The organism is Chromobacterium sp. Rain0013, from assembly GCF_015291765.1.
GTDB lineage: Bacteria > Pseudomonadota > Gammaproteobacteria > Burkholderiales > Chromobacteriaceae > Chromobacterium > Chromobacterium haemolyticum.
Map to the genome: position 1 here is coordinate 3,282,562 of NZ_CP031514.1, position 57,671 is coordinate 3,340,232.

50 protein-coding genes (2 of these 50 only partly in view) are annotated in these 57,671 nt (G+C 60.6%); 18 read left to right on the forward strand and 32 right to left on the reverse strand.

Translation table 11 applies throughout. The features are described 5' to 3' along the window. Positions 1 to 101, reverse strand: the beginning of a protein-coding gene (locus tag DXT74_RS15180) for a helix-turn-helix domain-containing protein (RefSeq protein WP_194426376.1). The gene continues 700 nt to the left of window position 1, outside the view; 101 of the gene's 801 nt are visible here — the first part of the coding sequence; the start codon lies at positions 99 to 101; its stop codon lies beyond the left edge, outside the window. 137 nt (positions 102 to 238) lie between these two features. Here DXT74_RS15180 and DXT74_RS15185 point away from each other — a divergent pair, with 137 nt between their 5' ends. The 4 genes from DXT74_RS15185 (at position 239) to DXT74_RS15200 (ending at position 4,670) form a co-directional block, all read left to right on the forward strand. Next, positions 239 to 1,129 (forward strand): DMT family transporter, encoded by an 891-nt coding sequence (locus DXT74_RS15185; protein ID WP_194426377.1) that lies wholly within the window; start codon positions 239 to 241, stop codon positions 1,127 to 1,129. Between the two features lie 277 nt (positions 1,130 to 1,406). Next, a complete protein-coding gene (locus DXT74_RS15190) occupies positions 1,407 to 2,186 on the forward strand; it encodes a class II glutamine amidotransferase (RefSeq protein ID WP_043634609.1) in 780 nt (259 codons plus the stop codon). A gap of 67 nt (positions 2,187 to 2,253) precedes the next feature. Next, the gene (locus DXT74_RS15195; RefSeq protein ID WP_194426378.1) at positions 2,254 to 4,062 is read left to right on the forward strand and encodes a putative nucleotidyltransferase substrate binding domain-containing protein; all 1,809 of its coding nucleotides are present in this window, start codon (positions 2,254 to 2,256) and stop codon (positions 4,060 to 4,062) included. Beyond that, the gene (locus DXT74_RS15200; protein ID WP_179140771.1) at positions 4,062 to 4,670 is read left to right on the forward strand and encodes a 3'-5' exonuclease; all 609 of its coding nucleotides are present in this window, start codon (positions 4,062 to 4,064) and stop codon (positions 4,668 to 4,670) included. Before DXT74_RS15195 ends, DXT74_RS15200 begins: the two co-directional genes overlap by 1 nt. A gap of 48 nt (positions 4,671 to 4,718) precedes the next feature. On the opposite strand, the gene DXT74_RS15205 is transcribed toward DXT74_RS15200, so the two are convergent. Next, positions 4,719 to 5,519, reverse strand: a complete 801-nt coding sequence (locus DXT74_RS15205) for a DeoR family transcriptional regulator (protein ID WP_081555858.1) — start codon at positions 5,517 to 5,519, stop codon at positions 4,719 to 4,721. Positions 5,520 to 5,790: 271 nt separating this feature from the next. Between DXT74_RS15205 and DXT74_RS15210 the strand changes: the two genes are divergently transcribed. From DXT74_RS15210 to DXT74_RS15245, 8 genes are all read left to right on the forward strand, one after another. Further along, positions 5,791 to 7,086 (forward strand): D-tagatose-bisphosphate aldolase, class II, non-catalytic subunit, encoded by a 1,296-nt coding sequence (locus tag DXT74_RS15210; protein WP_194426379.1) that lies wholly within the window; start codon positions 5,791 to 5,793, stop codon positions 7,084 to 7,086. Then, complete coding sequence (locus DXT74_RS15215) at positions 7,083 to 8,243, forward strand: SIS domain-containing protein (RefSeq protein ID WP_194426380.1); 1,161 nt, start codon at positions 7,083 to 7,085, stop codon at positions 8,241 to 8,243. The genes DXT74_RS15210 and DXT74_RS15215 overlap by 4 nt, the downstream gene beginning before the upstream one ends. An 8-nt stretch (positions 8,244 to 8,251) precedes the next feature. Next, a complete protein-coding gene (agaV, locus tag DXT74_RS15220; RefSeq protein WP_194426381.1) occupies positions 8,252 to 8,749 on the forward strand; it encodes a PTS N-acetylgalactosamine transporter subunit IIB in 498 nt (165 codons plus the stop codon). Beyond that, complete coding sequence (agaW, locus tag DXT74_RS15225; RefSeq protein WP_231138193.1) at positions 8,746 to 9,528, forward strand: PTS N-acetylgalactosamine transporter subunit IIC; 783 nt, start codon at positions 8,746 to 8,748, stop codon at positions 9,526 to 9,528. Before agaV ends, agaW begins: the two co-directional genes overlap by 4 nt. Further along, complete coding sequence (gene agaE / locus DXT74_RS15230; RefSeq protein WP_194426382.1) at positions 9,518 to 10,393, forward strand: PTS N-acetylgalactosamine transporter subunit IID; 876 nt, start codon at positions 9,518 to 9,520, stop codon at positions 10,391 to 10,393. Before agaW ends, agaE begins: the two co-directional genes overlap by 11 nt. Before the next feature lie 104 nt (positions 10,394 to 10,497). Continuing rightward, positions 10,498 to 10,950, forward strand: coding sequence for a PTS galactosamine/N-acetylgalactosamine transporter subunit IIA (agaF, locus tag DXT74_RS15235; protein ID WP_043634590.1), 453 nt, complete (start codon positions 10,498 to 10,500; stop codon positions 10,948 to 10,950). Between the two features lie 263 nt (positions 10,951 to 11,213). Continuing rightward, positions 11,214 to 12,371, forward strand: coding sequence for an N-acetylglucosamine-6-phosphate deacetylase (nagA, locus tag DXT74_RS15240; RefSeq protein WP_194426383.1), 1,158 nt, complete (start codon positions 11,214 to 11,216; stop codon positions 12,369 to 12,371). A gap of 118 nt (positions 12,372 to 12,489) precedes the next feature. Next, positions 12,490 to 14,265: a ricin-type beta-trefoil lectin domain protein gene (locus DXT74_RS15245; RefSeq protein WP_194426384.1), complete on the forward strand. Its 1,776-nt coding sequence runs from the start codon at positions 12,490 to 12,492 to the stop codon at positions 14,263 to 14,265. A gap of 87 nt (positions 14,266 to 14,352) precedes the next feature. On the opposite strand, the gene DXT74_RS15250 is transcribed toward DXT74_RS15245, so the two are convergent. Further along, positions 14,353 to 16,164 carry a sigma-54-dependent Fis family transcriptional regulator gene (locus DXT74_RS15250; protein WP_194426385.1) on the reverse strand — a complete coding sequence of 604 codons (1,812 nt, stop codon included), beginning with the start codon at positions 16,162 to 16,164 and terminating at the stop codon, positions 14,353 to 14,355. A gap of 374 nt (positions 16,165 to 16,538) precedes the next feature. Here DXT74_RS15250 and DXT74_RS15255 point away from each other — a divergent pair, with 374 nt between their 5' ends. Next, entirely contained in the window at positions 16,539 to 18,059 is a 1,521-nt protein-coding gene (locus tag DXT74_RS15255; RefSeq protein WP_019100764.1) for an aldehyde dehydrogenase family protein, read from the forward strand. Positions 18,060 to 18,121: 62 nt separating this feature from the next. Here DXT74_RS15255 and DXT74_RS15260 read toward each other — a convergent pair whose 3' ends face one another. The 12 genes from DXT74_RS15260 to DXT74_RS15315 all read right to left on the reverse strand — a co-directional run bounded on the left by DXT74_RS15260 (position 18,122) and on the right by DXT74_RS15315 (position 29,743). Beyond that, positions 18,122 to 20,320, reverse strand: a complete 2,199-nt coding sequence (locus DXT74_RS15260) for a phosphocholine-specific phospholipase C (RefSeq protein WP_194426386.1) — start codon at positions 20,318 to 20,320, stop codon at positions 18,122 to 18,124. Positions 20,321 to 20,337: 17 nt separating this feature from the next. Next, the gene (locus DXT74_RS15265) at positions 20,338 to 20,514 is read right to left on the reverse strand and encodes a hypothetical protein (protein ID WP_156038862.1); all 177 of its coding nucleotides are present in this window, start codon (positions 20,512 to 20,514) and stop codon (positions 20,338 to 20,340) included. Between the two features lie 172 nt (positions 20,515 to 20,686). Then, the gene (gene creD / locus DXT74_RS15270; protein ID WP_194426387.1) at positions 20,687 to 22,036 is read right to left on the reverse strand and encodes a cell envelope integrity protein CreD; all 1,350 of its coding nucleotides are present in this window, start codon (positions 22,034 to 22,036) and stop codon (positions 20,687 to 20,689) included. Positions 22,037 to 22,130: 94 nt separating this feature from the next. Further along, the gene (gene creC / locus DXT74_RS15275) at positions 22,131 to 23,549 is read right to left on the reverse strand and encodes a two-component system sensor histidine kinase CreC (RefSeq protein ID WP_194426388.1); all 1,419 of its coding nucleotides are present in this window, start codon (positions 23,547 to 23,549) and stop codon (positions 22,131 to 22,133) included. Between the two features lie 2 nt (positions 23,550 to 23,551). Then, on the reverse strand, positions 23,552 to 24,232 hold the full coding sequence (gene creB, locus DXT74_RS15280) for a two-component system response regulator CreB (RefSeq protein ID WP_194426389.1): 681 nt from the start codon (positions 24,230 to 24,232) through the stop codon (positions 23,552 to 23,554). After that, positions 24,229 to 24,693 carry a dihydroneopterin triphosphate diphosphatase gene (gene nudB, locus DXT74_RS15285; RefSeq protein WP_194426390.1) on the reverse strand — a complete coding sequence of 155 codons (465 nt, stop codon included), beginning with the start codon at positions 24,691 to 24,693 and terminating at the stop codon, positions 24,229 to 24,231. Before nudB ends, creB begins: the two co-directional genes overlap by 4 nt. Further along, entirely contained in the window at positions 24,693 to 25,316 is a 624-nt protein-coding gene (locus DXT74_RS15290; protein WP_081555872.1) for a response regulator transcription factor, read from the reverse strand. The genes nudB and DXT74_RS15290 overlap by 1 nt, the downstream gene beginning before the upstream one ends. Before the next feature lie 18 nt (positions 25,317 to 25,334). Then, positions 25,335 to 26,618, reverse strand: coding sequence for a mechanosensitive ion channel family protein (locus tag DXT74_RS15295; RefSeq protein WP_231138194.1), 1,284 nt, complete (start codon positions 26,616 to 26,618; stop codon positions 25,335 to 25,337). A gap of 34 nt (positions 26,619 to 26,652) precedes the next feature. Continuing rightward, on the reverse strand, positions 26,653 to 27,354 hold the full coding sequence (gene lolD / locus DXT74_RS15300) for a lipoprotein-releasing ABC transporter ATP-binding protein LolD (RefSeq protein ID WP_043634555.1): 702 nt from the start codon (positions 27,352 to 27,354) through the stop codon (positions 26,653 to 26,655). Continuing rightward, on the reverse strand, positions 27,347 to 28,591 hold the full coding sequence (locus tag DXT74_RS15305; protein WP_194426391.1) for a lipoprotein-releasing ABC transporter permease subunit: 1,245 nt from the start codon (positions 28,589 to 28,591) through the stop codon (positions 27,347 to 27,349). Before DXT74_RS15305 ends, lolD begins: the two co-directional genes overlap by 8 nt. 79 nt (positions 28,592 to 28,670) lie before the next feature. Next, on the reverse strand, positions 28,671 to 28,895 hold the full coding sequence (locus DXT74_RS15310) for a hypothetical protein (RefSeq protein ID WP_019100753.1): 225 nt from the start codon (positions 28,893 to 28,895) through the stop codon (positions 28,671 to 28,673). Positions 28,896 to 28,966: 71 nt separating this feature from the next. Continuing rightward, positions 28,967 to 29,743: a C40 family peptidase gene (locus tag DXT74_RS15315; protein WP_194426392.1), complete on the reverse strand. Its 777-nt coding sequence runs from the start codon at positions 29,741 to 29,743 to the stop codon at positions 28,967 to 28,969. 228 nt (positions 29,744 to 29,971) lie between these two features. Here DXT74_RS15315 and DXT74_RS15320 point away from each other — a divergent pair, with 228 nt between their 5' ends. Further along, a complete protein-coding gene (locus tag DXT74_RS15320; RefSeq protein WP_114152500.1) occupies positions 29,972 to 31,654 on the forward strand; it encodes an AarF/ABC1/UbiB kinase family protein in 1,683 nt (560 codons plus the stop codon). A 1-nt stretch (position 31,655) separates the two neighbouring features. Continuing rightward, positions 31,656 to 32,465: a hypothetical protein gene (locus DXT74_RS15325; protein WP_081555876.1), complete on the forward strand. Its 810-nt coding sequence runs from the start codon at positions 31,656 to 31,658 to the stop codon at positions 32,463 to 32,465. A gap of 68 nt (positions 32,466 to 32,533) precedes the next feature. Here the strand turns inward: DXT74_RS15325 and DXT74_RS15330 are convergent, their stop codons facing one another. Then, a complete protein-coding gene (locus DXT74_RS15330) occupies positions 32,534 to 33,118 on the reverse strand; it encodes a hypothetical protein (protein WP_194426393.1) in 585 nt (194 codons plus the stop codon). 214 nt (positions 33,119 to 33,332) lie between these two features. Here DXT74_RS15330 and DXT74_RS15335 point away from each other — a divergent pair, with 214 nt between their 5' ends. Together DXT74_RS15335 and DXT74_RS15340 are read left to right on the forward strand one after the other, a co-directional pair. Further along, positions 33,333 to 33,545 (forward strand): hypothetical protein, encoded by a 213-nt coding sequence (locus DXT74_RS15335; protein ID WP_194426394.1) that lies wholly within the window; start codon positions 33,333 to 33,335, stop codon positions 33,543 to 33,545. A 318-nt stretch (positions 33,546 to 33,863) separates the two neighbouring features. Then, positions 33,864 to 34,856: a DUF2860 family protein gene (locus DXT74_RS15340; protein ID WP_194426395.1), complete on the forward strand. Its 993-nt coding sequence runs from the start codon at positions 33,864 to 33,866 to the stop codon at positions 34,854 to 34,856. 195 nt (positions 34,857 to 35,051) lie between these two features. Here DXT74_RS15340 and DXT74_RS15345 read toward each other — a convergent pair whose 3' ends face one another. The 16 genes from DXT74_RS15345 to DXT74_RS15410 form a co-directional block, all read right to left on the reverse strand. Further along, complete coding sequence (locus DXT74_RS15345; protein WP_304489168.1) at positions 35,052 to 35,690, reverse strand: type III secretion system effector phosphothreonine lyase; 639 nt, start codon at positions 35,688 to 35,690, stop codon at positions 35,052 to 35,054. A 227-nt stretch (positions 35,691 to 35,917) separates the two neighbouring features. Next, positions 35,918 to 36,268, reverse strand: a complete 351-nt coding sequence (locus DXT74_RS15350; RefSeq protein ID WP_194426396.1) for a hypothetical protein — start codon at positions 36,266 to 36,268, stop codon at positions 35,918 to 35,920. A gap of 482 nt (positions 36,269 to 36,750) precedes the next feature. Then, positions 36,751 to 37,029, reverse strand: a complete 279-nt coding sequence (locus DXT74_RS15355; RefSeq protein ID WP_162897060.1) for a hypothetical protein — start codon at positions 37,027 to 37,029, stop codon at positions 36,751 to 36,753. Between the two features lie 151 nt (positions 37,030 to 37,180). Then, positions 37,181 to 37,573, reverse strand: a complete 393-nt coding sequence (gene cdiI / locus DXT74_RS15360; protein WP_194426397.1) for a ribonuclease toxin immunity protein CdiI — start codon at positions 37,571 to 37,573, stop codon at positions 37,181 to 37,183. Between the two features lie 31 nt (positions 37,574 to 37,604). Next, complete coding sequence (locus tag DXT74_RS15365; protein ID WP_194426398.1) at positions 37,605 to 38,060, reverse strand: hypothetical protein; 456 nt, start codon at positions 38,058 to 38,060, stop codon at positions 37,605 to 37,607. Positions 38,061 to 38,418: 358 nt separating this feature from the next. Beyond that, entirely contained in the window at positions 38,419 to 38,718 is a 300-nt protein-coding gene (locus DXT74_RS15370; protein ID WP_043593101.1) for a hypothetical protein, read from the reverse strand. Positions 38,719 to 38,780: 62 nt separating this feature from the next. Further along, positions 38,781 to 38,969: a hypothetical protein gene (locus DXT74_RS15375; protein WP_194426399.1), complete on the reverse strand. Its 189-nt coding sequence runs from the start codon at positions 38,967 to 38,969 to the stop codon at positions 38,781 to 38,783. Between the two features lie 39 nt (positions 38,970 to 39,008). Further along, positions 39,009 to 39,431, reverse strand: a complete 423-nt coding sequence (locus DXT74_RS15380) for a hypothetical protein (RefSeq protein WP_081950458.1) — start codon at positions 39,429 to 39,431, stop codon at positions 39,009 to 39,011. Between the two features lie 9 nt (positions 39,432 to 39,440). After that, positions 39,441 to 40,580 (reverse strand): VENN motif pre-toxin domain-containing protein, encoded by a 1,140-nt coding sequence (locus DXT74_RS23150; protein ID WP_304489169.1) that lies wholly within the window; start codon positions 40,578 to 40,580, stop codon positions 39,441 to 39,443. Between the two features lie 54 nt (positions 40,581 to 40,634). Continuing rightward, positions 40,635 to 40,976 carry a hypothetical protein gene (locus tag DXT74_RS23155; RefSeq protein WP_304489170.1) on the reverse strand — a complete coding sequence of 114 codons (342 nt, stop codon included), beginning with the start codon at positions 40,974 to 40,976 and terminating at the stop codon, positions 40,635 to 40,637. Between the two features lie 77 nt (positions 40,977 to 41,053). After that, positions 41,054 to 41,545 (reverse strand): hemagglutinin repeat-containing protein, encoded by a 492-nt coding sequence (locus DXT74_RS23160; RefSeq protein WP_304489171.1) that lies wholly within the window; start codon positions 41,543 to 41,545, stop codon positions 41,054 to 41,056. Positions 41,546 to 41,562: 17 nt separating this feature from the next. Further along, entirely contained in the window at positions 41,563 to 41,691 is a 129-nt protein-coding gene (locus DXT74_RS23060; protein ID WP_255524769.1) for a hypothetical protein, read from the reverse strand. Between the two features lie 75 nt (positions 41,692 to 41,766). After that, positions 41,767 to 42,033, reverse strand: a complete 267-nt coding sequence (locus DXT74_RS15395; protein ID WP_194426400.1) for a hypothetical protein — start codon at positions 42,031 to 42,033, stop codon at positions 41,767 to 41,769. A 719-nt stretch (positions 42,034 to 42,752) separates the two neighbouring features. Continuing rightward, positions 42,753 to 43,184 carry a hypothetical protein gene (locus DXT74_RS15400; protein ID WP_194426401.1) on the reverse strand — a complete coding sequence of 144 codons (432 nt, stop codon included), beginning with the start codon at positions 43,182 to 43,184 and terminating at the stop codon, positions 42,753 to 42,755. Positions 43,185 to 43,186: 2 nt separating this feature from the next. After that, positions 43,187 to 53,521, reverse strand: a complete 10,335-nt coding sequence (locus tag DXT74_RS15405) for a hemagglutinin repeat-containing protein (protein ID WP_194426402.1) — start codon at positions 53,519 to 53,521, stop codon at positions 43,187 to 43,189. Positions 53,522 to 53,549: 28 nt separating this feature from the next. Then, complete coding sequence (locus tag DXT74_RS15410; protein ID WP_194426403.1) at positions 53,550 to 55,226, reverse strand: ShlB/FhaC/HecB family hemolysin secretion/activation protein; 1,677 nt, start codon at positions 55,224 to 55,226, stop codon at positions 53,550 to 53,552. Positions 55,227 to 55,707: 481 nt separating this feature from the next. Here DXT74_RS15410 and DXT74_RS15415 point away from each other — a divergent pair, with 481 nt between their 5' ends. Further along, positions 55,708 to 57,671 carry the 5' portion of an alpha-2-macroglobulin gene (locus DXT74_RS15415; protein WP_231138195.1) on the forward strand. The gene runs 3,715 nt beyond the window's last position, so 1,964 of the gene's 5,679 nt are visible here — the first part of the coding sequence; the start codon lies at positions 55,708 to 55,710; its stop codon lies off the right edge, out of view.

Consider the following 57,671-nt stretch of genomic DNA (forward strand, 5'->3'; position numbering starts at 1 on the left):
TGGCTGTGCGGCGAAAACTCCGTTTGCGGCGTCAGCTGGTCGTAGCGCAGATGGATGGGCGCCGGTTCCGGCAAGCCTTGGTCCAGTTCTGAGTAGTCCAATTTGTCGGTTTCCCGCTATCGTCTTGTCTGTTTTGCATTATATGCATTGAATCAGACAGCGGTACACTGCCTACCGTCAATGCTTTTCTGTACTCTCTACCGCGCGTCGGAACGAGAGCCGCATCCGGAGCCCTCCCATGAACTCATTGTTTCCCATGCTGGCAGTGATGATCTGGTCCGCCAACACCGTGGTGTCCAAAGCCGCGGCCCAGGCGCTGGATCCCGCCGCCATTTCCTTCTACCGCTGGCTGTTGGCCGCCTTGATTCTCACCCCGCTGAGCCTGCGGCCGATGCTGCGCCAATGGCGCGCCATCCGACCCTGGCTGGGCCGCTTCGCCATATTGGCCGCACTCGGCATGGTGATGTACCAATGTCTGGCTTATTACGCCGCGCACAGCACCAGCGCCACCAATATGGGCGTGATCTGCGCCTTGATCCCGCTGCTGGGTCTGGCGCTGAACGCGACCGTCTTCCGTCAGCCCACCGGCGCGCACGCGTTGTTCGGCGTGGCGGTGTCCTTGCTGGGCGTGCTGTATCTGCTGGGCCAGGGGCGGCCGCTGGACCTGATTAGCGGCGGCGTGAACCGCGGCGACGCGCTGATGCTGGCCGGCTCCGTCTCCTACGCGCTGTACGGCATTCTGCTGCGCCGCTGGGCGCCGCCCTTCGGCAGCTGGACCAATCTATACATCCAGGTATTGCTGGCCGTGCTGATGCTGGTGCCGGTGGCGATGAGCGCGGACAGCCTGGCGGTGCCGCCGCAAGGCGCCGGGCTGGTCGCCTTCGCCGGGATCGCCTCCTCGGTGCTGGCCCCGTATCTGTGGATGCGCGGCATCCAGAACCTGGGCAGCGAGCGCACCGCCATCTTCATGAATCTGCTGCCCTTGTTCACCGCCTTGATCGCCAGCGCGCTGCTGGGCGAAACCATCCACGATTACCACTGGCTGGGTGGCGGGCTGATCTTGCTGGGCGTCAGCCTGAGCCAGGGCGGCTGGGCCAAATTGCGCAGTCTCGCCCGTTCCGCGGCCTGAGAGCGCGTTCACGATCTCGCGAGGAAAGGCGAAAACGAGCGAAAAATCGGAATGGTCGAGGGGTACATGAGCATTTTTGGCTCGTACTCACCGTGCAACGCTTCACGACGCGCCGCAGATCGTAAACAGGTTCTGAGCGCCCATTCCGCCGCCGCGTCCGGGCTCCACGGCCGGCGCGGCGGGATTGCCGCGGCCCCGCTTATCGCCTAAGCTCTGTAACAAAACCGCAGCCGGCGCGGCCGGCCATGACAACCTCTCTACCGTGGAACCCAAAACCATGTGCCAGTTAATGGGCATGAATTGCAATACTCCAACCGACATCCTGTTCTCCTTTGAGGGCTTTCACCGTCGCGGCGGCCAGACCGACCACCACGCCGACGGCTGGGGCATCGCCTTTTTCGAGAACAAGGGCTGCCGTATCTTCCTGGACGACAAACCGTCCGTGGAATCGCCGGTGGCCCACTTGGTGCGCAACTATCCGATCAAGTCGGAAAACGTGATCGCCCATATCCGCAAAGCCACCCAAGGCGAGGTCAACCTGGCCAACACCCACCCCTTCATGCGAGAAATGTGGGGTCGCTACTGGATCTTCGCCCACAACGGCAACCTGGAAAACTTCCAGCCCGAGGCCGGCAGCCATTACAACCCGGTGGGCAGCACCGACTCCGAACGGGCGTTCTGCCACCTGATGGAGCGGCTGCGCGCCAAATGGTGCCAGCAACCGCAGTTGGACGAATTATTCGCCGAAGTGGCGCGGCTGGCGGCGGAGATCTCCAACCACGGCGTGTTCAACTTCATGCTGAGCAACGGCGAGGTGTTGTTCGCCCATTGCTCCACCCATCTGCACTACATCATCCGCCAGGCGCCGTTCAACACCGCGCATTTGGTGGACGACGACGTCAGCGTGGATTTCGCCTCTGTCACCACCCCGCACGACCGCGTGGCGGTGATCGCCACCCAGCCGCTGACCGACAACGAAAACTGGACGCAACTCGCCCCCGGCGAGCTGCTGCTGTTCCGCGACGGCTCCCCGCTGTCGCAACACCTGCCCGGCTGAACGCCCGCCGACAAGCCATTGCCGCCGGTGTTATGCTGGCGGCAATGTCTTGTTCTACGAGGCCGCCATGCAGCGATTCGACTTCAGCTACGCCCCATTCGACGCCCTGAGTCCGGACGAACGCCTACGCCTGGAGGCTTGCGCCGACATCCTGTTCTACGCCAGCGAACAAACCGTGCTAACGCCGGATGCGCCGGTGACGGCTCTGTACGTGGTGATCAAGGGCGTGGTGAGGGAAATGGCCGGCGACGAAATCGTCGCGCTGTACCGCGCCCAGGACGGTTTCGATGCCCGCGCCACCGCCGCTGGCCAGACCTCCCACAGTTTCATCGCGCAGGAAGAGGCGCTGCTCTACAGCCTGCCGCGCGCGGAAGTGCTGTCGCTGACCGAGAGCAACCCGCGCTTCGGCGCCTACTTTTACGCCAGTGTGTCGGAAAAGCTGGGCCGGCTGGCGCAGCGGGCGGGCCAGCGCGAACTGCAAACCTTGCTGGCGGCCACCGTTCGCGACGTCGGCGGCCGCCAGCCGGTGTTCGTGGATGGCGGCGCCAGCCTGCGCGACGCGGCGGCGGCGATGAAAGCGCACAAGTCCAAGTCCGTGCTGCTGCTGCGCGGCGACGGGCGGCTGGGCATCCTCACCACCACGGACTTTCGCGACATCGTGCTGAACGGCGTGCCCTCGGACGCGCCGGCGGCGGAATACTGCCAGTACGAGCTGCTGACCATAGACATCGACGACTTCCTGTTCAACGCCCTGCTGCTGATGACGCGCCGCAATCTACGCCGCCTGGTGGTAACCGAACACGGCGAGCCGGTAAGCATGCTGGCCCAGGTGGACGTGCTCTCCTACTTTTCCAACCACTCCCACCTGATCGCGCAGCGGCTGGAACGCGCGGCCACGCTGGACGAACTGGCGGAAGTGGCGGAGCAGATTCCACGGCTGGTGCGCATCCTGTCCGGCCACGGCGTCAAGGCGCTGCAACTGGGCAGGCTGGTGCAAAGCCTCAACGCCCGGCTGTTCGCCCGCGCCTGGCGGCTGATTGCGCCGCCGGAGCTGGTGGCCAACAGCTGCTTGCTGGTGCTGGGCTCGGAAGGGCGCGGCGAGCAGATCCTCAAAACAGACCAGGACAACGCGCTGCTGCTGCGCGACGGCGCGCCATGGCCGCAACTGGAAGCCAGCTGTCAGGCCTTTTCCGCCGCGCTGGCCCGTTTCGGCTACCCGCCCTGTCCCGGAAACATCATGCTCAGCCACCCTGATTGGCGTTTCAGCGGCGCCGAGTTGCGCGATCGCCTCCACCGCTGGGTGCACCGCCCGGACGGAGACGCCTTGATGCGGCTGGCCATCTTCGTGGACGCGGAAGCCGTCTGCGGCGATCCTGCCCTGCTGGAGGACGCCCAAAACTATCTGCGCGCCACCCTGCGCGACGACGCCGGCCTCTTCTCCCGTTTCGCCCGCGCCATTGAACAGTTCGACACTCCGCTGGGCCTGTTTTCCCATCTGCAAACTCGCGACCGTGACGGCCGCGCCGCGCTGGACCTGAAAAAAGGCGGCATTTTTCCTCTGGTGCACGGTATCCGCGCGCTGGCGCTGGAATATGGCGTGAGCGAAAACAACTCGCAGCAAAGGCTGCAGGAACTGGTGGCGCAGGGCCGGCTGGAGCCGGGTTTGGCCGAGGACGTGGGCGAGGCGCTGTCCTATCTGATGCAACTGCGGCTGGATCAGGGGCTGGAGCGGCTTGCCGCCGGCAAACCGGCCGACAATCTACTGGAGCCGGAAAAGCTGTCCTCGCTGGAACGGGACCTGCTCAAGGACACGCTGGGCGTGGTCAAGCGGTTCAAGGCGCAGTTACGCCACCATTACCGGCTGGGCAGCTTCTGATGCTCACCGCCCTGCTGCGTCAATGGCAGCGACGCCGGCTGCGCGACCCGGCTTACGCCGAGATGTATCGGGAGCATCCGGACGAACTGGTCAGCCTGGACTGCGAAACCACCAGCCTGAATCCGGCGGACGCCGAACTGCTATCCATCGGCGCGGTCAAGTTGCGCGGCAACCGCATCCTCGCCAGCGAGGCGCTCTACCTGCTGGTGCGCCCGGAACAAGCGCCCCAGGCGGACAATGTGCGCATCCACGGTCTGCGGCCTATCGATGTCAGCCAGGGCCTGCCGGCCCAGGACGCCGTGCGGCGGCTGCTGGATTTCATCGGAGGCCGGCCGCTGCTGGGCTATTACCTGGAATACGACCTGGCGGTGCTCAACCGCTACGTCCGCCCCTGGCTGGGCGTGCCTCTGCCGCAGCGGCGCATCGAGATTTCCGGACGCTATTACGACTACAAGCTGAGACAGAACCCGGACGCCCACATCGACCTTAGGCTGGCCAGCATCTGCCAAGATCTGGACATGCCCGCGCCGCCGCGCCACGACGCGCTCAACGACGCCATCAACGCGGCCATGCTCTACCTGGCGCTGAAACAACGCGGCTATGGCTGAGGAGGCGTTTCAACGCCACCATGCCGCGAACCTGGCGGACCTTCCCGTCTACACGCCCGCCTCCACCTGCATCACCTTCACGCCCGCCTGCTGCAGGCCGGCCAGGTAGTCCGAAGGAATGCCGGTATCGGTAATCAAAGTATCGATCCGGCGAGTGTCGAGAATCTTGTGCAAGCTGGTGCGGCGAAACTTGCTGGAATCGGTCACCACCACAACGCGGTCGGCCACCTCGCACATGCAGCGGTTAAGCCTGGCCTCCGCCTCATAATGCGTACTGACTCCATGCTCCAAATCCAGCCCGTCCACGCCGAGAAACAAGAGATCGAAATGATAGTCCCGCAGGGACTGCTCGGCCTGGGTGCCGTAGAAAGACAGCGACGTGCGGCGCAGCTGGCCTCCCGTCGTGAATAGCTCCACGCCTGGCGCATCCGCCAAGACATTCGCGATATTCAGCCCATTGGTCATGACGATCAAATCCTGATGCGAGCGCAGGCAACTGGCGATTTGCTGGGTCGTGCTGCCGGAATCCAGAATGACGCGCGTGCCCGGCGCAACCAGGCTGGCGGCCAGTTGTCCGATTCGCTGCTTGACGCCGGCATTGAGCAGGCTCTTGTCTGAAATGGCGCGCTCCTTGGGCGCGGGCATCGAATCAAACACCAGCGCACCGCCATAAGAGCGGGTGGCTACGCCTTGCTTTTCCAAAAACGCCAAGTCATTGCGAATGGTGACCGACGACACCTGAAACTGCGCGGCCAGTTCGGAAACCTGCACGCTGCCGTGCTTGTTCAATTGTTGAACGATGCGCTCGCGGCGCTCGCTGGTGCTGACACTGTTTTTGCTTTCTATCATCTTGCGCTCCCGCAGTACGCAGTTTCGGTTTCTTTTCTTTTGACGCGACTCAAAATCAGCGCCTTCCGGCTGCCCTGCCGCCATTATTCCACAGCCTGCCGCGCCCGCCCACTTCGGCAAAAAAGCAACAAACCAAAATCTTTCTTTTCCTTTCTTGTTTTGGCTATTGAAATCACCAATGCATTTCGTTTAGCTTAAAAAGCATGAAAAATACCATAAGAAGAAACAAAACGAAATCAAAAATCGTTCCCATTAACTAGCGAGACAACAAATGAACCCCCTGCTACAGCTAGTGCGGCGCCACAGGCAAGGCGAGCACGTAGGCATCTTTTCCGTGTGTTCCGCCCACCCCCTTGTGCTGGAAGCCGCACTGATACAGGCACGCGAAAATCAGACTCCCCTGCTGGTAGAGGCGACGTCCAATCAGGTGGATCAGTTCGGCGGCTACACCGGCATGAGACCCAGCGGTTTTAGCGAACACCTGATCCAACTAGCGCAACGCTGCGGCTTCCCGGTCAACAAGCTGATTTTGGGAGGCGACCACCTCGGCCCCAATCGCTGGCAAAGCCTGCCCGCCGCTGAGGCGATGGAACATGCCCGCGATTTGATCGCCGCCTATGTGGCCGCCGGCTTCCAAAAACTGCATCTCGATTGCAGCATGGCCTGCGCCGATGATGAACTCCCGCTGGACGACACGCTCGTCGCCGCGCGCGCGGCGGACCTCGCCTGTGTGGCGGAGGAAGTTGGCCGGCATTTGTATGGCCGCAGCGAGATTCTATACGTGGTAGGTACCGAGGTGCCCACACCCGGCGGCGCGCAGGAACATCTGGATGAGCTTGCAGTCACGCGGCCGGAAGCCGCCGAGCGCACGCTTCTTGCGCACCGCGAGGCCTTTGCCGCCGCGGGCCTGAGCGATGCCTGGCCGCGCGTGATCGCGCTGGTGGTGCAGCCCGGCGTAGAGTTCAACCACATCAGCGTGGCCAATTACCAGCCCGCCGCCGCCGCCGCGCTCAGCCGCATGATAGAGGAACATCCGGGCCTGGTTTACGAAGCCCACTCCACCGATTACCAAACTCCCGCGGCCTACCGTCAGCTGGTCCGCGATCATTTCGCCATCCTCAAGGTCGGCCCGGCTCTTACTTTCGCGTTGCGCGAGGCTTTGTACGCGCTTGCCGGCATCGAAAACGAATTGCTGCCGGAAAAAGAGCGCTCCCATTTACGCAAGGTTCTGGAGCAATCGATGCTGGAGCGCCCCGCCTTCTGGCAAAGTCATTATCACGGCAGCCAGACAGAATGCCGGCTGGCCCGCAGTTTCAGCTATTCGGACCGCATTCGTTATTACTGGCCCATCCCGGCGGTCGAGGCCAGTTGCCAGACACTGCTCAACAACCTGTCCGCCGTAACCCTGCCCGAAACCTTGCTCAGCCAGTATCTGCCCGCCCAGTATCAGCGCGTGCGCGCCGGCACGCTGGAGGCCAAGCCCAAGGCGCTGGTCATTGATTGCATCCAAGAGGTGCTGCGCCCCTACGCGGCCGCCTGTCGGGCGGAGACGGAGAAACAGCCATGATTCTGGGACATAGCCGTGAAGGCCTGGTGAAGGCGGGAGGGCTGGCCACCGCCCAGGAGATCGACCAGCAGCCGCTCGCCTGGGCCGATACACTGGACATCGTCGAAACCGAACGACCATCCATCAGCGTCTTTCTTGCGCCGCTGCTCGCCCACCCCAATTTGCGCATCATTTTGACTGGGGCAGGCAGTTCCGCCTTCGTCGGCGAAACGCTCGCGCCCTATCTCAGCCGCCATCTTGGCAGGCAGGTGGAGTCCATCGCCACCACCGATATCGTCACCTCCCCCGCCAGCTACTTCAACGCCAAGCGCCCCACTCTGCTGGTCTCTTTCGCCCGCTCCGGAAACAGTCCGGAAAGCCTGGCGGCCATAAAGCTGGCAGACAGCTTGCAACCCTCCTGTCGCCACTTGGTGCTGACCTGCAGCGAGCATGGCGAACTCTATCGCGGCAGCCTGGAGAACCCCCGCGCGCTAAGCGTGCTGATGCCACCGGACAGCAATGATCGCGGCTTCGCCATGACCAGCAGCCTTAGCTGCATGTTGCTTGCTTGCCTGGCCATTCTGCTGCCGCGACGCTTCAACCCCGCGGAATGCCTGGACATGCTCCAGCGCGGGCGGCATCTGATAGACGCATTGCCGCGGCAATTGGCTGGCTGGGCGGCTGCTCCGCCAAAACGCGTGGTGTATCTCGGCAGCAACGAACTCAAGGGCATCGCGCGCGAAGGGGCGCTCAAGATGTTGGAGTTAAGCGCGGGCCGCATCGTGGCCTTGTTCGATTCCGCCATAGGCTTTCGCCATGGGCCCAAATCCGTCATTGACGAGCGGACGGTGGTGATACAGCTGATTTCCAACCAGCCGCATGTGCGCCGTTACGAATTGGACCTGCTGAAGGAGCTGCGCCGAGACGCGCGAGCGGAACAAGTCGTGGCGCTGGCCGACCGCCGCGATCCCGTCATCGATGCCGGCGAACGGCTGTATCTACCGCCAGGAAGAGAAGGCGACGATATGAGTCTGGCTTTTTGCTATCTGCCGTATTTGCAGTACATGGCTTTTGAAGCCTCCTTGCTGCTGGGCATCTCTCCGGACTCGCCTTCTCCCGACGGACATGTCAACCGCGTGGTGCAAGGCGTCACTATTTATCCCTATTCCGAGGCTTAGGAGGCGAAATGCCGAATATCGTATTGAGTCGCATCGATGAACGCCTGGTGCATGGACAGGTGGGCGTGCAGTGGGTGGGTTTCGCCGGCGCCAACCTGGTCATGGTGGCCAATGACGAAGTGGCTGAGGACACCCTCCAGCAAAACCTGATGGAGATGGTGTTGGCCGAGGGCATCGCCATCCGGTTTTGGCCGCTGCAAAAAGTGATCGACCAGATTCACCTGGCCGCGGATCGGCAAAAAATCCTCATCGTCTGCAAGACTCCCGGGCACTTTCTGCAATTGATCGAAGGCGGCGTGCCGATCAAACGCATCAATGTCGGCAATATGCATTACGCCAACGGCAAGCGTCAGCTCTACAAAACCGTATCGGTAGACGAACAGGACGTGCGCGACTTCCGGGCGCTGCGCGAAAAAGGCGTGGAATGTTTTATCCAAGGCGTGCCCACCGAGCCGGAACAGGACGTCTATCCCTTGTTGCAAGACCAAGAAGAAAGAGAGTCATGATGGAGATCAGTCTGTTACAAGGCCTGGCCTTGGGCCTGCTCGCCTTTGCCGCCGGGCTGGACCTGTTCAACGGCCTTACCCATTTTCACCGGCCCGTGGTGCTGGGACCCTTGGTTGGCCTGATTCTGGGCGACGCGCACACCGGCATTCTGGTGGGCGGCACGCTGGAACTGGTGTGGATGGGGCTTGCCCCGCTGGCCGGCGCGCAGCCGCCCAACGTCATCATCGGCACCATTGTCGGCGCCACTTTCGCCATCACCACCGGAGTCAAACCCGAGGTGGCGGTTGGCGTGGCGGTGCCGTTCGCCGTGGCGGTGCAGATGGGCATCACCTTTCTGTTTTCCGTGATGTCCGGCGTGATGTCACGCTGCGACAGCATGGCCGCCGCCGGCGACTACAAAGGCATTGAACGGGTGAATCATCTGGCCTTGCTGGCCTTGGGTTCTTTCTATTTTCTCTGCGCCTTTCTGCCCATCTACTTTGGAGCCGAGCACAGCAAAACGATGATCGACATGCTGCCCAAGCGTCTGATCGACGGCCTTGGCGTCGCTGGCGGCATCATGCCCGCCATCGGCTTTGCCGTCTTGCTCAAAATCATGATGAAAAACGTTTATATCCCCTACTTTATCCTCGGCTTCGTTGCCGCGGCCTGGCTCAAGATGCCGGTATTGGCCATCGCCACCGCCGCGCTGGCCATGGCGATGATAGACATCATGCGCAAAGGAGGCGGTCAAACGCCGCCGCGCGCGCCTCAGGAGGCAGCGGAAGATGGCATCTAACACTTTGACCCAACCCTTGCCGCAGCAGGCGGAATCCCGTGCCGCGGACATGGATGACGACCGCTACGAAGACCAGAGCCTTGGCGCGGAATTGACGCGGCAAGACATTAATCGCTTCGCCTGGCGCTCCCTGCTGTTGCAGGCCTCCTTCAACTACGAACGCATGCAGGGCGCGGGATGGCTGTACGGCCTGATTCCAGCGCTTCGCAAAATCCATACCCACCCAAGGGACTTGGCGCGCGCGATGAAGGGGCATATGGGCTTCTTCAATACCCACCCCTTCCTGGTCACCTTCGTGATGGGCATCGTCCTGGCGATGGAACGCTCCAAACAGAGCGTCAACAGCATCCAGAGTGCCAAGATCGCGCTGGGCGCCCCGCTGGGAGGCATCGGCGATGCGATGTTCTGGCTGACCTTGCTGCCTATCTGCGGAGGCATCGGCGCCGATCTCGCCTTGCAAGGCTCCGCGCTGGGCGCCGTGCTTTTCTTCGCCTTGTTCAACACCGTGCACTTCGGCCTGCGCTTCTCCCTGGCTCACTACGCGTACCGGATGGGCATCGCGGCGATTCCCTTGATCAAAGCCAACACGCTCAAGGCCGCTCACGCCGCCTCCGTTGTCGGCATAACCGTGATCGGCGCCTTGGTCGCCACTTACGTGCGCCTCTCCACCCCCTTGAAAATTACCGCCGGCGACGCGGTGGTCAAGTTGCAGGCCGACGTGATCGACAAGCTGATGCCTGCCTGCCTGCCCCTGGCCTACACCCTGGCGATGTATATGCTGGTGCGCCGCGGCTGGAGTCCTTTGCGGCTCATCGTCATCACCCTGGCCTTGGGCGTGGCCGGCACCTTTGGCGGCTTTCTGTAAGTATGACTTGCCTCGTATCGGCGACCACCACGCCCGTCCTTGTCGCCTCAGCACGGCATAAGCATCAACCACGGGGCCTTGGCCCCAGCAACCGGAGCAAACCGATGTTGAACGTCATTTTCTGTGGTCATGGCCGCTTCGCCAGCGGCCTGCTTAGCGCCGCCGAACAAATACTGGGCGAACAGCACAACTGCATCGCCATAGACTTCCCCTCCACCTCCTCTACCGCGTTGTTGGAGCAGCAATGCCGCGATGCGCTCGCTTTGCTGGATCATGTGCAAGGCGTGGTGTTCTTCACCGACCTTCTCGGAGGCACGCCGTTCCGCATCGCCTCCACGCTGGCGGTGCAAAACCGCCATGTGAAAGTGGAGGTGTTGACGGGAGTCAATTTGCAATTGGCGGTGGAAATGCTGGGAGAACGTAACGGCAAAAACCTGGAAACCTTCCGCCAGCAAGCGCTGGACTGCGGCCGTCGCGGCTTGACCAGCCTTGCCGATGAACTGCAGAAACCAAGCAAGCCGCGCTGGCTGGATAGCGCGCCCGGCGCCGGCATCTGAGCTTAGAACCTATATGCGATCTGCTGCGCGTTGAGAGGCGTGGCACGGTGAGTACCGTTTCGAAATGCTCATGTACTGCTTGTGCATTCCGCTTTCTCAACGGCTTCCGCCTTGTCTCGCCTTAGCTCGCGAGATCGTAAACACGTTCTAGAACCTGTTCAAAGCCTCGCCAACGAGGCAGGTTTCAAGGCCCTCGCCTAACGATCTCGCCGACGCGCAGCAGATCGCAAGCAGGTTTTAGCCCGCATCAACCGGAGTTCACCATGAGCAGCATCATCCGCGCACGCCGCTTATTGACCGAGCAGGGATGGCGGGAGCATCAGCTTCTTGCCCATGAAAACGGCGTCATTACAGCGATAGAGCCCCTTCCGTCCGCTCACGAGCGGTACGACGCCGAGTGGCTGGTTCCCGCCCTGATCGATACTCATGTGCATGGCGGGCGAGGCGTGGACGTGATGGATTGCCGCGCCTCTTCGCTGCGCGCATTGTCGGCGGCCAAGGCCGATGAAGGCGTGGGCGCATTTTTGGCCACCACCGTCACCGCCCCGCTGCCAGCGTTGGAACAAGTGCTGGCCTTGATCGCGGACGTACTCCATGAAACGCCGCCCGGGGCGGAAATCCTGGGCAGCTATCTGGAAGGCCCCTACTTTACCCCCCGCCACAAAGGAGCGCATGAAGAGCGCTGGTTTCGCGAATTGGACATCGCGGAGCTTTCCCGCCTGAACGATTGCGCGGCCGGTTCGCTCAAGGTAGTGGCGCTGGCGCCGGAGAAGCCGCATGCCATCACAGCCATCCATTACCTGAGCGCCTTGAACGTGCGGGTCATGCTGGGACACTCCGGCGCGGACTACGCCACAACCCAAGCCGCGCTGGACGCCGGCGCATCCGGCCTTGTGCACTGTTTCAACGGCATGAGCGGCCTGCACCATCGCGCGCCGGGCATGGCCGGCGCGGGTTTGGCTCACCCCAAGGCCTGGCTGGAGCTGATCGCCGACGGCCACCATGTTCACCCCGCCGTTTTGCGATTATGCCGCTGCTGCGCCGGCGAACGCCTGCTGCTGATCACAGACGCGATGCGCGCAGCCGGCATGCCGGACGGCGCTTATGAACTGGCCGGCAGCATGGTGGAAATGCGGGGAGGCATTGTGCGGACAGCCAGCGGCAGCCTGGCCGGCAGCACTCTGGGGCTGCTGGATGCGGTGCGCAATATGGTGGAGCTGGCCGGCACGGACTTGGCCTCCGCTATCGAAATGGCTTCCCTGCACCCTGCCCGGCTATTGGGCATGGATCATGAACTGGGATCCCTGACGATAGGCAAACGCGCCAATGTGCTGGCGCTGGACGCCCGGATGCAACTGCAGGCGCTATGGGTTCGGGGCCGCCAAGTGAGAGGCAAGATATCCGCCCCGGTTTCAGCGTGAACTGCGAAATGCGCGGATAGAAAAACAAGAAGGATGCGGGGCCGCATGTTGTCGTTGCTTGACCTTCCGTTTCAACACCCAGGTTCTTGACTATCGCAAGCCAATATAAGGAATCGACATGTCCAGCATACTCTCCCGTTGCAGCCTGCTGCCCATTCTGGCGCTGCCCTGGTGCAGCCTGGCCGCTCCAGCGCAGCTCTTGGCGCCGCTGCCTCCCATGGGCTTCAATAACTGGGCCAGGTTTCAGTGCGTTCCGCAGAAACCGCTAGACGGCTCTAACCCGGCGGCCTACTCCTTCCAGCGCTTCATGGAGGACCAGGGCCGGGCGCTGCACGACTCCGGCTTGAGCGCGGCCGGCTACAAAACCGTTGTGGTCGACGACTGCTGGATGATGCGCAACTCGGCGGGCTACTTGCATGGCGACACCAAGTGGTCCGGCTCTCAACAACCTGGCTTTGATTATGAGCTGACCGGCTATATGAACACCCTGCACAATCTTGGCCTGCTGGGCGGCGTATACAACACCGCCGGCGCAAAAACCTGCCAAGGACAGCCAGCCGGCGCGCAAGGACATCAACAGGCCGACGCCAACTCCTATGCGTTCTGGGGCGTGGATTTTCTCAAGTTGGACAACTGCGGCGCAGAGGGCGGCGTGTCCCTGGAAACATTGGATACGCAGATGCAGGCGGCGCTGAAAAACGTCAGCCGGCCCATTGTGTTCGACCCCTCCTTGCCGGCGGGCCAATACCCTCAATCTCCCGCCAAATACACCGCGCTCGCGCTGGCCAAAAAACTTGGCCAGATGTGGCGGGTGGGACCGGACATCAAGATCACGCATGATACGGCGCCCCCGGTTTCCCCTTGGGATTTCAAGGAGGCAGGCTATGAAATCGGCGTCTATCAAAGCTACGACAGCACCATCGCCTTGTCGCGCTATGTCGGCCCTGGCAGTTGGAACGACGCAGACCAACTCATGCTAGGCGATAACGGCCTGTCCACCAGCGAAGAAAGAAGTCAAATGGGCCTGTGGTCCATCATGGGCGCGCCTCTGTTCATCAGCGCGGACGTCCGCAAAATGGTCAACCCTCAAACCGCGCACCTCAAGAATTCGCTCGCCATCTTGAGCAATAAGCGCGTGATCGCGGTCAACCAGGACCCCCTAGGCGCCGGCGGTTACCGCGTCCTGCGCGACAACCCCGCCACCAACGCCGGCTTCGACGTCGTCGTCAAACCCTTGAAGGACGGTAGCCTGGCCGCCCTGGTCTTGAACAAGAACGCTAGCGAGCAAACCTATACGCTGAAACTCGCGACACTGGGCCTGGCACCCGCGGCCAACGGCGCTTACACCGTGCACCACCTGTGGACCGGGGCAAGCCAGTCCTCGGTGAAGGCCGTGACGATGCGGATCGCTCCCCACGACAATATGATGCTCAGAATCGTAGGCGGCGGCGCGCTGACCCCCACCGGCCAGATTCAGACGGTTCAGCCCAGCTTTGACGTGGCCGCCAAGTGCTTATCGGTGGAGGGCTCGGCCAAGCCCGGCGCGGGCATCATCATCGACAACTGCTCTAACTCAGCCAAACAACAATGGCAGCGCCAGGCCAATGGCAGGATCAGGCTCTTGGATTCCAATCTTTGTCTGTCCGCCAATAATGGGCCGGTTAACTCAAGCCACTCGCAATGGGCGAAGCTGGACGCCTGCAATCCAAACGACCGGAAGCAAGCCTTCACCTACACCATGACCGGCAATCTGAAAAACAGCCAAGGTTGTTTGGGTGTTTTCCGAGGCACGGTCGCCATAGCCGGCTCCCGCGTCAATATGTATCGCTGCGCGGCGGAGACGGCCCCGCAAGTCAATCAGATCTGGTCCGCGCCTCACGGCGCCAAGCTGTAAGCACTCGCTCAACATCTCGTAAGCAAGAGCGAAAAAACAAAACCGCTGAAAAACCTGGCTGGCCTGCCTTGGCAGGCCACGCCCGTTCTATCTCGGCGCCTGCTTGCGCCGACGGTACACTGTGCTGCGCGCCACGCCCAGCTCCGCCGCCGCGCGGCTGACATTGCCCTGGCAACGCGCCAGCGCCCGCTCGATCAACTCGTCGCGACCCACCGTCAACGTAGGGCAAGCTCGGGGGGCATCGACCCGGCAGCCGGACGGCAGGTCCTCTTCCCCCAGCACCACCCCATCGTCGGCCAAGGCCAGCATGGTGCGCAAGGCGCTGTACAACTGGCGCGCGTTACCCGGCCAGCTGTAGGCCTGCAAAGCCGCGCGCAGCGGTCCACCCAAGCGCACGCCGCGTTGTTCCGCGCCCAGTTCGTCCCACATCTCGTCGATCAGGCGCGGCAGGTCGTCTCGCTCGCGCAAGGGCGGCAGCCGTACCGGGTAGTCCTGCAAGCGGTAGAACAGATCGGCGCGGAACTCGCCGGACGCCGTCATCGCCGCCAGGTCGCGATGGGTGGCGCAAATCAGCGCGAAGTCCACCGCATGCGTTTGACCTCCCCCCAAGGGCGTGACTTCGCGCTGCTGTAAGGCGCGCAGCAAGCGCGCCTGCATCGCCGCCGGCATATCCCCCACCTCATCCAGGAACAACACGCCGCCGCTGGCTTCGCGCAGCTTGCCCACCATGCCCTTGCGCCTCGCGCCGGTGAAGGCGCCCTCCTCGTAGCCAAACAACTCCGATTCGATCAGCGCCTCGGGGATCGCCGCGCAGTTGACGGCGACGAAGGGGCCGCGGCCGCGCCGGCTGGCGGCGTGCAAAGCGCGAGCGAACACCTCCTTGCCCACACCGGTTTCGCCCAGCAGCAATATCGGGATGTCGGCGTTCAGCACTTTGACGGCGCGCTGCAACTCGGCAGAGGGCCGCGCCGCAGCCTCGGTCTTGGGCGTTTGCCATTCGGCCAAGGCCTTGCGCGCCGGAGGCGTGATGCGCAAATGAAAATGCTGGCCGCGCCGGCTAAGCCGCGGCCGCAAGCCGTCGGCCGGTTCCAGCTCGCCGTCGAACAGCTGGCCGAAGCGCACCCGGCCCAGGTCCGCCCAAACCAGGCCCAGCCAGGCCAGCGCGCAGCTGTTGGCTTCCACCAGCACCTCATCGGCGAAAACCAGCACGCCTTCGCGCGGCGACCCCAGCAAAGCGTGGTTCAAATGGAAGCGCACCAGCCAATGCTCGGAGGCCGATCGGGCCAGCCAGCGGTGTTCAATCTGGCGCGCGGCCAGCCTCACCAGGCCCAGCGCGTGCGCGTCATGGGCGCGCGCGTCGCTGCTGATGTTCAGCGCGCCGGCCAGGCGGCCGTTGGGCGCGAAAATGGGCGCGGCCGAGCAGGAAATCCCTCCGTTGCTGGCCAGATAGTGCTCCCCGCCGTTCACCTGCACCGCCGCGCCCAAGGCCAGAGCGGTGCCGATGGCGTTAGTGCCTCGGTCCCGCTCGCCCCAGGCCATGCCGGGCAACAAAGCCACCTGTTCCGCCTTGGGCAAAAAGCCGGGGCAGCCGGCGGCGTTGAGAATCACGCCGTCGGCATCGCTGAGCAGCACGATGCCGCGGCGGTCGATGACTTGCTCCCCCAGCCCGTCCAGCTCGGGCTGAGCCAGCCGCAGCAGCAGCGAGTTGGCCTCGCGCAGCGCGTTCAGCGCCGCGCCCTCCAGGCCGTCCTCTTGCCGCGCGGCCTGCGGCGGCAAGGCTTGTTGTCGGCAACGCTGCCAAGACTGGGCGATTTCGCCCCTGAGCCCCGCCGGCGCCAGCCCTTGCTGAAAGAAGCTGCGGCGCGCCCGTTCCACGGGCAAAGCGATGGGATGATCCATGGTGAACTCCCTCCGGTCATGAAAGCCGGCGCAAGGTCTCGCAAGTGCCGCGAGACGGAACGAAGACGGTTGCGACGGCGGATGAACCCACGCGTCACCTTAACATGCGGCACGCCGGCACCCATGTCGCATCAAGCGCGACACTGTAGCGTTTTGCAACAGCTTGCGCCGCGTCCAATGGGACAGGTGGCCCGCCTGGCGCTTGCCGAGCCATGCCGCGCCGCAACGCGTGATGGGCAGAATAGCCGCATACGCTGGGCATACTGTGTTTTGCACTGCAACATGCACACCAGACCTCCGCCATTGGCACGCTTTCTGCTGAGCCACTGCCGCCGCCGCGCGGCAACCGGCCTATTCATAACAGGAGAAACACCATGCGTTACGCTCACCCCGGCACGCCCGGCGCGCTGATCGCCTTCAAGCCTCGCTACGGCAACTATATCGGCGGCGAGTTCACGCCTCCGGTCAACGGTCAGCATTTCACCACCACCTCGCCGGTCAACGGTCAGCCCATCGCCGAGTTTCCGCGTTCCGACGCCGCCGACATCGACAAGGCGCTGGACGCAGCCCACGCCGCCGCCGATGCCTGGGGCCAGACCTCGGCGCAACAGCGTTCCTATCTATTGCTGCAAATTGCGGACCGTATCGAGGCCAATCTGGAAGTGCTGGCCGTCACAGAGACTTGGGACAACGGCAAACCGGTGCGAGAAACGCTGAACGCGGATATCCCGCTGGCGGCCGACCACTTCCGCTACTTCGCCGGCTGCATCCGCGCCCAGGAAGGCACGGCGGCGGAGATAGACCACAACACCATGGCCTACCACATCCACGAACCCTTGGGCGTGGTGGGCCAGATCATCCCGTGGAACTTTCCCATTTTGATGGCCGCGTGGAAACTGGCGCCGGCGCTGGCCGCCGGCAACTGCGTGGTGCTGAAGCCGGCGGAACAAACTCCGTTGGGCATTGCCGTGCTGATGGAGGTGATAGGCGACCTCCTGCCGCCGGGCGTGATCAACGTGGTGCACGGCTTCGGCAAGGAGGCCGGCCAGGCGCTGGCCACCAGCAAGCGCATCGCCAAAATCGCCTTCACCGGTTCCACCCCGGTGGGCCGCCACATTCTGCAATGCGCGGCGGAGAACATCATTCCGTCCACCGTGGAGCTGGGCGGCAAATCGCCCAATATCTTCTTCGAAGACATCATGCAGGCGGAGCCGTCCTTCATCGAGAAAGCCGCCGAGGGCCTGGTGCTGGCTTTCTTCAACCAGGGCGAAGTCTGCACCTGCCCGTCGCGCGCGCTGGTGCAGGAATCCATCTACCCGGCCTTCATGGCCGAGGTGATGAAGAAGGTAGCGGCGATCAAGCGCGGGGACCCGCTGGACACCGATACCATGGTGGGCGCCCAGGCTTCGCAACAGCAATTCGATAAAATCCTGTCCTACCTGGACATCGCGCGCCAGGAAGGCGCCGAGGTGCTGAGCGGCGGCAAGTTGGAGCCGCTGGAAGGCGGGCTGGCGCAAGGCTATTACATCCAGCCCACCCTGCTGAAGGGCAATAACAAGATGCGGGTATTCCAGGAAGAGATCTTCGGCCCGGTGGTCAGCATCACGACCTTCAAGGACGAAGCCGAAGCCATCGCCATCGCCAACGACACCGAGTTCGGCCTGGGCGCCGGCGTGTGGACCCATGACATCAACCGCGCCTACCGCGTTGGCCGCGCGATCAAGGCCGGCCGGGTGTGGACCAACTGCTATCACCTCTACCCGGCCCACGCGGCCTTCGGCGGTTACAAGAAGTCCGGCATCGGCCGAGAAACCCACAAACGCGCGCTGGACCATTACCAGCAGACCAAGAACCTGCTGGTGAGCTTCGACCGCAAGCCGCTGGGTTTCTTCTAGTCCTTCCATCAATAAAAAAGGCGGAGCCGATCGGCCCCGCCTTTTTCGTTCGCGCCATCCGTTCAAGCCGGCGGCGTCCACTGATCGCCCACTGCCGCCCCGCCCATCGCCGGGTCGCTGTAGCCGTCGCGCCCGGTTTCCACCCGTCCGGCAAAACGGCGGCTGAAGCCGGGGAAGATCGGCGCGCTGACGCTAACGTCGTACCAGCCGTAGCTATCCTTCAAGGTCCAGTTCAGCACCGCTTCGCCTTGTGGCCCCACGACAACGCGCTGCGCGTCGGTCTTGGCATAAGCGTTGGCGCGCACCCAGAACTCGCAGTTCTCGCGGCCGCTATTGTGCAGCTTCAGATAAACGTCGCCGGCGGCCGGATCGTAGCAGACCTGGATTTCCGGCTGCGCCTTGCTCACACGGCCCAGTTGGCCGGCGTCGCCGGTGAAATGGCGATGGAAGCCGTTGGGCCCCAGCACCCACAGGTCATAAAGATTAGCGTCGTAATTCACCCTCCATAACCCGGACAGCTGCTTGCCGGCCTCCACCGCGTAGCGGCGCGGCGGCGCGTCCAGATGACGGCGGTCGTAGACATGGAACACCGCCGTTGCCTGGCCGCTATTGGCGAAGATCAATTCCACCGTGCCGGCGTTGCCGTCCACGCGCGCGCTGGCGTGCAATTCGTAGGGCAAGGCGCGCGAGCGGCGCAGGCCGCTGGCCTGGACCGGCAGTTCCGGCAGCGCCGGCGCGCTGGGCTTGGTGCGGCCGGGCAAGGCTCGCGCCCGCGCCGCCAGCGCGGCGGTGGCCGGGAGTTTGGGCAGTTCCGCGTTGGGGTTGACGAAGTCGAAACAGGACAGCAGATCGCCGCATACCGCGCGTCGCCAGGCGCTGATATTGGGTTCCTTGACGCCGAAGCGCTGCTCGATGAAGCGGATCACCGAGGTATGGTCGAACACCTGGGAATTGACCCAGCCGCCGCGGCTCCACGGCGAGATCACATACATCGGCACCCGCGGCCCCGGCCCGTAGGGCACATGGATCAGGTCCGCGCGCTCGTTGCTGGTTTCGCTGCTGCGCAGATGGTGATATTCGCCGTCGGTGGCCACGGTGGAGCCGCCGGCCAGCACCGCCTTGGCCGGATCCGGATCCCAGCTTAGATAGCTGGGCGCGGCAGGCGGCGGCACGTGGTCGAAGAAGCCGTCGTTCTCGTCGAAGTTGACCAGGAACACCGTCTTGCTCCACACCTCCGGATTAGCGGTCAGCGCGTCCAGCACGCGGGCGGTGTAATCGGCGCCCTGCGCGGGGCTGGACGGCCCCGGATGTTCCGAGCCGTCGGCGGTGGCGACGATGTAACACACTTGCGGCAGGCGGTTGGCCAACACGTCCTGGCGCAGATCCTCCAGCGTCCAGGTGGACAAGCCCTTGCTCTTGAGCGCGGGCTTGGCGCCGGCCTCGCCGAAGTAAGCGGCGCGGAAGCTGCGGAAGCCGGCCACCGGGTTGTCGGTGAAGTTATCGGCCATGTCCTGATAGATCTTCCAGCTCACCCCGGCCGCTTCCAGCCGCTCGGCGTAGGTGGTGAAGGTATAGCCGCCCTTGGGGTTGTAATCGACAGAATCGTAGGCGTTCGCGATCACCGGACCCTTGCCCTGTTGCAGCGGGTCGTTGCCGCCGCACCACAGGAACACGCGATTGGGATTGGTGCCGCCCTGGAAGGCGCAGTGATAGGCGTCGCACAGGGTGAAGGCGTTGGCCAGCGCGTACTGGAACGGCAGGTCAGCCTCCTTGAAATACCCCATGGAGTGGTTCTGCTTATAGGTGGGCCAAGCGTTCATCGCCCCCTTGCCCCAAGCGTATTGCGCGTCCGACCACACATGCGGCGTGCCCTCCACCCGCATATAGGCGAAAGTCTGCGCGGTGTTGAGATGGAACGGCGCCACCACGCGCGGCGGGGTGGCGCTGTTTCCCTGGTTGGTCTGATACCAGACGGTCTTGCGCTTGAGCAAGGCGCTGTCGGCCAGCGGCAGCGGGAAGCGGTCGCCGAAGCCCCGCACCCCGGCCAGGCTGCCGAAGTAGTGGTCGAAGGCGCGATTCTCCTGAGTCAGGATCACGATGTGCTCGACATCCTGAAGCGTGCCGGTGCGGTTATTGGCGGGAATGGCCAGCGCGCGTTGAATGGAGGCCGGCAACAAGGACAGCGTCAGTGAGCTGGCGGCCAGCGCGCTGCCGCGCTTGATGAACTGGCGGCGGGAAGTGGAAACGGGGGTATCGGTCATGGCGGGCTCGTACGGGTTCAGGGCGCGCAGCGGAGCTTGGCCGGCGGCTTGGTTTGATCGGAATTGCCGTTGCCCGGTTGGCCGGCGTTGTCCTGATTGTCGCCCAGGCAGCCGGCTAGCGCGGCCGCCAGCAGACAGGCAAGCAGCCGGCGCGCCCAACGGGCGGACCTTGGCGAAAGAGTCGTAAGCGTCATCGGAGTGCAGTCGTCGTGTGGCGGCGCGCCGCGCCGCGATGAAAAACCAAGGGCCCGGAAAGCGGAATCCGGGCCCTTGCCCAGCCCGGCTGCGATGCCGGGCGGGAAAACGATAGCGAGAACGCGTTACCTGATGATGGCGGTTTTGTGAAACCGAGAAATCATGATGTCGTCAAGGCTGCGGCGGTGCCGGCGGCGCCTCCTCGCTCCGCGCGGAGAAGCGATACCAATCCAGCCGCCGGGTCAACGTCATGATGGCGGTCAGCGCGGCGAAGAGCAGCAGGCTGCCCAGCAGCAAGGCGTTGTCCTCGGACTGCAGCAGGCCGTACAGCACCGCGTACAGCAAGCTGAGCAGTCCGGCGAAACCCAGGCCGCGCTTCCAGCCGCCCAGAATGTGGCTGACGTAGAAGCCGATCTGGCCAACGCAGGCCGTCGCCGCCAGCAGATAAGCCGGCCCAAAGCCCAGGTGCTCGGACAGCGCCAACAGAATCAGGAAGAACATGACCAGCGCCATGCCCACCAGCACGTACTGGATGGGATGCACGCGCAGGCTGCGCAGCGTTTCCAGCAGGAAGAAGGACAAGAAGGTCAGGCCGATGAACAGCACCGCGTATTTGACGGAGCGCTCGTTCTGCTGATATTGGTCCACCGGCTGCACCAAGCCAGTACTGAAGGACGGCAAGGCGCTCAAACCGGATTTCCCGTCGCTGAAGGCGGCCTGCTGAAAACGGTCGTTCAGATTATTGGCGAACCAGCTGCTCTCCCATTGCGCCTTGAAGCCCTTGGCGTCCACATTGCGCTGCACCGGCAGGAAATTGCCAATAAAGCTGGGATGCGGCCAGTTGGACGCCAGGCTCAGCGTGCTGCTCTCGCCCACCGGCACATAACTGATGCTGCGCGTGCCTTGGAGGTTGAGTTGAAAAGCGAACGGCAACGTCTGCGCCTTGGCGAAATCCAGCAACTGCGGCAGCGGCGCGTGTATGCCCTCGCTCATCCGCGGCAGCCCGGCGCCGGCCGCGAATGGATGCGCTTTGCCGGCTGCGCTCAATTGCGGCACTTTACCAATGCCGCGCGGATCGCTGATGCCCACCGCCAGATAGGGTGTTTTCAGTTGAATCGACGGCTTGAGCAGCTCGGGCTGCGACGGAATCTCGAAGTGCCCGCTGAAGCCGGCCTCGCTGCCGAAAATCAGCGCCTGATAAATGCCCAGCGAGCGCGGGCTGACCTTCAGTTTGCCGTCTATCGCCAACTGGCGCGGCAGCACGTAACGCTCCAGCTCGCGCTTGACGCTTTGCGTCTTGCCGTTTTGCTTTTCCTCCACGGTTTCCACATAAGGGATCACCAGCACCGGACCGATCACGGTTTGCTCGCCGCTGGTGCTGGCCACCACTTTCTCCACCGCTTCTTCCTGGTAATGCTTGCGCTCGGAGATCAGGTTGCTGATCGCGCTCACCGGCACCAGCAGCGCCAAAGACAGCGCCAGCAGGATCAGGATTTTGGTCAATAAGGGGTTTTTCTTCATCGCTTGCCTCCGGGTTTCATCACGGGAGACAGCGTAAGCCTGGAGAGTGAAGCGGAAATGGGCTGGTGTGAAAAGCGTGTGAAGTCCGCGCGCCTCAGCCTAACGGCAGCCATAGCCGAGCCTCGGCGCCGCCGTCGGCGTGATTAAGCAGTTCGGCGCGGCCGCCATGCAACTGCGCCACCTCCCGCACCAGGCTCAAGCCCAGGCCGGTGCTTTTGCCGCTGTCCGGACGCGGCAAGGAGTAAAAGCGCTCGAACACCCGCTCCAGCGCGTAATCCGGGACGCCTGGCCCGTGATCGCGCACTCGGAGGAGATACCCCCCCCCTTCTAGCGCGCCGTGCAGTTCGATCACGCCGCCCGGCGGGCTGAACTCCAGCGCGTTGTCCAGCAGATTGGACAGCGCCTGAGTCAGCAGCAGGCGGTCTCCGTTCAGGCTGGCCGGGGTCAGCCTACGCTCTATGCGCGCGTCGCGCCGGGCGGCGGCCAGCGCCTTGCCGTCGGCGGTTTCCTCGATCAAGGCCGGCCAATCCAGCGGCTGAGCGTCCGGCCTCAGCCGGGACTCCACCCGCGCCTGCCACAACAGCCTTTCGATCAACTGCTGCATGCGCAGGCTTTGCGCCAGGATGTTGTCGACGAAGCGGCGACGCGTTTCCGGCGGGGGATCTTCCCGCAACAGCTCGCCGGCGCCGCGTATCGCGGCCAACGGGCTTTTCAACTCGTGGCTCAGGGTGTGCACATAGCCTTCCACATAGGCCTTGCCTTCCAGTTTGCGCCGCATCGCCTCCACTGCCTGGCCCAGGCTGTCCAGCTCCGGGCTGCCCAGCCTCGGCACATTGGCCGGCTGGCCGGCCGCCACCGCTTCGGCATAGCCCACCAGCCGGCGGATGGAACGGTTGATCCACCACACCATCACCGCGCCTATCAGCAAGGCGGCGCCCAACAGCGCGCCGCCGGCCAGCATGATCTTGCGCTCGCTGCGACGGATCACCGGCTCCATCGTCACATTGGGCTTGGACACGGTCAGCGAGCCGACGATGCGCCCGTCCAGCCGCACCGGGGCGGCCACGTGCATCACGCTGCTGTTTTCATCGTCCGGCTTGCTGCGAGTGCTGCGCGCGCCGTATTCGCCGCGCAGCGTACGGTAAACATCATTCCAACGCGAGTAGTCGCGCCCCAAATCGCGTCCGCTGGAGTCGAAAATCACCATGCCGCGCGCGTCGGTGACGTAGACACGGAACTCCATGGCGTTTTTGACGATGCCGGAAATATTGGCGGCGATGGGCGGCCGCGCTTTGTCGCGAAAGGCGCGGGCCAGCCGTCCGTTGGCGATGTCGCCGTCCGCCATGTCCGCGGCGGCGATGCCGGCCAGCACATTGGCGCTGTCCACCAGCGTGCCCTCGGTGGCGCGACGCACGCCTGGCTTCACTTCCTGGGTGAAGATGGCCAGCACGAACCAGCCGGCCACCGCCACGATCAGGAAATAACCGAGGAACAGCCGCAGGCCGAAGCGCATACTCACTCGCCCAAGCTATATCCCAGGCCGCGGTGGGTCTGGATGGGCTGGGCGTCGGGGTCGATATCGCGCAGCTTGGCACGCAGCGTTTTGACGTGGGTGTCCACGGTGCGGTCGAAACTGTCCTCGGCGTCGCGCCACACCCGCTCCATCAATTGCTGGCGCGAAAACACTCGGCCCGGCTCCGCCAGTAGGGTTTTCAGCAGCAAATATTCGTAGCGGGTCAGGTTCAGCTTGCGGCCGGCGAAATGGATGCAGGCTCGCGCCTCGTCCAGCTCGAATCCGGCGGGCGCCGGAGCGGTGACCGGGGCCTGCCCCTTGGCGTAGCGCCGCAAGATGGTGCGCGCGCGGGCGCTGACTTCACGCGGCGAAAACGGCTTGGCCACGTAGTCGTCGGCGCCGATCTCCAGGCCGATGATGCGGTCCATTTCCTCGCTGCGCGCGGTCAGAAACATCAGCGGCAGATCAGCGCGCTCGCGCAGCCGGCGACACAACTCGAAGCCGTTGATGTCCGGCAGGCCCACGTCCAGGATGCACAAGGCCGGGGCGGCGTGATCCAGCCGCTCCAGCAGGGGCAGGCCGCGCTCGAACCACTCAACCGCGAAGCCGTCGGTTTCCAGCGTGTAGATCAAAGTGTCCGCGATGCCGGCCTCGTCCTCGGCCAGCCAGATCAAGGGCTTCATGGCCGCGCCGCCACCGGCGCCAGCTTTTGCGACAGCATCCGCAACGCCTCGGCGTTGGACGGAGAAAACACCTTGTCGGCGGCCTCGTCCCACGGCAGCCATTGCTGGGCCAGATGCTCGCGCGGCGCCAGCGTCACCGCCACCGGCCGCTCCAGGCACAGCCCGAACACATGCTCGTCGTTGTGGGTGACGCCTTCCGGATAACGGTGGCGCCAGTGCGGATAGATTTCGTAGCGGTTGACCAGGCCCCAGTCGCTGAGCCGGGGATCGTCCCGCGTCAGGACCAGGCCGGTTTCCTCCGCCAGTTCGCGCAGCGCGGTGTCGCGCAAGGCTTCCTCGCCCTCTCGGCTGCCGGTCACGGATTGCCAGTAGCCGGGCTTGTCGGCGCGCTCGATCAGCAGCGCCTGGCCGTCTACGGTGTGGATCACCACCAGCACCGATACCGGTTGCTTGTCGCCCATCAGCGCTTGCCTCCGTTGGCCGGGCTCTGGCTGGCCAGCAAGCCGGCCAGCTCCACCGCGGATTTGACGCCCATTTTGTCGAACACGCGAGCGCGGTGGACTTCCACCGTTTTCATGCTGATGGTCAACTCTTCCGCAATCTGTTTGTTCAGCTTGCCGGTGAGGATCAGCTGCATCACCTCGCGCTCGCGGTCCGTCAACAAGGACAAGGCCGCGGACACCTTGCTGCGGCGGCCGTGGAGCAGACGGTTCTGCTCGTCGCGCAGCACGGCGGCCTCGGCGCGCTCCAGCAAGCGCTCGTCGTCAAACGGCTTCTCCATGAAATCCAGCGCGCCCAACTTGAGCGCCGCCACCGCGTGCGGCACGTCGCCGTGGGCGGTGAGCATGATCACCGGCGGACAGTAAGGCCAGCCCGCCAGCTTTTCCAGCAACATGATGCCGCTCATGCCGGACAGCCTCAGGTCCAGAATGATGCCGTTGAAGTCGCCGCCGTCCGGGCAAGCCAGGAAGTCCTCCGCGCTGTCGAAGCCGCTGGCCAGATAACCCTGGCCGTCCAGCAGCCATACCAGCGACTCCCGCACCGCGGCGTCGTCGTCTATGATTGCCAAGCGTTTGCCTGCCATGGCGGCGTCTCCCCTGCCTTATTCTTGCGGCTTATCGTTGAGAATGCGGATTTCCCGCTGCGGGAACGGCATTTGAATGCCATGTTGCTGGAACAAGCGCCAAATTGCCATATTCAAATCGGATTTCAAACCCATGAAGCCGTTTTCCGGGTCCGCCACCCAAAAGCCCAGCTCAAGATTGATGCTGCTGTCGGCAAATAAAGTGACGAAACCTCGCGGCGCCGGGTCCTGCTGTACCCGCGGGTGATTGGCCGCCTGCTTGAGCAGCTCCAGCGCCTTGTCCAGATCGGTGCCGTAAGCCACCGACACCGGCAGGCTGGTCCACATGCTCTTGTCGGAATACGACTGATTCACCACGGTGTTGGACATCAGCGAGTCGTTGGGAATCAAGGCCTCCGTGCCGTCCGCCCCCTTGAGCACCACATAGCGCGAGGTCATCTTGGTGACGTAGCCCACGCGGTTTTCCACCATCAAGCGGTCGCCGATGCGGATGGAGTGGTCCAGCAGGATGATGAAGCCGGATACGAAATTACTGGCGATCTTCTGCAAGCCGAAGCCCAAACCAATACCCACCGCACCGCCGAACACCGACAGCACGGTCAGATCGATGCCCACTACCGGCAGCGCGATCAGCACCGCGGCGATCAGCAGCCCGGTGCGGGTGAGCTTGGCGAACACGATGCGCAGGCTGGGATCCAGATGCTTCAGGTTCATCAAGCGCGATTCGATCAAGCGGCTGGCCCACAAAGCCACTACAACGATGATGGACACCCACAGCAAGCCGTTCAGTATGGTCAGCATGTTCAGGCGGCTCTTACCCACGGAGAACGACATCGACTCCAGCCACTCGATCACCACCATGTCGAAGCCGATGGCCCAGCTGACAAAGCCCAGCCACAGCACCGTGGCGAGGAAATGCTCGGTATGGCGTTCGAAACGGCCCTTGGGCAGCGCCTGGCGCACCACCGCGCAACACAACCGGATCAGGGTCAGCCAGAACAGCATCGCGCTCAGCAGATGCAGCACCATCGCGCGCTCGTGCAGCAAGTGCACCCAAGCGGAGCGAGACAGCATCACCAAGGCCTGCGCCGCCACCGGCAGCACGAGGCGGAAGCCCACATAGGGCAAAAAGCGCTCATAGCGCTCCGGGTTGTGGTCGAAAAACTGCTTGAAGGCGAAACGGGCCAGATGGAAGGCGATGAACACGCACAACACGCCTATCGCCGCCTCCATCATGCCGGACGAGGTTTGCAGGATGTCCAGCAAGGCATCGAAGTCGATTTCTTCACGCTTGAACAGCAAAATAATCTCCCTTTTGGAGTCTAGATTTCGAATGTTAAGCCGGCTCGCCCGCGGCGCGCTCCGTCTCCGCCAGCTTGCCTTCGTTCAACCGCAGCATGCGCTGCGTACGCGCGGCCAGCCCCAGATCATGGGTCACGATGATCAGGCTGGTGCCCAGTGTGCGATTCAGCTCCAGCATCAAATCGAACACCTGCTTGGCGGTGTGCACGTCCAGGTTGCCGGTGGGCTCGTCCGCCAGCAGGCACGCAGGCCGGGTCACCAACGCGCGAGCAATCGCGGCCCGCTGACGCTCGCCGCCGGACAGTTCGCCCGGCTTGTGCTGCAAGCGCTGCCCCAGCCCCACGCGGCCCAGCATCTCGCTCGCCTCCCGCTCCGCCTGCTTGCGCGGCATGCGGCGAATCAGCAACGGCATCATCACGTTTTCCAGCGCGCTGAATTCCGGCAACAAATGGTGGAACTGATAAACGAAGCCCAACGACGCGTTGCGCAGCTGGCCGCGCTCGGATTCCGACAAAGTCGCCAGATCGCGCCCCAAGACCTCCACACGGCCGGAACTGGGCGTATCCAGCCCCCCCAGCAAATGCAGCAGCGTGCTCTTGCCTGAGCCGGACGCCCCGACGATGGCCAGGCTGGCGCCCTTCTCCACCGTCAGGCTGACATCGGACAACACTGTCAGTTGCAACTTGCCTTCGTTATAGGACTTGCCCAAACCCTGGCACGACAACACATTACTCATAGCGCAAAGCCTCCGCCGGTTGGGTACGCGCCGCGCGCCAGCTGGGGTACAGCGTGGCGAACAAGGCCAGCAGCAGGGAAATCAGGGTGATGGTGGACACATCATTCCACTGCACGTCCGAAGGCAGGTAGTCGATCATATACACCTCGCTGGACAAAATCTTGCTGCCGATAATGCGTTCGATCAGCGGCACGATCACGTCCAGGTTCAAGGCGATCAGCACGCCCGAGGCCACCCCGGACAAGGTGCCCAGCACACCGGCCACCGAGCCCTGAATCATGAAGATTTTCATGATGCTGGCCGGGGACGCCCCCAGCGTGCGCAAAATGGCGATGTCCGCCTGCTTGTCCGTTACCACCATCACCAGCGTGGACACCAGATTGAACGCCGCCACCGCCACGATCAGCGTCAGGATGATGGTCATCATCCTTTTCTCGATCTGCACCGCGCGGAAATAATTGGAGTTGGTGTCGGTCCAGTCCGTCACCAGGTTTTGCGGCAACTTGGCGCGCAGCGCCTGCTTCACCGTCGGCGCCAGCATGGGATCGTCCAGCTTGAAGCGCACGCCGCTGACGCTGTCCCCCATCCGCGACAATACCTGAGCGTCGCGCAGGTGCACCATCGCCAGCGTAGAGTCGAACTCAAACATGTCCACCTTGAAAATGCCCACCACGGTGAACTGCTTGGAGCGCGGCAGCATGCCCGCCGGCGTGATCATGCCCTGCGGCACAAAGAGCATCACCTTGTCGCCCAGGCCCACATTGAGCTGGCGCGCCAGCTCCGCGCCCAGCGCCATGCCAAACTCGCCGGGACGCAAGTTTTCCAGCTTGCCGGCCACCATGTGACGGCCCACGTCCACCACCTTGTCTTCCAGCGCCGGTTCGATGCCGCGCACCAGGCCGCCGCGCACATTGCCGTAAGCGGTAAACAGGCCCTGGCCGTTGACGAAGGGCGCGCCGGCCAACACATGCGGCTGCGCGCCGCCCACTTGGGCCACCTGCCGCCAATGATCCAGCCGGCCGTCGTAAGTGCTCACTTCCAGATGCGAGGCCACGCTCAGGATGCGGCCGCGTATTTCCTTCTGGAAGCCGTTCATGACCGACAACACAATGATCAGCGCGGCCACGCCCAGCGCAATGCCAACGATGGAAATCAGGGAAATGAAGGAAATGAAACCGTTGCGGCGTTTGGCCCGCAAGTAACGCAGGCCGATAAAGGCTTCAAAAGGCCAATGCATCAAAAAAGCCCCTTTCCGGAGCGAATCGCGGGCTCGCCGCGCGCGGCGGCCAACCCGAGGGGGTGGATGAAAACGGCGCTCAGCGCCCTTGATAGGGGTTGTGCAGGCTTTGCATCACCTGCACCAGGAAATCCTTGACCTGGCCTTCGTCACAGCCCATCAGCACAGCGTCTTCCAACGCGTCCTGCGCCAGCTGTGCCAGTTCTTCCAGGTTCTCCTGCATCACTTTCAGTTTTTCCACGCAAGCCACCACATTGCCTTGCGGGTCTTTCCACACCGGAATAGTCACGTTCAATGCCATCATCTCGCTCCAAAGCACATTGCCCGCAACGCGGGCAATGTTGTTCCTGCATCTTTATCAGCTTAAGCCGCCAATCAACGCTTGGCTTTTTTCTTGGCGCCGCCGGCGGCCTTGCCGCCCTTCTTCGCCGTCGCCTTGCCGGCGCTCTTGCCCGCCTTCTTGGCTTCCGCCTTGCCGCCTTTTTTGGCGGCCACCGGCTTGCACTTCTTGCCCTTGCGGCACTTGACCGCCGGGGCGCTTTCCGCCGAGGCCTTGCGCGTCGACACCGCCACGTTCAGATCGTCGGACGTGTCCGCCGACTGCGCCGCCGTGCTGCGATTCACCCGACGCGCGCCGTTGAAACGGCCGTTCCAGTAACTCTGGTTGATATTGGCCACTTCGATATTCTTGCCGGTGCGCGGCGCGTGAATGAATTTGCCGTTGCCCATGTACATGCCCACATGGGAATAACTGAAGCCGCGGGTGTTGAAAAAGACCAGATCGCCGGGCACGAGTTCGCTGCGATTGATGGATTTCCCCACGCGGGCCATTTCAGCCGAAGTGCGCGGCAGGTTCACTTTCAGGGATTTTTGAAACACATAACGGATAAAACCGCTGCAATCTAGGCCGTTTTCCGGCGAATTGCCGCCAAAACGATAGGCCACGCCCAAGAGGCTCATGGCTTGCAACAGCAGATCCCCCACCGCGTCTTCCGCGGGGGAGGAGAATTTCGAGATGGGATCGTCCTGGCCGGACTGCGCGCTAGCTTCCGCCGCGGGGCGCCCCTCCGGAGGGGCCTTTTCCGGAGCCGCTTCAGCGAATACCATAAAGCCCGCCAGCACCAGAGTCATTAAGCGGAGTTGCAATTTCATAGGCCGAACTCTATCGGACGGGGGCGGCAGTGTAAAGCCGCAGGCAGGCCGTTTCCAGCGCTTTGGGCCGGCCCGCTTGAACCTTGGACGAGACAGCCCGCACTAATGGCGTACAATCCATCGCATTGGCATGGCCGGCGACCACGCCGCGCGGCGGGACGGTGCCGGCGCGCCCGGACGGCAAGCCTTTGTTTTTGAGCGAAAACCAATGCCCACAAGGCAAAACCGATGCTGAGAGAAACCCTGATCGCCATGCGCGACCTGCCGCGACTGAAGGAAATCAGCGGCATCCTGATCCGTCACGGCCTGGGCGAATTCGCCCAAAGGCTAAAATTACCGCGCGCGGTGGAAAAAGCCGGCCAATGGCTGAACCTCAACCTGCCGGAGCCGGAAAACCGCCCGCCCACCCCGGTGCGGGTGCGTCTCGCCTTCGAAGAACTGGGCCCCACCTTCATCAAACTGGGCCAGATCCTCTCCACCCGCGTGGATGTATTCCCGCCGGACTGGATCGCCGAATTTGAAAAGCTGCAAAACAAGGTGCCGCCGGTGCGTCCGGAAGCGGTACGCCGCCTGGTCAAGACCGCGTTGGGCGACGAGCCTGAAACCGTGTTCGCCCACTTCGATCTCAACCCCATAGGCTCCGCCTCCATCGCCCAAGTGCACCGCGCCACCCTGCACGACGGCACCGACGTGGCGGTCAAGCTGCGCCGCCCCGGCATTGTGGAGAAAGTGGAAGCGGACCTGCGCATCCTCAACCACCTGGCCGGCCTGCTGGAACTGGAGTTCCCCGATGTGCGCCGCTTTCAGCCGGTGGAAATCGTCGGCCAGTTCGCCCGCTCGCTCAAACGGGAGATGGACCTGGCGGTGGAAGCCCGCAACTCGGAGCGCTTCGCCCGCGACTTCGCCGACGATCCGGAAGTGCGGGTACCCAAGGTCTACTGGGACTACACCAACGCCGCCGTCAATGTGCAGGACTACATCGCCGGCGTGCCGGCCGCCCGGCTGGAACAACTGGCCGACAGCGGCCTGGACCCGGTGCTGCTGGCCCAGCGGGGCGCGGACGCGGTATTGAAGATGATCCTGATCCACGGCTTCTTCCACGCGGACCCTCACCCCGGCAACGTTTTCTTCCTGCCCGAGCACCGCATCGCCTTCATCGACTTCGGCATGGTGGGCCGCATCAGCCACGGCCGCCGCGACGAAATCGTCGATCTGCTCGCCGCCGTGGCCAACCGCGACGAAGCCGGCATCATCGACGTGCTGATCGAATGGACCGGCAACACCCCGGTCAACGAGCGCCAATTCGCCCACGATGTGGGCGAATTCCTGTTTCAGTACGAACACGTGCCCCTCAAGGGCATCAACATCAGCCAGCTGATCGCCGACATCATGGCACTGATCCGCGACCACTCCATCCTGCTGCCGCCAGACATGGCCATGCTGTTCAAGGCGCTGATCACACTGGAAGGCCTGGGCCGCCAACTGGACCCGGATTTCCAGCTCATCGCCCACATCACCCCCTTTGTACGCGAGCTTTCCATCGCCCGCTACCACCCGGCGGCCCTGCTCAAACGCGGCCGCCACTCGCTGGGCGAAGCGCTGGCCATGCTCTCAAGCCTGCCGCGAGACCTGATGCGCATGGGCAAGGACATGCGCCACGGCAAATTCCGCGTCAACCTGGACCTGCAGCGGCTGGACAGCTTCGGCCGTCAGCTGGACCGCAGCGCCAACCGGCTGACCATGGGCATCGTCACCGGTTGCCTGATCATCGGTTCCTCCATCGTGATGACCGTCAACGCCGGGCCCAAACTATTCGGACTGCCCTTCTTCGGCTTTGTCGGCTTCATGCTGGCCATGTTCAACAGCGTGTGGCTGGTATGGGCCATCTGGCGCTCCGGCAAGGATTTGTGACATGAAATCAAGCAAGACCACCCTGATCGCGGCCGCGCTGCTTGGCCTCGCCGCCGCCGCCAACGCCGCCGACGTCATCACCCTCAACTGGCGCGACGGCGACGAAGTGGCCGCCGCCCTGCGGCCGCAACTGCGCGAGGGCGAAAAACTGGGCGCGCTGGGCAACCAGCTAATCCTGGACGCCCCGCCCGGCCGCAGCGCGGAACTGCGCAGGCTGATCCGCCAGCTGGACGTTAAATCCTCATCCCTGCTCGTGGAAGTGGCCCAGGATGGCGTGAGCCGAGAAAGCAAATCCGCGGTGCAACTGGGCGGCCAGGTGCAGGGCGGCGGCTACAGCATCAGCACCGGCAAGCCCATGACAGTGCGTCCTGGCAGCCAGGTAGTGATTGCCGGCGGCGCCAGCCAGTCCAACACCCGGCTACAAGCCAGCCAGGCCTTGCGCATGCTGGACGGCAAAACCGGGTTCATCGAGATAGGCAGCAGCCGGCCGCTGCCCTGGCTGATGTTCGGCGCCGACGGCCGGCCGGTAGTGGGCGTGCGCTACCAGGACGCCGTCACCGGCTTCTACGCCCGCCCTCGGCTGCACGGCCAGCGCGTGACGCTGGAACTGGCCGCCAGCCAGCAAGCCTTCAACGGCCAGAACCTGGACAGCGCCAAATTGGCCACCACGGTGGAAGGCGCCGTGGGAGAATGGCTGACCGTGGGGGGCATCGGCCGCGACCAAAGCGGCCAGGAAACCGTACTCATCGGCGTCAGCCGCAGCAATGTGCAGCTGGAGCGCAGCATCAAAGTGAGGGTGACGCCGCAGTAAGAACCCGCTTACGATCTCGCGAACAAGGGCGAGACAAGGCGAAAGAGGATCTCTCTAGCCCAACTGGCCTAACCGGCCGGCGGCAACCAACGCACCCAGTCCGGCATCTCGTCGCGGTCATGCTCGCGGCGCGGGCCACGGCCTGCCCGGTCACCGTCGCGCGTCACCGTGCGCGGAGAATCATAAGCCGACGCCGGCCGCTCTAGTCTCGCTTCCAGCTGGCCGTCCCGCCAGGTCCACACCATCGCGTTCAAACGGTTGCGCTGCTGGCGCGCGCGCCAAACTCCGTCATCCGAGTTGACCGTCATGACCTCACTCTGATTGCAACTGGCGACTAGGGTCCAACTCTTGACCTGATAATCCCGCACACTCAGCAAACGATAGGCCGGCGCGCACTCCGCGTCGTCCGCGCGCAGCAGCACCAGCAAATCTCCACCCTGCTCGCTGGCGTTCATCACCCGCACCTTGCTCCAGCGCTCATCCAAGGGCACCACCAGCTGCCGGTCGTAGAACTTCAGCTCATAACGCCCGGACAAGGCCGACGAGCGCAGCACCAAGTGATTGCCGGCCAGCGGCACGTCCTGATGCACAAAAGACAAAGCCTCCTGCACATCCAGCCTACGGCTGAGCGCGCCGTCCGCGGAGCGTTGCATGGAACAAGCGGACAAGGCCAAAGGCAACAAGACCGACCAGATAAAAACGCGACAACCCGTCATGCCGGCCTTTCTCTGAGCATATTTGCTGAGCGATCGATACTACCATCAAATATTGCATTGCAAGAAAACGCAATGCGAAAGAAACCCAAGCCTTGCCTGTGCGATCCGGCCGGCAATAAAGCGGCCGCGCTTGAGATTACAGGCACCGGGATTGCAGAGCCCGTTCTGCACAGATTCCCTGCTCTTCACCGCAACCGGCCCCATTGCTACGCCCAATTTTCCCTGGGCTGGCTTCTTCCCCCGGCTTGAACAAGTATTGATGCAAAACATCGCGCCGCTGGACGTGTTTGAATGTATTGACCGGCTCAACACCTACGAACTCTCGCTGCAGCAGATCTTGCGTAAAACACTGCCTCAAACTTAATACATGCACAAAGTCGGCCATGGCCGCCTTGCCCATTTCACCCCGCCACCGGCCGGCTGGTTTCAAAACTCGTTACGGCCCGGCTAGTCCGCACGGCAACAGCCTCTCCCTCTGCGAGAGCGATCGCCTCGCGATGGCAATTCCGCAACAAGCCGCGGCTAAAACAAAGCGATCTCAGGCTAAATTTTCGCGGCAAGCGACACATCGGCCAGCCGACGGCTTAACATGGACAAACAATCCATTTTGCATAAATCGACGCCATGCAATGCCGCGTCGGCGAAAACCAAAGTAGCTCTTTTTTATTTGAGGATGATGAATATGCGCACTATATGCGTGGGCTTGTCCGCTTTGCTAGCGGCTCAATTCGCAATGGCGGACCCGATACCGGAAGAAAACGGCTTCTCCGGCAGCATCGGCCTGGGCGTGGGCGGCAACCGCGTCAAATCCAACCTTTTCAAAGGGGACAAAAACCAAAGAACCAACAGCCTGAACAGCGCGCCGGAATCCCACAACGACAGCTTCGCGCTGCCAGTGCTGAGCCTTAGCTACACCCTCGCCGCCAGCCGCACCCAGATCGTGTTCGACAGCCAAATCCACGACCCGCTGGGCATGGACGACACGCTGGAGCTGGGCGTGCGCCAGCAAGTGGGCAACAACGGCATCGTCTCCGCCGGCCTGCTCTACGGCGGCCTCAGCAAGAACACCTGGACCGACCCCTATGCCGTGGGCGTGGACCGCGACGGCACCAAGCGCAAATCCACCGGCGTGTTGCTGGGCTGGGAAAACATCATGGGCACCGGCTTCAAAGCCCAGCTTACCCAACGCAACATCAAGATAGACGACGAGCGCAGCGGCCAGAGCGTGGCCGGCCTCAGCGCGGCGGACCGCGCCACGCTGAACCGCAACGGCGACGCCACCTTGCTGAAAGCGGGCTATGAATGGGCATTCGCCCCCAATCAAACGCTGACCCCCGGCCTGACATGGGGCAAGGACAAGCTGGACGGCGGCGCGATGAGCAACAAGAGCTACGGCTTGAGCCTGGACTACGCCTACAGCAGCGACCTCAACACCTTCACCGCCAGCCTGCTCTACCGCCAGCAACGCTTCGACCAGGCCAACCCGCTGTTCAGCAATAAAAAAGCCGATAGCAAGGCCTACGCCGTCGATGTCGGCTATCTGCGCCACCAGTTGTTCGACTACAAGGCGCTGTCCGCCTTCGTCAGCGCCGCCTACGGCAAATCCAACGCCGACATCAGCTTCTACGACGCTGAAATCCGCTCGTTTGGCGTGGGGCTGATTTACTCGTTCTAAGAACGTGTTTACGATCTCGCGAGCTAAGGCGAGACAAGGCGAAAACCGCTGAGAAAGCGTGATGTACAAGTGGTACATGAGCATTTCGAAGTGATTTTCAACGCTGTATCGACGACGCGCAGCAGATCGTAAACCGGTTCTAAAACCATCGCGCGCCCCTGGCTGTTCAAGGGGCGCGACATGGCGGCTCCAGCCTTACTCCGTCATCAGCCGATAAAACGGCTCCTCGCGCAAGGCCTGGCTTTGCGCATCGCCGCCCTCCCGGCCGCTGCGCAATTCATTGCGGTAGCTGGCATAACGCCAGTTTTCCGGACGAACATCGGACTCCGGATGCTGCCCCGGCTCAATCCCGTGCTCGGACAAGGTCGTTTCCAGGCGTTCCACAAACTGACGCACCTGGCTCAAACCTTGTGCGCTGTACTGGGAGTCCGCGCCATCCGGCTTCACATACAAGGTCAACTGCGCGCCGGCGCCGACTCTGGCCTCCGGCTCCACGCGCGCCATATCCGTCACTTTCCATTTATCAATCGGGCTGGACTCCGAAAACAATAGCCCAGACAAAGCCTGAAACGCCTGCGGCACCAAGTCCCGCTGCACGCTGAGATGGAATTTATCGCCGGCGAATTCGCCCTGATTCTGCGGCTGCTCACGCCTGGCATGCATGAACACATCCTGCCCGCCACTGCTCAACATAAAGCCGTGGCTCATGCAGGCGAAACCGCTTTGCCGCATGCCGGCATAGTCCGGAGCATGCTGGGCCTCGCGAAAATCAGCGGGCGGCATCGCCCGCAGTTGCTGACGCAAGCCTTCCATTGGCGCGAAGATGATCAGCACTGGACGGTGCTGGTGCACTGGCGGCAGGCGCGCCCATATTCAAAGGAGGGAGATTCAGTTTAAGGCCGGGGCGTTGAATGGGCATGGTGGGAGCACACAGGGAAAAGCGCAGACGCGCGACACCAGCACTTTCGCATAGGCTCCGGAGGGCGAGCTTGCAAAAACTGTTCAGTAGCTCACCAACGGCGAATCAAGTGCAATTCACCTCTACGCTCCTGAGACTAGTCTTACACTTCTAGGCTAGAGCAACTAAAAACAACAAAGGGCTGAACCCTTAATGAGAAGTTGCTTTTGGCCCCACCATAAAATATTTCGGCACACAGAAATTCTCCAATCGCATCCTTCTTAATTTCAAAACATGCAACACACTCATACAAACACCTAGACAGCTCACACCCTTGAAGCTCTAAAACCACCTGTATCCAGCCCGCCACTTCACAATAAGAAAAAATAGCAGTGACATTGTTGCCATCCGTGTATTGAAATGCAAAATGTAGGTCTTGCTTGTTTTCAAAAAAGGGGCCAGATCCAAAAAAGGCCAAAAGATCCAGGTCTTCTGGGACCGATCTAATAAACATGCTTTTCCTTTTTTGTATTGCCATTACAAAATTTTAATCACCCTAAGCGCTCAGTGGAAAGTATCTCCCCATTCACTTTACAACCTCACACCCCCACTTCACAACGTCAGGCACGACACCATACAAGCCGGCAATACCGACACCAGCATCTTTATGAATATTAACATGCACATTCCTGTCATCAATACCAAGAATCCAGCTAACCTCATTAGAAGCACAGACGCATTGTTTACAACAACGGGGGCGACACCCAATGCGACAATCCAACTGGCATGGCCGCCAAACGGTCGGCCATAACTAGTAAGATATCCTACCCAAGGATTCTGGCTGCCCCACATCTTACAGAAAAAGTACACTTTTCCTCAACAGGCAACCCTTGCCCCCGATGCCAGCTTATTCATTAAACATCAATTTCTAGCCCATATAAAATACAAGGCTTTGTTTATTTTCAAAAAGTAGGAATTAGTCAAAAACCTAAGCCATCACAAGCTAGAATATCGTGCGCTTATTTTCTCCATATAACGTTCAACCGCCTGCTTATCCTCTACATGCCGCTCCACATAAGCCTTTGAAATACACGACATAGCCATTAAAAATTCAGAAACTTTTAAAGTAGAGCTTTCAAAATCTCCAACAAAAAAAGCAACCTCATCAAAATCTTCTGGAAAGTCCCAGTCTTGATCTAATGAATACCCTAGTCCTTCATGAGCATAGCACCCATGCCCCTCACTTGCACTAGCAAGAAACTGCAAATAGTTCATTTTATTTTCAAACAAAATAGTGCTTAGAACATGATACAAATCCTCCCCCCCCCCGTACCAAAGCCATCCAAGCACTCTCTAACCTCACAAATCCATTGCTTATCAATCTCATTCATGCCAATCTCTTCTTGGCATTATTATAAACACATTATTACATTCTGTTAGCATCACCCAATCTCTCACTTGTTTTATCAAAAACCTCTTTTACGACCCGCTCATCCTCCGGGTGATTTTTTATGTATTTTGCACACGCAACATTAATCAAGCTCAAACAAACGTCTAGACTTACAATCACTTCATCATCATCTCCATCCACCGAGTAACCATAAATAAATTTAACCCCTTCAAATCTATCATCATCGTAAAAACTATCCATAAATGGGAAATGACAATAAGCACCATCCACACTCAAGCCGACTCCATCTGAGATAGATTCAATCGCCTCGATAAATTTGCCATCATTGTACATTCTATCCAAATACGCCAACACAACCCAATTTGTATCGCACTCATCATATGGTTGGCCAAAGAGTTCTACATTCATAAATCACCAACATCCACATATTACATATAAATCAACTAGGCAGTGGATTCCATGGAGACCTAAAGCTTGCAAGACTCTGGTCCGACAACATCTGCGTCAACACAAACTCATGGAACAGTTGAAGCGCCACGAGGATGTCACTGCAAATAGTACGTGCATCCCATTCATGCTCGGCAAAGAATTCTTTGCCGTTGTAAGGCGCATCCTGACTCCCCCACCACTCCAAAAGCTCACTCTTTGGGTCTTCCGAGTTTGTAAGCAAAACAATTCTAAATTTTCCAGCAATAGCTTTAAGATTTATCGAACTAATAAATAATGCTGTCGGCGGCTCTACCTCTATCTCTACAAACCCATCAAATTCATATACTTTTTTAATGACTTCCTCCACTACGCCCCAATTTGGATTCACAACATGATTGGCAGGTGGCGGCATCGATTTATCAAGCGAGCGCATTTTCAAACCAGCCTCATCAAAAGACAATGCCATCACCGCCACTTCCTTTCTCGTTGACTTTTGCTTAAACAGTTAGACAAGCCGGAAAAATGTATCGTTTACTATGAAACTTGCAGCCAGTCACACTCAACCCAAAGCCACGACAACAAGATAGATCAAATATAGGCTTATCAAGAAGACACATTGTCATGACACCATTTTTAAGCAACTCCAAGTAAATAAAAGACCATCCAGATGCAACCTAAATTCACGCCGCCAGCATAGCTAGCACCAACAAGCCCACATAATTCACAGCAAAAAAAACCCGCAGCCGCGGTTTTTTTGCAATGCAGTTCATTCTATACAACACTTAAAGGTCGCGATCCGTTCGTGGCCTTGATGAGCTTACTCCTCAATAAACGAAGTTGGTATGAGCTTTACCATTAGCATCTATAGACAACACAAACTCTTTCCAAGACCCACCAGTATGCTGCCGCATGAGCTCGTGTAGTTCATGTACCAGCTGGGAGGTGCGATCATTTGGATCATTCAAAAACTCAGCCCTACCAACCCCTTGCAAAACATAGGAAAAACTAGAGCCAACAGTCCAGTCTTTTTCCGAACATTCATAATCAAACTCGCAGCGGGCCTCGCTATAACCCTCACTAGCCGACTCATGCACAATCCGAGCCAACTCAGTCAATAATTCCATCTGCCTTTCAATGCTCATAGCCTTCCTAAGTTAAGCTCATTCTTTTACTTTAGGCGTGCGCCTCACACCACCGGGCGGCTTTCAAAACCAGTAACCACCTGATAACTTGCACCAAGCTCCCTTTGCAGCTTCTGCTGCACCATGATACCTACACTCCAAAATGCAGCTTCTTCTTGTTGATAAAAAAAGGCGGAGTTAGCTGGATACTCATCGCAGTCGGTCGACTGATACCAAGCCCCCCAATTTTCCACAGTTACAGTCCTGCCATTTAGCCCAATAAATCACATTACCTAAGATTGCCTTGCTGGTTCATCATTTTCTAAAATATGCAATTCAAACCCTTGGGCCTCCACGTTAATTGAAACTGACGATGAAAAACCGTGGAGACTCCCTTCTAAAATATACTCTTTTAAGTCTTCAGTCACATTGCCTTCGTAGCTTGTGCACATAGGATCCCTCCAAAACAATTTCCCACCTTCACCCTTATGAATCAACGTCACTTGAAAATCGAATTTTCTCACTCCGGTAAATACAAGTTTACAGTGCCCCACATACCCTTCGTCATTTACTCGGGAAAATTCATGATATAGCTCACGGCTAGGAGCCAGCCATTGGTTTACATAAATTTCCGCTGTTGAATCAAAAAATACATGAGCCCCATATTGACAGTTGTAAGTATCTATCTTATCCCAGCAATTTTTGAAAATTTTCACTTGCAATCCTTATGGTTTTTTTACTAACACAACCGACTTCATTGGCGCCGTAAGTACTGAGCCATCCGTTCTCAAGAATGTCATACCTTGAAACTGGGGGAGCAGTGGGCCCTGATACTTAACTGACAAACCTAGTACATCAAGCTGCACCTGCGTCGGCATATTGGTTAAATACTTATTAGCGGGAGTGCCATTAATAATAATTTCTCCTCCGGGCTGAGTGATACGAGCGGCCTCAGGTAAGTAATCCATCATAGAGCCGGTTCCTCCTGCGTTTGGTGGAATAAATAGATTATTCGCAACTACAGTTGCCTGGCTGTTACTGGGAATATTTGGCATCCTCATTGCATTTGACCCAACTGCATTTGGCGTTGTCGGCCCAACTGCCACTGCTCCCGGAACTTTGGCACCTGAAGCATCTGTAAACAATTCAACAGTGCCACCTTGCGTGATCGCAGGTTTTATCCCTGATCCAGGAACAAGTACAGTTCCACTTGGGGTAACCGTATCAACGACCAACGATCCGGACTTTGCAGTACCCTCAGGGGTAATTGCTTTCGGCCCCTTCAACCCTATCAACCAACCAAAATCACCAACCGCAATTTTAACGATATCCAGAACCCCGCCATAACGCACGGCTGCATTACGTATTGCACCTCCGGCCATATCATTGGCGCACTCAACTGTGTTACATGTCAATCGTGCCTGTAGCAAGCTGTTTGCAACCTCAGTAACACACTGACTATCTGCCTTGCAAATTGAGGACACACTAGACATTGCATTATTAAATGCGGTATTGAATGCCTTTTGGTACTCTGGGCTAAAGTTATTTCGCCGATCACTTTCTTGAACTGCAACTTTAATTAAGTCATTTTCACACAATGACTTAGCTGCACCTTGCTTCCCTCCAGACTGAGTTGCAAGCTTTCTTCCCAAAGCATCAATTTCTTTGGGCTTTAGTGTATTGTTCTCTACTTCATTCTTGGCCGTCTGTGCCCCTGCCAGCGCTCCAGCACTATCACCGCCAGCCAGCGAGCCCGCCAGGCTGCCCGCCATCGTCGTCAGCGCGGAAATGGTCTGTTTCTGGGACTCGTTGAGGTCCTCAACTTTTTTCCCAGGGTATAGCTGAGTTAACAGCAATTCTGCCACGATGGGAGCCGCTGCGCCGCCCGCGGCCCCTGCTGCCGCACTCTCGCCCTTGAGCTACGCCAGCGTCGCGCCCAACAAGGCATGCGCCATCACATTGGCTTCTTTGTTGCCGTCGGTCAGGTTTTTAACTACGCCGGCCAGGTAAGGCGCGGCGGCGCCGCTGAGGGCCGCCTGCACATTGCCGCCGGCCAGACCTTGCAACGCCGCGGTGGCGGCTTGCGCCGCTCTTTGGAAGTCGCTGCCGGTGCCCCACTTGTCGTTCAGCTCCTTATATTCTTTGCTGTCCGCATATGCGGGGTTCCGTCGCAACTCCTCGTTCGCCTTCATCATCATCTCAGTGGCGACGATCTGGGTGGCTTGCGCGCCAATCTGTCCAATCAGCTGCGCTTCCTGCAAACGGTTGAGCTCCTTCTCCTTGTCGAAGATCGGGCTCAGGCCGTTGGCGGCATGTTCGGCGTCGCGGCTCAGTTCTTTCAGGTCTTGTTGTTTGCCCTGGTCGCGGACCTTGATCGCGCCTTCGCTGACCGCGGCGTAGGTGGTGGATTCGGCGTGGCCGCTGCTGTTGCCGCCTCCGCCTGGTTGTGCTGATTGCTGAAGCCTAGCGTGCCGGTATCCAGCGTGTTTTTGTCCGCCTTGGCGGTACTGGCGATCACCGCGCCGTCCAGCTGGGTGTGGCGGCCCACCTGGATATCGAAGCCGCCCTGGCCGGCGTAGAGGCCGGTTTGCTGCTGCACGCTGACAAAGTCGCTGTCCGCCTTCTGGCGGCTGCCGCTGATGGAGGCGCTGCCGTTCATGCTGCCGAAGGTGAAGCTGGCGCCGGCGGAGAGATTGCTTTGCTGGCTGTGGTAGTAGTCGCGGTCTTGCTGGCTTTGCAGCGTCAGGTTGCGGCCGATATCCACCACCACTGTCTTGCCGCTGGCTTGCGCGCCGGTCAGGCGGGTATCGCGGCCGCTTTGCAGGTTCAAGGTGTCGCCGGCCCAGTTCAGGCATTTATCCGCATCTGCTCCTTGCCATCGGCCTGGCCCCGGCTTTTATTGGCGGCGAGGTTGAGCATCAGACCATGGCTGCCGATGCAGGCTAGCCGTTCATCTGGTGGAGTCTGAATCAACATGGTGGGCCGCATTGGCACATCGCCTTGGCTATTGCCCCGGAGCGGGCAAATCATAGAACTTGCCCACCCTACTTGCTACAAACTTGCGTAAAGAATGACTTGGGATTGATTGATATCTTCCGCAAGCTGCACACCTTGTCCGACAGCTTTCAACTTTTCCTGCACCCCTTCAAATTTCTTTTCAATGGTACTTACAATATTTCCACTGCCATCATATTTATGCACAAGCACCACGCCTATTTTTTTATCTTTCCATTTAAACCAACCATTGACCGTTTTAAACTTTATCTCCACACGAGAGAAGGGAAGCTCCAACAAAGTCTGCTCTCTCTTTAGATTCATTAGGCCTCCTTGCAAATCAAATATGGCCTTTAGAGGCTTTATGAAACACACTCAACACTCTTTCCAATCCTACGGAGATGCCCTTGTACTTTAGGGGCGCTTTACAATACACATCACTAAAATACGCTTCTTTGCCTGGGCTGAAATTGATACATTTGGTCGTTTTCAACAATATTGATGTAGGGCTCAGAACTTGAGGTGACAAATATTCAGACATAATAAAGGAAGAAAAAAACAACAATGACACCTGTTGCACTTCAAGCATCTTCGATTTTTTCTATACTTCTTATGCCATATTTTGCATTTCCTTAAACGGGAACATCTATGATGGATACTATCAAAACCGAGCCTGCCGTGAAACTTTGCACTGCAAGCCGATGAAAGATCAAATCGAATTGGCAATAAGGACTAAGAGTACTTTACGGGAGTAAGCTAAATTTCTTCATTGAGCGGTTCTTATGGAGAAAGAGGCAATTGTGTTATGCCCGCTTTTGTGCTGCCATTGCCAGTGATTCCTCATACTTCTCATGATCGATAAAGCAAACTGCGCTTGATGCACTCTGACTGTGAACAGCAGGTCTCAAATGTGCAAATATGGCTGCAGCATAAAATGTCTAACAGACCGATTGTAATAACTGCAGACAGTTTGGCATTCACCACAACCTCTTTACAATAGTCAATTTAAAAACACAACCCAATGATTTTAGCAAGATACCGAACTACGACTGACACTCTTGAGCCTTGGTAAATTTTTTACAATATGGGCTATTTATACGAGTTTCCTTACTAGGTGAAATATCCTCTACGCTCACTAAACAAGCAGGAGGAGCGGGTATTTTTCCACAAATCACTTTCTCAACCCCATAGCTGCCCCTGATAATTTTTTTTGTATAACCGGCATTCCTTATACATTTTTCAACGATAACTTTTTGATTTTCATTCAAATAAAAACCTAGCTCTCTAGATTGAAATGTATAGCTGTTATTTACATTCTCTGGCGATGCTCCACCACACTCAAGGATTACCATTTTGATTTCAAGCAATGTTTTATTGGGGGCCTCCCATACTTCGTAGGAGTATGGCAATGGTTGGAAGCTTGCCCTGATACTACATCCAGCTAAAAGAGTTAAAGCCACCAATCTAAAAAACATAGTTACTTTATCTTTTCAAAAGAGTCAGTTACCCTATGAGAGCTAACAAGCCCATCAGCACTATCATGCCAATAACTACTACATCCTTCTTTTCCCACACCATAACAACTATGCGCAGTTCTATCTCCATTAAATATATTAATCCACTCCTTGATCTTGTTTGACCCTTCCGGCGTCGTCCCTCCTGTCGCAGGATTCCCCCCAAGTATTCTCCCCACAAAATCGTCCTTATGGTTCTGCAACATCAATTCCGCTAAAACTTGCTGCTCCACCGTCATGTCTGTCCGGTTTTGCAGAAATGACAGCCGCTGATTGGTTTTATCAGCATTCGCCGCCGGGCCAAACAGCCCAACCCGAGTACCTGACAATGCCCCTTTGTTTTTCTCCTCTCTTGCTAGAATGTCCAGCGCGTTGTACAAGGTCAGCGAACCACGGCTATGGGCATTGACTTGCAATGGGTCCATGCCATTCGCCAACAAAATATTTCGTAGCTGAACCGTCGAAGTGCTTAACCCCATTACCTCACTCTCCAGAAACTTCTGATAACCAGCAATCATGAGTTCGGAGATGATGTTGTTGGCTTCCGGGAAGTGGATGTAGTACTGGGTGGCGGAGTCGTCCTGATTATGCTGACTAGCATAATTGCCCGCAGCCACCTCATTATTAAAAATTCCGTTAATGCTGATGCTCAGCTTGCCATCCGGCCCTGGCTTCAAGCTACGCATCTCCTCCTCGCTGGCCAGCACCCACTTATCCTTGCCCTCCGCATCTTTCTTCTTTTTGTACAAGGGGTGCTGTTGCAGGAATAGCTTGCGGTAGGCTTCATCTGTGAATTTCACTGCCTCAGCGTACAGTGCGGTCTTAATAGCGGTTTCGGCATCCACCTTTTCAGCCAAGCGTTCTAAGTCCTGACGGAAAGCCGCTTGATGACTGGTCTCTGCATTGCGGTTCAATTGACGCACGGCTTCCTCGGCACTTCTTCCTGTCAGTACCTGTTGTTTGACTTCGTCGGTAATGAAGATTTGCCCCTGGCTGATCGCGCTCAGGGTCTGGCCCTTGGAATCGCCGCTAGCCTCGGTCTCATTTGCCAAAGCTCCGGTTACGCCCTTAGCCGCACCGTATTTTCCCTGGTTCAACATGTCAGTGCTGAGACTGAGGCCGCTATTACTTGCCCGTACCTCGGCACGATTTTCGATATCGCTAGCGGTCAGCGTACCGGTAGCGAGTAGATTGTTATTAGCTACAACCGCGCGGGAACTGCTGCTGATCGTCCCGCCCTTCAGATCGGTATTATTCTGGACCTCGATCTGGAAACCACCATCTCCAGCCTTTAAGCCGGATTGATCCACCACCCCATCGTAGCGACTATAACGCTTGCTCTGGTTGTAGGAGGCTGAGGCACTCGGTGTGCCATAGCCAACCGACAAGCCTAAGCCGATACTGTGCTGGGTGCTGTCATAACGGCTTTGCTCTTTCAGGCTTTCGATATTCAGATCACCGCCCACCTGGGCTACCATCTGCCGGCCACTGGCTTGAGCACCTTTCAGATTGGTGTCCTGACCCGATACTATACGCAGTGTCTGACCGGCTTCGATGCGGCTATTCGTCCAGGTCTTGTCCTCACCGTCCATCTTGCCACGCCCAGCATTGGCTCCCACGTTGAGCGTCAAACCATCAGAACCGAAACTTACGCCCAAGCTCCCACCACGACTGCTATTGCTACCCAGTTGTGAGACCATATTTTGCGAGGCAAGCAAATTGACCTGATTGTCTGCTCTCAGAGTGATATTCCTGCTGGCATTTACTTCGCTGCCCTGAATGTTTATATCGCTATTTTTACCTGCACCGCTGGCAACCATGGTGATATTGCCGCCAGCTACCACCATCGAGCCTACACTTTGATCGCGGCTGTGCTGGCTACGGCTCTTATTACTGCTGCTCCCCACGCTAATGCTGACATTCACCCCCCCCACCTTATCCGTCGCATTCGCGTCCCGCGTGATAGCATCACGATTACGGTCCAACCGACCTAAATCAATCTGGTTCTCCTTGCCGCCAATAGTTGCACCCTGGCTTTCTTTGATTCGGTTGTAAGCGTCAAAACCAGTCATAGCCGAGGTCAGCGCGGCCAGAGCTTTCATTCCTTCGCTGTCAGTCTTGCTCGCTGCCTGGCTCATGCGTCTAGCGGTATTCACTGAATCCACCACCGGGTTCGTCACTCCAACGCTAAGGCCGGACTTTAGGTATTGAGTTTCCATCTGGCTTTGCTGCATTTCCCTCGCTGCTTCGATCGTAATGCGCTCGGCGTTGACATTAATGTCTCCCTTGATTGCCAACACCGCGCTGCCAGTTTGCTGAACGTTGCGACCGGCCCGGAGGGTTACATTGCCATCGCTGCTGCCCAGCAGGCTGCCCTTCGAAATGCTACTGGTGTTTTGCTGGTCCAGGCTTTGTTGCTGCCTGCCAAAGGAGAAGCCGAGGCCGCTGCCGCCCATCAACCCGCTGCGACGAGTCTGGCTGTGACTGCGGCCTTGGTGGTTGTCTTCCGCTGCAACGAGGTTGACGTCCCGGCCGGCGAGCAGGTCCACATCATGGGTCGCGGCCACGCTGCTGCCGGCCACGGTCAGATCCTGTCCTGCTTGGATACGAATGCTGTCGCCGGACAAGCTGCTACCCTTGGCTGTCGTTTGCCAATTATCGGTCTTACCCTGGCTTTGCTTGCTGCTGACCAGGCTCTTGCGGGTGCTGCTGGATTGTTCCTGGAAGCTGTAGCTTTCTTCCGCCGCACCCACTTGGATGTCACGGGAGGCGCTGAGCTTGAGGTCTCCTTTATCGCTGACGATATCGCTTCCCAGCACTTTGATATCAGTATTGCGCGCCTGGATGGTCACCCCTTGCTGACCGCCAATCTGGCTGCCCTGCGCTTGCGTGTCGCGAATGGCTTGCTGGCGCTGGCTGCGGGTCTGGCCGATGTGGTTGTTTTCGGCATCGTCGATTTCCACATGGCGCGCCGTCGCGCCGATATCCACTTGCGTGCCGGACAGCAGCACCTGGCCTTGATCGCTGGCGACGCGGCTGCCTTGCACGCTCAGCGCCTGGCCGGCCACGGCGACCACGCCGGCCCCGCCGCTGAGCTGGCTGGCCATCAGCGTATCGGCCTGATAGCGCGCCTCCACGCGTGAACTGGCGCTGTCGGCGGTGAGCGTGGTGTTGTTGGTGGTTTTGTCGGCCAACACCGACAGCCGGTTGCCGGCGCTGACATTGAGCTGACCCTTGGCCTGGGCGCTGGAGCCGCTCAGCGTCAGATCCTTGCCCGCGCTCAAATTGAGCTTGCCGCCGGATTGCAGGCTGCTGCCCTGCGCGTTCTCCCACACGCCGCTGACGGTGGCAACGCCGCTGCCGCCTACGTCGGGGCCCAATGTGGCATCGCGGTTGCCCATGCTGCCGGCGATCAGGTCCACGCTGCCTTCCTTGCGGCTGCGCGCGGTGCCCAAGGTCAGATTGTTGCTGGCGCTGAGGCTGAGCAGTTCGGTCGCGTCGATCTTGGCGCCTTTCAAGGCGATATCCGCGCCGCTCAGGCTGATGTCGCGCCCGCTGACGGCGGCCTGACGGCCAGCATTCTGCAGATCCGTGTCCAGCGTTAGGCTGTCCGCCAGCAGCTTGACGGTGTCGGCCTGGATCAGGCCGCCGGTGTTGCGGATCACATCGGCCTTGGCTATCAGGCTTTGATCGGCCTGCAGCCTACCGCTGTTGCTCAGGCTGGCGGCGGACAGGCTGAGATCCTTGCCGGCGATCACCGCGCCGTCGCCGGTGAGACCCACGGTGTTGTGTGCCAGATAGACGGTGGGCACCAGCACGGTTTGCGGCCCGTTGGCGGTGTGGACGGTTTCGCGGACCATCCAGACGATATCTTGCTGCAAAGCGGCGATTTGCGCCGGAGTCAGCGACACGCCTGTGGTGAGCCGGAAGTCCTTGGCCACGCTCACGCCCTGGTTCATCAGCGCCTTGAATTGCTCGGTGGCGTCTTCGCCGCGCAGCGATGGACGGCCGGTTAGCGCCAGGATCTGATCACGCACCAGCTTTTGCTCGTAATAGCCGTCGCCCAGGCGCTTGTGCACGCCGGCCGGGTCGTAGTTCAACTGCTTCAGCATGTAGTCGCTGCTGACGAAGTTGCTGTACTCGGTAAAGCGGCTGTCGGTCTCTATCAGATAAGGCGCTGTGGGACTGGGGTTTTGCTGGAACAGCTGGTTGTTGGGCAGGCGGTCCAGCAAGCCGGGCTGGGCGGGGCTGCCCTTGAGCGGATGCGTTTGCGCGCGCGGCTGGGTCGTGGCCACTTGCGCGGCGACGGGGGCGCCGCCGGCCTGGGCATGGGCCAGTTTGGCGCCTTCAAGCGCCGGGCCGACGGTGGATGGGTTTTGTTCCATCTTGACTTGCTGAGCCGCCGTGCCGGCTTGCACCGCGGCCACCGCGTTATTACCGGCACTTGGGGCGATGCGTTCGCCCGCGCCCAAACTTAAGGGCAAGGCTTCTCCGCCGGATTGCACCTGGCCCAGACGACCGGCTTCCGGACCTTGGCCGCCTCTAGCTTGACCGGCGTTGGCTGCGGTTTGCGAGCCGTCCCAGGCCGCTTGCTCCGCTTGAGCGGCGGCCTTGGCCGCCTCCGCCGCGCTAACCTGGGCCGGGTTGATGGTGATGTTTTCTATGCTGGGCGCGCGCACGCTGACGCCCTGGTGGCCGGCGATGGTGGCGTCTATGGTCTGCAACGCCACCGTTTTGTCCAAGGTGTATGTGGGAAACCAGTGACGCGTGTTGCGGTCGTAGTGGTCGGTACCGGTTTCCTGAATGCGCTCGTTGACGGAATAGGCGCGGTTGATCACGCGCGCGTCTCCACCTCCATTGTCCGCCCCGTTGATGGTGATGCCGCCATTGGCGGCAATGCGGCTGGCGTCATTCAAGAGCTGGCCGCTGATGTTCACTGTCATATTGCCGCCTGCGCTCAGGCTGGCAACCTCGCCGACGGAGATCAGTTTGTCGCGGGTCTTGGTGCCGCTGGCAGAACGGTTCCGCAAGTTGAACTTGTTATTGGGATCGACAAAGTCCAATTCCAGCGGATTGATGTGGATGGCCGGGTTCCATTGCTCGTTGCGGCCAGACCACACCTCGCGCCACACAGTGTGCTCATAAGGACAGGCCGCCCCCTGGAAGCAGCTGTAGCCTTGGTAGAAGGTCATGTCGTAGCCGCCGCTGTCGTTTTTCTTGATGGCGTTGTAGTTAACCCAACGTTCCTGAGTGCCTTGAAAGCGGACCAGAGCCTGCTTCTTGGCTTCATTCACCTGCAGGATGGTGCCGTAACGCGTCTTGGCCGCTTCAGCGTCGTTGACGGGCAGGGATTTGGTGACGGCTGACCAGTCCCAACCGCCCACGCGTTCGAACACGTCCCAATAGTAGTTGTACTTGTACCAGCTATAGTTTTCGCTTTCCGCCGCGCGCTTGATGTCGACATGAGTGCGCTGGTTGTTGAGCCGGCCAGCGCGGATGGAAACATCGCCTTCGGCCTCTATGGTGGTGGAGATGTTTTCAATCAGGTCGCCGCTGCTCAGGCTCAAGGCGCCGCCGCTGTAGATGTAGCCGCTGTCGCGGTTGCTCAGGCGGCTGCCTGCATTGAGGCTCAGGCTGCGGGTGGCGGCCAGCACCGCCTGGCCGCCGTGGTTGTCGATGACGCCGCCGTTCACCGTGACGTCGCGGCCGCTGATCATGCCGGTGTTGTCCAGCGCGGACGCGGTCAAGCTCAGTTGCTCGGCGTCCAGCCGGCCCTGATTGAGCGCCTGGCCGGCGCCATTGATGTCCAACTTGCCGCCCGAGACCAGCTTGGCGCCGGCGGCGTTGCTGAAGCTGGCGGCTTGCAAACTGACATTGCCGACGTTGGCCCATTTTCCCTCATTGCGCAGGCTGCCGCTGGTGCGCAAACTCAGCGGCCCCTGGCTGGCCAGGGTGTCGCCGTCGCGGAACACATAGTCCTGCTGCAGGTCCAGGCTGAGGCTGGTCTGCCCCACCATATTGCCGCTCTGATTGTTCAATTGCCCGGCGTGAAGACTCAAGGCCTGGCCGCTGCTGACTGCGCCGCCTTGGTTGTGCAGCTGGCTGGTGCGCAGCCGCTGGTCGCGGTCGGCTATCAGCTTGCCCTGGCGGTTGTCGATCTGGCCGCTCAGTTGCGCCTCCAGTGCGCCCGCGGTCTGTACTTGGCCATATTGATTGTCGAAGCCGCTCAGGCCCAGCTTGATGTCGCCCAGGCTCAGCAGGCTGCCGTAGCGGTTGCCCAGTTCGCCGGCGCTCAGCGATAAAGCGCCGCGGCTGCTCAGCATACCGCTAGCGTTGTTGACCGCTGCGGCCTTCAACTGCAGGCCTTGGTCCGTGATGATCTTGCCCCGGCTATTATCCAGTGCGCCGCTCAGGCTCAGCTGCGCCGCGCCGCCGCTTTGCAGCTCGCCATCTTGATTGAGCAACTGCGTCAGCTGATAGCTCGCATCGCCGCTGCTGATCAGCTTGCCGTGCTGATTGCGCAGCGCGCCGGCACCCACGCTGATGGCCTGGCCGCTTGAGATCAGACCGCGCTGGTTGTCCAGTTCGCCGGCGCTCAGTTGCAACCCTTGATTCGCCACCAGCTTGCCGTCCTGGTTGTTCAGCAGGCCGACGCTGTTCAGCGTCATTTCGCCTAGGGTCTGCATCTTGCCGTCGCGGTTGTCCAGCGCGTCCAGCGTCAGGCTCAGACCGCGCTGGCTGGCCACCGCGCCATTCTGATTGCTCATCTGGCCTGCGCGCACGGTGATGTCTTCGCCGCCGGCCAGCGTGCCTTGCTGATTGCGCAGCGCGCTGCCGTCCAGCCGCATGGCGCGTTGGACGCTGATGCGGCCCAGTTGGTTATTGATCTCGCCTTGGCTGAGCAAGGTCAGCGCGCCGCCGCTTTGCAGTTTGCCGCCGCGGTTGTCCAGTTGGTCCGATTGGATCACGCCGTCGCCCAGGCTGGTGATCCGCCCGCTCTGGTTGCTGGCGACGCCGGTTTGCAATTTCAAGGCGGCTCGGCTGACGATATCGCCGCCGTCGTTGTTCAGGCTGCCGGCTTTCAAGCTTTGCTGCTGGTGGCTCAGCAGCAAGCCTTTCTCATTATTTAGCCGGCCGCTGGCGCTCAAGGTCAGCGCGGCCTCGCTTTCCATTGCGCCGCCTGCGTTGTCGATATTCGCCGCTTGCGCCGTCAAACCTGCGCCGGCACTGATATTGCCGGCCCGGTTGTCCAGGCCGTCGTTGGTCGATAGCTTCAGCGCGCCACGCCCGTCGATAACGCCGCCCTGGCTATTGTCCAGCAGCTTCGCGCTGGTGTTCAGCGCGCCGCCGGACAGTAGTTTGCCGCCCTGGTTGTCCAGCTTGCCGGCCTGGCTATGCAGCTCCATTTGCTTCAGCGCGCTGAACTGACCCTTGCGGTTCTGAATGTCGCCTTGCGCCTGTAATTCCAGCTTGCCGTCGCCATGCACTTTGCCACCGGCATTGTCCAGGCTGGCCAGCTTGAGTTCACCCTCGCCCAGGCTGAGGATTTCGCCGCCGCGGTTGCTGACAGCGCCGCTTGCCAGCGTCAAGCCAGCTCGGCTGCCTATGCTGCCCTTGTCGTTATTCAGGCTGGCGGACTGCAAGCTCTGCGCTTGCTCGCTCAACAGTTTGCCGCCGTGGTTGTCCAGCGCGCCATCTACCTTAACTACAAGCGTGGTCTTGCTTTCCAGCGCGCCGCCGGCATTGCTCAAGCCGCCGGCCGTCACCGCCACCGCCGCGCTGCCGCGGATGCGCCCGCCATCATTGCCCAGTTGACCGGCGCTGTTCAGCGTCAGCTTGCCGTCGCCGTCGATGACGCCGCCCTGGCCGTTGTTCAGCTGTTGCGCGCTAAGCGCCAGCGTGTCGCCGGCTTGCAGCTTGCCGCCTTTATTGTCTATTTTGCCGTCGCCACTATGCAGTTCCAGTTGCTTCAGCGTGCTGAGCAGCCCTTGATGATTCTGAATATCGCCCTGTGACCGCACGCGTAGCTTGCCGTCGCTAAGAACTTTGCCGCCGGCATTGTCCAGGCTGGCCAGTTGGAGCTCGCCATCGCCCAGGCTGAGGATTTCGCCGCCGCGGTTGCTGGCCGCGCCGCTTGCCAGGGTCAAGCCGGCGCGGCTGCCTATGCTGCCGCCATCGTTGGCAAAGCAGCCTGCCTTCAGTGTTTGCGCGCGGCCGCTCAGCAACTTGCCCTGGCTATTGTCCAGCAAGCCTTGGGCGCTGAGCCTCAGTTCCCCCTGGCTTTCTATCGCGCCTTTGGCATTGCTCAGCGCCCCGGCGCTGACGGCGACATTGGCGCTGCCCGCCAGCAGGCCAGCCCGATTGTCCAGTAGACCGGAGGTATTCAAGGCCAGACTCCCGCCGCCGTCAACGCGCCCGCCATCGCGGTTGTCCAGGCTGCCCGCGTCCAGGCTCAAACCCTCTGCTGCCAGCAGCTTGCCGCCACGGTTGCCTGCCGCGGCATCGATGCGCAATGTAAGGCGACGCGCGCTCTGCACGGCGCCGCCGGCGTTGTCCAAACTGCCGACGTTCAAACTCAGGTTTCCGTTGCCGCCGATCAAGCCGCCCCGATTGCTCAAACTTTGCCGCACGCTCCAAGACTGCGCCGCGTCGCTTAAGGCCAGCAACTTGCCGCCGCCGTTGTCCAATTGGCCAAGGCTCAGCGCCAGGCTGTCGGCCTCGATGCGGCCGCCGCGATTGTCCAGCAGTTGGCCGATGCGGAAGTCGCCGCTGCCCTGGCCTATCTGCTCCCAAACGCCGCCCAGGTTGTTGAGCGCGGCGGCGCTGGCCTGCCACTGACCCGCTTGCAGCGTGGCCGCGTCGCTATCGATGCGGCCGCCGGCCTGGACCTCCAAGCGGCCGGTGTTCACGTTGGCGCGGCTGAGACCCAGCCCGTTCTCCGCCGTCAGCGTCACGCTATCGTTGGCGCGCAGTTTGGCGTCGGCGGCGTTCATCGCCGCCGCGTTGAGGTTCAGGCTGGAACCGGCCAGCGCATGGCCGCTCAGTTGCAGGCTGTCGCTGGCTTTCAAACTTAGCGCGCCCGTCGTGCCCACTTGCGCCTTGTCATCGCTGCCGGCCGCGAAATCGCCATTAGCGACGATGTCGCGCGCGCTGACTTTCACATCGCCGGCCGCCGCCAGGGTGCCGCTCTGGCGCAAAGCGGCGTCGCCGCTCACTTCCAGCTTGCCGGGGCTGTAGCTGGCGCCGCTGTGTTCGATATTGCCGGCGGCACGGTATTGGATATCGCCGCCGTTTTGGCGGCCGTTCAGAGTCAGTTGGCCGGCGCTGTCCAGCTTCAGCTGCTCGTCGCCGCTCAGTTGTCCACTGCTGCGCACGCCGACGCCAGCCTCGGTGGCCAGCAGGCGGATCTTGCCGGCGTACATGCCGCCCAGTTGCGCCACGTCGATGGCGAAGCCGGGGCGGCCGGCGCGGTCCGCCGCCAGGGCCTGTATGTTTTGGTGATCGGCGCTGATGCGGTTACGGCCGGCGCTGACGCTCAGCTGCGGCGCCCAGAGGCCGGCTTGCACTTCCACCGCCCGCGCCATCAGTTCGGCGTATTCGGTGCTGCCGGCCTGCATGCCGGCTCCCTCAATGCGGATGACTCCGCTTTCCACGCGGTAGCCGGCCAGGCTCCCGTCTGGATTCAGTTCCGGCCGGCCGGTGGTCAGGGTCATGCGCCCGGCGTTGATGGTGCCGCAGCCGTCGCAGAGAATGCCGGAAGGGTTGGCCACAATGACTTGGGCGCGGCCGCCTGCCACTTCCAGGAAACCGCGCAGCTGGCTGGGGTTGGCGCTGTTAACCTCGTTGAGAATCACCCGCGCCGGGGCGGCTGGATTGAGGTTGGGGTTACCCTGAACCCACCCGCCCAATTGTGTCTGCACGCTGGTGCCGCTGTTGTTGAGAATGGCTCCGCGCTTGTCGACGTCGAACTGGCTATATTGGTTGCGCGACACCCCGGCGGCGCTGGGCGCCTGAATGTTCACCTGCGGCAGACCGTTGGCAGTATTGATCACGTTGGGCCGCTGGGCCGCTGGCGCGTTCGGGTCCGCCACGATGCCGCCGGCCAGCGCGGATGCTCCAGCCAACGCGCACCAGCTGGCCCAAACAATGCCGCGCAAGATCACACCCAAGCGCCGGCTTGCCGCCACCGACGCGGCGGAGCGGCCGCCGCCCGCTCCCATCGGCTTGACGATCTCGGCGACGGCCATGATCAGGCCCCGCGCTTGATTGAAAACCAGACGATAGCAAAGACGGTTCATGTCCCACTCCCCCAAAAAATTAAGATATTCAGAATTGAATATTCAAGCTGAATCCTGACGCGGCGCCGGTTTGGAAGCCGGCGGGTTTCTGAATAGGCCAAGCGGTGAACATGTCGTAGGACAGTCGCTTGAACAAACTGCCGCGCATGCCGACTGCGCCGCCCGCCAGCTGACGGCCTATCAGCAGAGCGCTGGCGGCGCCGCTGACGCGGCCCAGATCCAGCCCCAGATACAATTCCTGGCCGCTGGGGCCCATTGCCCAGGACAACTCGTTGCGCCACAGCCAGCCGCGCTCGCTGGACAGGCTCAGATCGCCGTCGAAGCCGCGCACGGTGTAGCGTCCGCCAATGACGAAGCGGTCCTGCGGCACCAGCGCGCCCTTGCTCCACTGGCCGCGCCATTGACTGTTGATCCGCAGCTTTTGCGCGCCGATTTGCAGCGGCTGGTTGTAACTCAGGTCCACAGTCGCCACGCTGGGACGAGAGCCGCCGCTGCCCGTTTCCTCCTCCGGCGCGGGCAAGGCGCCCAGCATGGCGGTGCCGCGCCGCCAGTTAAGGCCGGCGTCCAGCGTGGCGTCGCCCAGATAAGAACGCTGGTTCAGCCCCAGCTCCCAACCAGCAATTTGCCGGTGCTGCAGGCGGATTTCCGTGTCTTCGACGAAGTTGCGCGATTTGCGCTGGTAGGCGCGCAGGCTGAGCGTGGTCTTGTGCGCCTGGCTGCGGAACACCACCCGCGACAGGCTCAGCTGGCTATTCTCGCTGTCGCCGCGATACAGGTATTTCTCGTTAGCGCCGGCTATGGTCTGGTGGTAGCGGTAATCATTGAGAGTCAGGCCCAGTTGCCAGTAACCCAAGGGCAGCGAGTAATGCAGCGAACGGCTTTTAGAGCCCAACGGGTCATGCTGGAACAAGTCCTTGCCCTGGCTGTAATAGAACAGGTCATTGACGGTGAGCAGATTGTCCAGCGACAGCGTGGCGCTGCCTTGGTAGCGGCCGGTGGCGTCGCTGCCGCCGTCGTCCAGGCTCAAGGATAGGCGGATGGGCAAGATCTCTTTCCAGGCAATCACCAGGTCGCTTTTACCATCGGCGCCCGCCGGTTCGATCTGGATATCGGCATCCGCCGTCGGCACCCGCTTGAAGTTTTCCAGCGCTTGTTCGATATCGCGCAGATTGAGCACATCCCCCGGCCGCGCCGGCAGAGCGTTTGACCAGCGCGCGCGCCACGACGCCGGTTCAGCAAAGCGGATGGACTGGATGCGGCCGGGAATCAACGTCAGCGTCAGCACCCCCGGCTTCAAGTCCTGCGGCGTGACCAGTACCCGGGTAGTCACATAACCCTGGGCGATCAAGGCGTTTTGCACCCGCTTCATCGCCAGATTCACCCCTTGAGCGCCCAGGCAGCGGCCGACGGCGTCGGCGGCGGCCAAGGCCCATCTGAAGCGCTCGGCCAGTTCGCCAACCATACGCAGTTCGTGAATGGCGAAACACGGGGCCTCGCTGGCCGGATAGTCCGCTAAAACGTCGGCCTGCCGCGGCAGACGTACATCAGGCGCCGCCGGCAGTACCTGCTCTTGCAAGACACGCTCGCGCTCCTGTTGCAGGATCAGCGCCTGATCCGGAGAGGGATGGGTATTGGACCAGGCCCAAGAGCTATGGACGCCGGCCAAGATACAGACCAGGGCAACAGGCCAGTGTATTGATGACATATCCAGATTTCACTATCTGTCTGCTGGGTTTCAGCGCATTGACATGAAGTCCGGACCGTAGCATGACTGCCTGGGTTTGTTGTGTAGGATTTTTCCCAAAAATAACAAGAAAAATCATGAGATTAAAATAAAACCCATCAAAATCAGCAATAACTAAATAGAGCTTATAGCGAGACAAGCACGCTTTTTTCAATGCGCCCTCAACCCGTCAGAATTCTTGACGCCCCACCAGTCTGTTTAGCTTGTACAGAGCGCTGTGATCCATCACACGGCGCCCGGCGTAGAAGCCCATAAAAACCTTTTTCAAAATGACAATGATCTGCGTTTCACTCAGAAAATCGCAGTGAAATGGTAAAAACCACTCGTTTGTGTTCGGCTTTTAATACTCCTTCCAAAACAACAAACAAAGATTGCAGCTCTTCCACGCTCAAGCGCAGGCCAGCCGCGTATAATCGCCATGGTATTTTCCGGAGCTTCGCCCATGTCTTTGCCATTCCGCCTTGCCCCCGCTCTTTTGAGTTTCGCCTGCGCCGCCGCTCTTGCCGCCGGCGTCACCACCTTCAGCCCACAGGGCGAAGTCAAAGAAGTGCAGCAGGTGCGCGCCACCTTCAACAGCAGCATGATTCCACTGGGCAATAGCGCCGCGCCGGCGCCGTTCGCCTGGAGCTGCAGCCTGAAAGCCAAGGGGCATTGGGTGGACGACAAGACCTGGGTGCTGGACGTATCCGAAACCCCGGCCGCCAATACCGATTGCCGCTTCACGCCCAAACCCGGCCTCAAGGACTTGCAAGGCAATGTCGTGGGCTCCGGCCTGAGTTTCCGCTTCTACACCGGCGCGCCAGTGGTGGTCGAACGCTGGCCGCACAGTGGCCGCATCGAGGAAGACCAGGCCTTCGTGCTGCAATTCAACGGCGTCGGCGTGCCGGCTTCCTCCTTGTATTGCCAATCTTCCAGCCTGCCGGAACGCATCCCGGTCCAGCCCTTGCCGGCCGGGGAGCGCGCGGCGCTGCTCAAGCATCTGAAACTGGAACAACAATCCGCCAAGGTGCTGACGTTGCGCTGCGGCCAGCGGCTGGCGCCGGACAGCAAGCTCACGCTGGTGCACCAGCGCGGCGCGGCCACGCCGGACCGGCTCAATTACCAGGTGCGGCCGCCGTTCACCGCCAGCATGAGCTGCCTGCGCGAGAACGCTAAAGGCGCATGCATTCCGTTCAAGCCCATTACCCTCAACTTCAGCTCGCCGGTGCCAGAAAAACTGGCAATGGCGGTGCGCCTGAGCGGCGCCGGCGCCGAGCGCCCGCCGCAGGCGGAGGCGCGCAGCAAGGGCGAGCCGGTGGACAGCATCAGCTTTGCGCCGCCGTTCCCGCCCTTGGAAACGCTGACGCTGAAGCTGCCCAAGGAGTTTGGCGACGAGGTGGGCCGGCCGCTGGTCAACGCGGAGCGCTTCCCGCTGGCCATCAAGCTGGCCGACTACCCGCCCTTGGCCAAATTCGCCGCCGCGCCCTTTGGCATCATAGAGTCCGGCGCGGACGCGGCGCTGCCCATCACCCTGCGCGGGGTGGAGGGCGACCTCAACATCAAATCGGTGCAATTGGGCGGCCAGGCGCTGCGGCTGAACAAGGACCAGGACATGATGACCTGGCTGGCCAAGGTATTGCGCTATCACGAAAGCTATCTGCCCGCAGGCAAGGACAAGACCATAGAAAGCCGGCGCCTGTCCCTGCTGGCCAAGGAAAAGGCCGCTCAGCCGCTGAAGCTGCCCAGCCAGCCGGACAAACAGGGGAAATGGCCGTTTGAAGTGGTGGGCATCCCCCTGCCCAAGCCCGGCCTCTACGTAGTGGAAGTATCCTCGCGGCTGCTGGGCAAATCGCTGCTGGCCAGCTCCAAGCCCATGTATGTGCGCACCGCCGCGCTGGTCACCAATATGGCGGTGCACTTCAAAAGCTCCAAGGAAAACGCCGCGGTGTGGGTGACCACGCTGGACAAGGGCAAGCCGGTGCCGGCCGCCCGCGTCAACATCTACGATTGCAAGGGCAACGCGCTGTGGTCCGGCAAAACCGACTCCAAGGGGGTGGCCACGGTCAAATCCGTGCTGCCGGCCGGCAGCTGCGACAACGAGGAGCTGTCCGGCCTGTTCATCACCGCCGCCGCCAAGGACGCCAACGGCAACGACGACGTGTCCTTCGTCCGTTCCAGCTGGAATCGCGGCATCGAATCCTGGCGCTTTCCCTTCCCCACCCAGTGGAGCGACAGCCCCAACATCCTGGCCCACACCATCCTGGATCGCGCGCTGTTCCGCGCTGGTGAAACCGTATCGATGAAGCATCTGCTGCGCACTCAGGTCAGCCGCGGCCTGGCCCAGCTCAAGCCCGGCCAGCTGCCGCAGCAACTGCGCATCGTCCACGACGGCAGCGGAGACGAAATCAGCCTGCCGCTAAGCTGGCG

Excerpts from the sequence above, each read along its gene's own strand:
- DXT74_RS15185 (WP_194426377.1), top strand. The coding sequence starts at position 239 with ATGAACTCATTGTTTCCCATGCTGGCAGTGATGATCTGGTCCGCCAAC.
- DXT74_RS15190 (WP_043634609.1), top strand. The coding sequence starts at position 1,407 with ATGTGCCAGTTAATGGGCATGAATTGCAATACTCCAACCGACATCCTG.
- DXT74_RS15195 (WP_194426378.1), top strand. The coding sequence starts at position 2,254 with ATGCAGCGATTCGACTTCAGCTACGCCCCATTCGACGCCCTGAGTCCG.
- DXT74_RS15200 (WP_179140771.1), top strand. The coding sequence starts at position 4,062 with ATGCTCACCGCCCTGCTGCGTCAATGGCAGCGACGCCGGCTGCGCGAC.
- DXT74_RS15205 (WP_081555858.1), bottom strand. The coding sequence starts at position 5,519 with ATGATAGAAAGCAAAAACAGTGTCAGCACCAGCGAGCGCCGCGAGCGC.
- DXT74_RS15210 (WP_194426379.1), top strand. The coding sequence starts at position 5,791 with ATGAACCCCCTGCTACAGCTAGTGCGGCGCCACAGGCAAGGCGAGCAC.
- DXT74_RS15215 (WP_194426380.1), top strand. The coding sequence starts at position 7,083 with ATGATTCTGGGACATAGCCGTGAAGGCCTGGTGAAGGCGGGAGGGCTG.
- agaV (WP_194426381.1), top strand. The coding sequence starts at position 8,252 with ATGCCGAATATCGTATTGAGTCGCATCGATGAACGCCTGGTGCATGGA.
- agaW (WP_231138193.1), top strand. The coding sequence starts at position 8,746 with ATGATGGAGATCAGTCTGTTACAAGGCCTGGCCTTGGGCCTGCTCGCC.
- agaE (WP_194426382.1), top strand. The coding sequence starts at position 9,518 with ATGGCATCTAACACTTTGACCCAACCCTTGCCGCAGCAGGCGGAATCC.
- agaF (WP_043634590.1), top strand. The coding sequence starts at position 10,498 with ATGTTGAACGTCATTTTCTGTGGTCATGGCCGCTTCGCCAGCGGCCTG.
- nagA (WP_194426383.1), top strand. The coding sequence starts at position 11,214 with ATGAGCAGCATCATCCGCGCACGCCGCTTATTGACCGAGCAGGGATGG.
- DXT74_RS15245 (WP_194426384.1), top strand. The coding sequence starts at position 12,490 with ATGTCCAGCATACTCTCCCGTTGCAGCCTGCTGCCCATTCTGGCGCTG.
- DXT74_RS15250 (WP_194426385.1), bottom strand. The coding sequence starts at position 16,164 with ATGGATCATCCCATCGCTTTGCCCGTGGAACGGGCGCGCCGCAGCTTC.
- DXT74_RS15255 (WP_019100764.1), top strand. The coding sequence starts at position 16,539 with ATGCGTTACGCTCACCCCGGCACGCCCGGCGCGCTGATCGCCTTCAAG.
- DXT74_RS15260 (WP_194426386.1), bottom strand. The coding sequence starts at position 20,320 with ATGACCGATACCCCCGTTTCCACTTCCCGCCGCCAGTTCATCAAGCGC.
- DXT74_RS15265 (WP_156038862.1), bottom strand. The coding sequence starts at position 20,514 with ATGACGCTTACGACTCTTTCGCCAAGGTCCGCCCGTTGGGCGCGCCGG.
- creD (WP_194426387.1), bottom strand. The coding sequence starts at position 22,036 with ATGAAGAAAAACCCCTTATTGACCAAAATCCTGATCCTGCTGGCGCTG.
- creC (WP_194426388.1), bottom strand. The coding sequence starts at position 23,549 with ATGCGCTTCGGCCTGCGGCTGTTCCTCGGTTATTTCCTGATCGTGGCG.
- creB (WP_194426389.1), bottom strand. The coding sequence starts at position 24,232 with ATGAAGCCCTTGATCTGGCTGGCCGAGGACGAGGCCGGCATCGCGGAC.
- nudB (WP_194426390.1), bottom strand. The coding sequence starts at position 24,693 with ATGGGCGACAAGCAACCGGTATCGGTGCTGGTGGTGATCCACACCGTA.
- DXT74_RS15290 (WP_081555872.1), bottom strand. The coding sequence starts at position 25,316 with ATGGCAGGCAAACGCTTGGCAATCATAGACGACGACGCCGCGGTGCGG.
- lolD (WP_043634555.1), bottom strand. The coding sequence starts at position 27,354 with ATGAGTAATGTGTTGTCGTGCCAGGGTTTGGGCAAGTCCTATAACGAA.
- DXT74_RS15305 (WP_194426391.1), bottom strand. The coding sequence starts at position 28,591 with ATGCATTGGCCTTTTGAAGCCTTTATCGGCCTGCGTTACTTGCGGGCC.
- DXT74_RS15310 (WP_019100753.1), bottom strand. The coding sequence starts at position 28,895 with ATGATGGCATTGAACGTGACTATTCCGGTGTGGAAAGACCCGCAAGGC.
- DXT74_RS15315 (WP_194426392.1), bottom strand. The coding sequence starts at position 29,743 with ATGAAATTGCAACTCCGCTTAATGACTCTGGTGCTGGCGGGCTTTATG.
- DXT74_RS15320 (WP_114152500.1), top strand. The coding sequence starts at position 29,972 with ATGCTGAGAGAAACCCTGATCGCCATGCGCGACCTGCCGCGACTGAAG.
- DXT74_RS15325 (WP_081555876.1), top strand. The coding sequence starts at position 31,656 with ATGAAATCAAGCAAGACCACCCTGATCGCGGCCGCGCTGCTTGGCCTC.
- DXT74_RS15330 (WP_194426393.1), bottom strand. The coding sequence starts at position 33,118 with ATGCAACGCTCCGCGGACGGCGCGCTCAGCCGTAGGCTGGATGTGCAG.
- DXT74_RS15340 (WP_194426395.1), top strand. The coding sequence starts at position 33,864 with ATGCGCACTATATGCGTGGGCTTGTCCGCTTTGCTAGCGGCTCAATTC.
- DXT74_RS15350 (WP_194426396.1), bottom strand. The coding sequence starts at position 36,268 with ATGTTTATTAGATCGGTCCCAGAAGACCTGGATCTTTTGGCCTTTTTT.
- DXT74_RS15355 (WP_162897060.1), bottom strand. The coding sequence starts at position 37,029 with ATGAACTATTTGCAGTTTCTTGCTAGTGCAAGTGAGGGGCATGGGTGC.
- cdiI (WP_194426397.1), bottom strand. The coding sequence starts at position 37,573 with ATGAATGTAGAACTCTTTGGCCAACCATATGATGAGTGCGATACAAAT.
- DXT74_RS15365 (WP_194426398.1), bottom strand. The coding sequence starts at position 38,060 with ATGGCATTGTCTTTTGATGAGGCTGGTTTGAAAATGCGCTCGCTTGAT.
- DXT74_RS15370 (WP_043593101.1), bottom strand. The coding sequence starts at position 38,718 with ATGGAATTATTGACTGAGTTGGCTCGGATTGTGCATGAGTCGGCTAGT.
- DXT74_RS23060 (WP_255524769.1), bottom strand. The coding sequence starts at position 41,691 with ATGTTGATTCAGACTCCACCAGATGAACGGCTAGCCTGCATCGGCAGC.
- DXT74_RS15395 (WP_194426400.1), bottom strand. The coding sequence starts at position 42,033 with ATGAATCTAAAGAGAGAGCAGACTTTGTTGGAGCTTCCCTTCTCTCGT.
- DXT74_RS15400 (WP_194426401.1), bottom strand. The coding sequence starts at position 43,184 with ATGTTTTTTAGATTGGTGGCTTTAACTCTTTTAGCTGGATGTAGTATC.
- DXT74_RS15405 (WP_194426402.1), bottom strand. The coding sequence starts at position 53,521 with ATGAACCGTCTTTGCTATCGTCTGGTTTTCAATCAAGCGCGGGGCCTG.
- DXT74_RS15410 (WP_194426403.1), bottom strand. The coding sequence starts at position 55,226 with ATGTCATCAATACACTGGCCTGTTGCCCTGGTCTGTATCTTGGCCGGC.